The sequence below is a fragment of the Rhodococcus sp. IEGM 1406 genome, assembly GCF_030056745.1.
Classification (GTDB): Bacteria; Actinomycetota; Actinomycetes; order Mycobacteriales; family Mycobacteriaceae; genus Rhodococcus_F; species Rhodococcus_F erythropolis.
In genome coordinates this window covers 1260580-1318250 of the sequence record NZ_JASHKO010000001.1, presented here as the reverse complement: position 1 = coordinate 1318250, position 57671 = coordinate 1260580, and the positions used below count along the sequence as shown (strand labels likewise).

The window sequence follows — 57671 nt, the reverse complement described above, 5'->3', positions numbered from 1 at the left end:
TTATACGATTTCAGTAGGGTGGCCGCCGGCCGCGACTGAAAGATCGGTGAGGCTCGATGTCCACGACAATGACCACGACGGGCACCCGAATCGCCGGCGCTTGGCACAGTCTGGATCGAGGCCAGCGTCGAAGCATCATCGGAATGACCGTCACCGTCGTTGCACTCAACGTCGTCGGGTGGGCAGTTCTTCTCGGTCTGGTTGTCCCCGGCCACTACACGATCGAAGGCAGTGTCTTCGGCATCGGACTCGGTGTCACGGCGTACACGCTCGGCATGCGCCATGCTTTCGACGCCGATCACATCGCCGCCATCGACAACACCACTCGGAAGTTGGTGGCGGACGGCAAGAAACCGATGTCCGTCGGTTTCTGGTTTTCACTCGGACACTCCACCATCGTCTTTGTTCTCGTCGCACTTCTGGCGTTGGGTGTGCGGCAACTTGCCACCAGCCTTTCCGACGACAACTCCGATCTGGAAAAGTGGACCGGCTTGTTCGGCACAACCATTTCCGGAACGTTCCTGATCTTGATCGGCCTCCTGAATCTTTTCTCTCTCATCGGGATTCATCGGGTGTACACGAAGTACAAGGCCGGAACCTTCGACGAGGAACAACTCGAGAAGGAACTCGACAGCCGCGGCGCCCTCAACAAGATCCTGGGCCCGGTGATGAAGATGGTTCGCAAGCCCTGGCACATGTACCCGGTCGGTCTGCTGTTCGGACTGGGATTCGACACCGTCACCGAAGTGGGACTGTTGGTGATCGCCGGCGGCGCAGCAGCGACAGGGCTCCCGTGGTATTCGATCCTCGTTCTACCGATACTCTTCTGCGCCGGGATGTCTCTGTTCGACTCGATCGACGGATCGTTCATGAACTTCGCTTACGGTTGGGCATTTGCCCAGCCGGTACGAAAGATCTACTACAACATGGTGATTACCGGGCTCTCGGTGGCAGTGGCACTGCTGATCGGGACCCAGGAAATCATCTCGATCTTCACCGACAAACTCGACATTCACGACGGGATTCTCGGCGCCATCGGGAACTTGGATCTCGGCGCGATGGGCTTCATCATCGTCGGACTCTTCGTTGCCACCTGGATGATCGCCCTCCTTGTGTGGCGGTACGGCCGCATCGAAGAACGGTGGCAGGCACAATCCGTTGCCGCCGCACCTCGATCGACCGCTGAATAGTTTGGCAATCCGAGTCTTCTACGCACATTCAGTGCGTTTCCCACATTTATCGAAAGACGCATCCCGCGGAGTTGGCGAGATGCAATAGTGGAGTTCGAACGGGGTGAGCCCCGGCTAGGAGAAAACGGTGCGGATACGTCATGCGGTAGTGGGTGTGGCAATCACGGGACTTGTTCTTGCAGTGGCCGGCTGCGGTAGCGGCGACGGCGAAGCTGCCGAAGGACCAGGCATCGCCGTGGCGGCGGAAACCAAGCAAGTTCCCGACCGGGTGACCGTGCATCGACCTGGCCTCATCGACACCAGCATTTCCCCGTTCGACGTGCCTGAATGGCCAGGGCCGCACCCCTCTGAATTCCTCGAGCCCAACCCGCCGTCGGGCGAGAGCGGTGAGATCGCCGGCGACCAAGCTGCGGCAACGTACGCGGCCTCGCTCGACAACCCCGATGCACTATGGAATGTCGGTGGCACGGTGGAGTGGCTGGTTGTCGATCCGTTCCGTGAAGGTCTTCCACCGAGGTCTCCGCACTGACCGGATCCAACGATCGTTGCGAATTCAGTTCGGCCCCAATGCAGCACAGAACTCGCCGGGTTGATCGACATGCAACCGCAGCCCACCGATCGTGGTGGGACTGGCCTTCGAGAGCCGTTTCGGGAGCGTGACCGAGAGCGGCCGATCGAAGTCTATGTCCACGACAGTGCCGTCGGGCCCCGGCAGAACCAAGCGATCGTCGACAATCACATTTGCTGTCTCACCGAACCTTCGGACCATGCTCGCCCGCGAAATCCGTGATCGGTCCACCTCGACTCGAATGCCCGTGCCGGATCGAAACACTACCGTTCGAGCCGAGACGAGGTGCGGGTGCACGACGCGTCCGGCAAGCCAACCGCCAATCGCAATCAGCGACAACACCGTTGCAACGAGCAGCACGACGCGAAGCCACTGCCACGGCACCAGGAAGTGAATCGCTACGGCCTCGATCACACTCGCCGCAACAAATGCCACCGGTATCGACATTGTCCCCCTCGCGTAGCCGAAAGTCGCTGTATCACTGGAACCTCCGTCTCTCCGACCCGTCGAGAGCAACCACAGTGATCGGATCACGCCGTACCGCCTGACATGAGACGTGTTGCGACGCGCGCGACCACTTCACGTTGCGCTGGATCGGGCACCAGGTCCGCGATCCCAACCGAGAATCCCACACCTGCGGAGTCTCCGTCTGAGTACACATCGCCGAGCACCCCGTCCAGTGATTCCTCCAGTTCGTCCGACAAGTACGCGATCTCGTCTGCAACCTCGGCTACCTCGCGCCCAGACAGAGCGGCGAAACGACGGTACAGATCGACAATTCTCTTCCGGTCGCCCTCGTCGGACAGCAATCGCGCAGCCGTGGAGAACAGTTCGTGTGGCGCTGCTCCCGAGATCGCCACCAATTCCCACATGTCGCGTTCACGCTCGAACAGACGCCGAACCGAATCCGTCGGGGACGACGCGATCAACTCGTCGAACGCAGACAGCAACTCCACCGGAAGCGGCGAGACCACCCGGCCGGCGCCTCGCGCCGAGAGCATTTCCTGGAGGCGCACTCGCTGGTCTGCGAGGACGCGCTGTTTCCGGTCTATCTCCGCGATCAGGGAGGAAAGATCTTCGGCGAAGTCGTCCGGTTCTCGTGCATCGATCGGCTTCGGTTCGATCATCGCGGCAATGGATCCGAGTGGAATGCCGGCGGCGGAGAGCCAACGAATGCGCATCAGCCTGACCAGATCGGGAAGTTCGTAAGTTCTGTAACCGTTGGACAGTCGTCTCGGCTCGGCCAGCAGCCCCAGTCGGTGATAGTGCCGAACGGTCCGCGGAGTGGTGCCTGCCGCACTGGCCACGTCGCTGATTCGCATACGAACAGCATCAACTATGACGCTACGTCATAGTCAAGGCCGGCATGCCGGCCTTGAGGCCTAAGGTCCTGTTCTGCCTGCCAATAGTTTCGCAGACGAATTTCGCGGGTATTGATCACTTGCGGCGGCGATTTCCAGAGCGAGGGGTCAGCCGCGCAAGGTCTGCCCCCGGCTGTCACTCGCCGGGTGGCGGGCCGCCAAAACCAGCGGGCCGCCGAAAACAATCTGTGCCAGGCGATGATTTCGATGCAAACGACACGACTCGACACCATCCTGATTCTGATCGTCGGGACGGCAATCGGACTGAGCGTCTGGCTGGCCACGCAGGAACCATTCGCGTCGATCGGACTCGGAATCGCAACGGTGGTGATCTGCTGGATCTCTTGCTCGATGATCCACGGCTTCCCACACCGATCGACGAAGGACATGCGTCCGCGCGAGAACCAGGATCGCGAGTCACCGAAACGGCGCTGACGCCGCGTAGTGACGAGGCCAACCGTGGAGGCCCGGACACAGCGAAGTGAGTGGTTCACCTGTCGCAGGTGAACCACTCACTTCGGTCAGAGGATTACACCTCGTCAGGTCGCCAGGTCGCGACGGCCCAGATCACAGCGACGTCGAGGGCGATGATCACGATCGACCACAGCGGGTAGTACGGCATCCACAGGAAATTCGCCACGATCGAGAGCGCCGCGATCACAAAGGCCATGCCGCGGGCCCACGTCATGCCGACGAACAATCCCAGCGACACCGCGATGCCGATGATTCCGAGCACGATGTGGATCCAACCCCATGTCGTGACATCGAATTCGAAGGTGTAGTTGACTCCGACGATCAGCAGGTCGTTGTCTGCGAGAGCCGCGATGCCCTGCAGCAACGCGACGATTCCCGCGACGAAGAGCAGGCAGGCTGCCGCCACCGTGGTCCCGATGGCAAAGCCTTGTCGGACAGGATGGTTCGCATGAGATTGGTGCGGAGCAGTCATGACGTCCCCTTCTTCGGCGAAATAGCGTGAGAACAGTATTCAAAGGTTCACGCCGACGGACATCACCCAGCAAGGATGAACAGCCGTCCAGCACTGCAATCAAGATTCATGGGAACATATGTTCGATTTCGGTGTACGGTGGAGCCTATGACCGCCACGATGCAACCGTCTCTGTTCGACAACGGTGACCTCGGCGTTTCTTTGGCCGATCTCGACGGCACGGTGCAGCGACGTATTCTCACCGCCGGCGCATGGGTCGACCATCGCCCGGCCTGGCTGACCGGATCGGAGGCCGTGTTCGACAATCTGGAAGCCTCGGTGCCGTGGCGTTCCGAACGGCGTCAGATGTACGACCGCGTTGTCGACGTCCCTCGTCTGGTGTGTTTCTACGCAGAGAATCAACCACTGCCGGACGCACTTCTCACCGAAGCCAAAGACGCGCTGAGCAGTCACTACTTCGACGAACTCGGTGAACCATTCGCCACGTCGGGTCTGTGTTTCTATCGCGACGGTTCCGACAGCGTTGCCTGGCACGGGGACGACACGGGACGAAGTCGCACCGAGGACACGATGGTGGCCATCCTGTCTCTCGGTGCGGCTCGCCCGCTCCTATTGCGCCCTCGTGGGGGCGGCGAATCCATCCGCTTCAATCTCGGACACGGAGATCTACTCGTCATGGGCGGATCCTGCCAACGCACGTGGGAACACTGTGTCCCGAAGAGTGCGCGGGCCCTCGGGCCGAGAATCAGCGTTCAATTCCGCACTCGCGGAGTTAGATAGCGTCGCGGAGTTCGTCTCGCAGCGCCTTCCGATTGAGCTTGCCGACGGCCGTCTTCGGTATGGATTCTGCGAAAACAACCCGACGCGGTTTCTTGTACGACGCCAGTCGTTCGCCGACGTGCGCGACCAATGATGCTTGCAGTGCGTCGTTTTCGACGGTCCCGTCCTCGAGTACCACCACAGCCGTGACCGCCTCCACCCACTTGGCGTCGGCGGTACCCACCACGGCGACCTCACGGACAGACGGATGCGTCAGGAGTGCATCCTCGACTTCACGGGGGTAGACGTTGTATCCGCCGCTGATGATCATGTCCGAAGCTCGGTCCTTCAAGAACAAGAATCCTTCGGCGTCGAACTGACCGATGTCACGGGTGTGAACCCAGCCGTCTTCGGTGAAGGTGTCCGCATTCAGTTCCGGTGCATTGAAGTATCCGGCGATCGCCGATGGCGAGCGGATCACGATTTCACCCGGTTCTCCCTGGGGCACTTCGTTTCCCTCGCCGTCGAGCAGCCTGATCTCGACGTCGATGGCGGGCTGACCACAGGACAGCAGGCGATCTTCCGTGTGATCTTCGGGCCGTAGGACTGCGATACACAGCGGTGCCTCGGTCTGCCCGTAGTACTGGAGAAAACGGTGTTGCCCCCACGCCTGCATTGCACGTTCGATGGTGGCCAGCGGCATCGGCGACGCACCGTAGATCACGGATTTCAGACTCGAGATGTCTGCGCTCGCAAAATCAGGGCGTTCGAGGAGCATCTGAATCATCGTCGGCACCAGATTGATTGCCGTAGCCCGATGCTCGGTTATCGAGTCCAAGAAGGTCGACGGGTCGAATCTGGGAAGGATGACGGTCTTGCCGCCACGCAGCCAGAACGGAAGCACGAAGACACCGCTGGCATGAATCAGTGATGCCGCGTGCAGCATCGTATCGTCCTGAGTCGCCGGAAGCAGATTGAGCAGAACATTGCGGCAGATGCCGGCGTAGCTGCGCTGAGTGTGCTGCGCGGCCTTCAATGTTCCCGTGGTCCCGGAGGTGAACAGCGTCAGGATCACATCGTCGGGAGCTAACTCGACGTCCGGTGTGTCCGAAGGCATGCTCTGTGCTTGGTCGAGCAGCGAACGCTGCCGCGCCGAACCTGTTTCCAGCCCGATGAACGTACGTTCGGGGAACCTGGCGGACAGTTCAGCGGCGCGGTCGGCGAGGTCACTACCGAAGACGACGTGCGAGGTGTCGGTGTCCTCGAGCATTCTCGCGTGCTCGTCGAGCGAGAGACGCGAGTTGAGCGGAACCCTGTTGATGCCGGCTTTGACACAGGCAAAATCGACGGGGACGCTGGCAAGAGAGTTGTTGACCAGCAATGCAACCCGTGCACCACGCCCGATACCGAGGGCGATGAATGTGTGCGCCAATCGGCTGCTGAGTTCGTCCACTTCCGTGAACGTCATCGATCGATCGCCGAAAACGACGGCTGTTCGCGATCCGTGCTGTCGCGCACCACGGGCGATCAGGTCTCTGGTTATGGGCATCATGGTTCAGTTTCCTCGTTCGAATTCGGGTTGTTCTCGAACCGGCCGTGCCGGCCGGCGCCCGCGGCGAACGCAGCAGCGCCGCGCACACCTTCAGCGATGACAATGGGATTTCCCGCGACGCCCTCGGCCCGCAGTGCTTCGGCAAGTGGTAGATCAAAAGATCGGTAGGCCGACGCGCGATCCGCGAGCATGCAGAGTTGAGGGAAAGCGGACAACTGGTGCGCAAGCTCCTTGGCTGCCTGGAGTGACTGCCCCACTGGAACAACACGATTGGCCAGTCCGAAGGCCAGCGCCTCCGGAGCGTCGACCGGGCGACCGGTCAAGATCATGTCGAGCGCTCGCCCCTGCCCGACGATTCGCGGCAGTCGCACGGTCCCACCATCGATGAGAGGAACTCCCCAGCGCCGGCAGAAGACTCCGAAGACGGAATCCTCCTCGCAGATCCTCAGGTCCGCGAGCAATGAAAGCTCGAGCCCTCCTGCAACCGCGTATCCGCTGACGGCGGCGATCAATGGCTTGGACAACACCAACCGACTCGGCCCCATCGGGCCGGTGCCGCCGCCTTCCGGATGCAACTCGTGCACGCGGGCAGGGTCGGAGACTGCGGTCAAATCCGCACCGGCACAAAATGTGCCGCCCGCGCCCCACAGAATCGCCACCTTCTGACTCTCGTCCGATTCGAACTCCAGGAAGGCATCACGCAACTGCGCCGCCATCGGCCCGTCCACCGCATTCTTGCGATCAGGGCGATTCATCACGATGACGGTGACGCCACCGTCACGCTCCACATAGACATCGCCACCTGGTCGATCGGAGTCGGTCACGATATTTCCTCACTGCTCGCGGATAAGGTTTCCCGGTACCCACCATGCCACTTGTAACAGAATTTGTCAGGAGTTGTTCAAAAGTTGTTACAAACTGATCGAGGAATGTCCGCAACCCGAGTTGTGCTGGACCTCGCAACGGCGAGTCCGGACACCGAGTTCAGCACTGCAGTGCTGACCCGGGCCGGCGAGATCGTCGGTGTCAGCGCATCGAGCGTTCGCGTGGCAACGGGCCGCCTGTGCCGCGAGAACAAACTGCGTCGCACCGCTCGTGGAACGTACGTCCTCAACCCGGACGGCATCCCCACCTACAGCGAGGTCGAGGGGTGGCGAACTCGTACCGATCGCATACGCCCCTGGGACGGCACGTGGATAGCCGTCGAGCACTCAGCGCTCAAACGAAGCGACCGCACTGCCGCCCGAAGACACGATCAGGCGCTGCGCCTGGCGGGCTACGAGGAGTGGAAGCCCACACTCGCCGTCCGCCCGAACAATCTGCTCGGCGGCACGGACAGCGCCCGCCGCACTCTCCGCCGACTCGGCGCCGCCCCCGAATCGGCTGTCATGGAAATCGCTCACCTTGCCCCCGAGGATGATTCGACAATCCGCACACTCTGGAACTCGGAAGCACTGTTGGTCGACATCGCCGAGGCCCGTGAAGCACTCACACAGGCGCAAACACGCCTGGCGACAATCAGTCGCGAGGAGGCTGCCCGTGAATCACTTGCCTTGGGCAGCGCGGTGATCGCGGTCATCGTGCGCAATCCGCTCCTTCCGGAAGAACTCGAACCGACGCAGCCACTACGTGAACTGATCTCGCACATGCTCGAGTACCAGGACGCATCTCGCGAACTGTGGCAGTCACTGCTCCAGTTCTGATCGACTTCTTCCAGAAGGTAATTCAGTACGTTGCGCGGCCACCGCTGGCGTCGTACACAGCACCCGTCGAGTAACTCACCGCCGACGACGACAGCCAGGAGATCAATTCGGCGATTTCGTCGGCCCGCCCCATCCGCGCCATCGGCGTCAAAGACTGCGAGCGGGCGAGGATGGCCGGATCGGTGCCGGCATTCATAGGACTTTCCACGGCCGCGGGAGCAATCGCGTTGACCAGCACACCGGTGGTGGCGACCTCTTTGCCGAGCGACTTCGTCAGCGCGACGACTGCCGCTTTGGACGCGGAATATGCACTCTGATTCGGGTTTCCGTCCTTGGCCGCAATACTCGCGAGATTGACGACCCGCCCCCACCCGGACGCAACCATCCCCGGCACGAACGCCCGGCACATCAGGAATGTCCCTTCGACGTTGATGCGGAACGTACGCCGCCAAGCCGCGAGGTCGACGTCGACGAGTGGCGCTGATGGTCCTACGATTCCCGCACTGTTGATCAAGATGTCGACTCTGCCGAGTCTGGTTCGAAGCGCATCGACTGCTGTCGGATCACTCACGTCGAGTTGTTCGTCCGCACCCTCGGCAAGATCTGCCGTTACCACCCGAACTCCCCTCTCCGTCAACATCTTTGCACTGGCGGCGCCGATTCCGCTCGCACCGCCGGTAACGAGCGCGGTGACACCCTCTGGGTAACCCTGCATCGCATTCACTCCTGAGTTTCTGTGCGCTACGCACTCAATTTATGTTGCAAACAGGCATAATTGCCGTCACACTGTGTAGAAATTCTGAATATATGGCGTTTGTTGTCAACGTCAAATACCTGGAGGCCTTGGCGATGGAAACCCGCTGGTTGCACGCGTTTGTCGCGGTTGCGGAAGAACTTCACTTCGGGCGGGCCGCATCACGGCTCCAGATGGCTCAGTCGCCGCTCAGCCAGATGATCCGAAAGCTCGAAAAGGACATCGGCGTCAAGTTGTTCGAACGAAGCACTCGCAGCGTCGCACTCACGTCCGGCGGACATGCCTTTCTCCCCCACGCCTATCGCGTCATCGAGAACATGGAGACGGCACGACACGCTACGCGTGCGTCGTCGGGAGGCGTCTACGGACGAGTCACGATCGGGTTCACCGGAGTGCTCAACTATCAAGCACTTCCGCCGCTCACCCGCGCGTTGCGTCAGCGCTATCCGGAAGTCGAACTGACACTCCTCGGCCGGATCATGACGCGCGACGCGGTCATTCAACTCGAGAGCGGCGCCCTCGACCTCGCCTTCGTCGGACTACCGGTGGAATCCGCATCACTGTCTACCCGGCTGATCCGACGGGAGGCGTTCGGCGCCGTACTTCCGATCGACCATCCCCTTGCCGAGAGGGACGCGATCGATCTCCGCGAATTGGCCGACGACGGATTCGTGACCACCCCGCTCTCGGCCGGCTCGGCCCTCCAGGAAACCGCGATGCGCGCTTGCATGAACGCAGACTTCAGGCCTCGCGTCGTCCAGGAGATCACCGATCCGTACATGATCCTCATGCTCGTTGCCGCCGGCGTCGGTGTAGCGCTGATGACGTCCGGCATGGCTGCTATCACCCCACCTGGCAGTGTGTTCGTCCCACTCACCGGCGAGCCGACGTTCATGAACCACGGAATTGCCTGGTCACCCCGGCATATGACCGATGCACTCGCCGTCGCACTGGAGACGTCCGAGGAGATTCTGCCGACGCCGGAGATTGAGACCAAAAACATCATTATCTGAGACTCATTTAGTGTTGGACGCGCCATAGTCCTTCGTGGCACTGTCGTCTCAGCCGCCGAAAGGTGAGGGACGTCACCGATGCGTGGTGCATCACCAAACGTGCCGCCACGGCCGGCCCATCGGGACGAAAGGACTTCACATGGCACCACCGATCACCTCCACCGGTTCCACGCACTCCACCGAAGAGCATCCGAATTCGAATGCGCGCCGCGCCGCCGTTTCGGGCTTCCTCGGCAGCACCCTCGAGTACTACGACTTCTTCATCTACGGCTCCGCAGCCGCGCTCGTGTTCCCCAAGATCTTCTTTCCTGGCGGCGGCTCGACGGCAACGCTGCTCTCGATCAGCACCCTGGGCGTGGCCTACGTCGCCCGCCCACTCGGCGCAGTGCTGTGGGGACACCTCGGCGATCGGTACGGACGCAAGAACGCGCTTCTCGCCTGCCTGCTCCTCATGGGTGTTGCGACGGTCATCGTCGGTTGCCTGCCGACCTACGACCAGATCGGCATCGCCGCGCCGATCATTCTCGTCTTGCTTCGCCTTCTTCAAGGGCTCTCTGCCGGCGGTGAATCACCCGGCTCTTCGGCACTGACTCTCGAACACGCACCTGATCACCGTCGTTCGTTCTTCACCTCGTTCACCATGAGCGGGATCATGTTCGGCATCGTCGTCTCCAGCCTGGTATTCATCCCTGTGGCGAGCCTGCCCGACGAAGACCTCTACTCGTGGGGTTGGCGAGTTCCCTTCTGGCTCAGCATCATCGTGACCGTCGTTGCGCTGTGGCTACGTCGCGCCTTGGATGAGCCCGAGGTATTCGAAGAACTCAAGGAACAGGACGAGACGGCCGGAATTCCCGTCGTCGAGATGTTCCGCTCGCACTGGCGCACCGTAATCCGTATCAGCATGAGCTCGACCTTCGCGATGATCAACACCATCGTCAACGTCTTCGCCCTGGCGTACGCCGTCGAATCCGGCTTCGAACGCTCCACGATGCTGTGGGCCATCGCGACCGCCAATTTTGTTGCCGTACTGACTCAGCCGCTGTTCGGCATTCTCTCGGATCGCTACGGACGTAAGCCCATCTTCGTCGTCGGCGCCATCGGAGCCGGCTTGATGATCTTCGTCTTCTTCCATTCGATCGGAACCCAAAGCGTCCCCATGGTCTTCGCTTCGGGAATCGTCATGATCGGAATCTTCTACGCGATGCCCAACGGCACGTACCCGGCATACTTCCCGGAGCAGTTCCCCGCGAAGGTCCGATACACCGGAATGGCCGTCAGCCTCATGCTCGGACTCCTTGTTGCCGGCTTCACACCGGCTATCGCCCAGGCGATTTCGGCCGGAGACAAGAGCAACTGGACACCGGTTGCATGGATGTGCCTGGGCTTCGCCGTCATCTCCGCCATCGCGGCAATGACCGGACCGGAAACGTACCGCACGCCCACAGCAGAACTGGGCCAACCGAAGCCGAGCCTGCCGATCAAGCAGGACTCAGAGCTCACCAGCAACAACGCTTGACCGGACCGGCCCCTCGCGCTGAATTGCCGCGAGGGGCCGTCCCCACTTATGCAGGAGAATGTCATGACTTCCGAATACACACGTCACCGTATCGGCCTTGTCGGGTCGGGTATCGCCACCTCACTCTCGCCCGCGTTGCACGCACACGAAGCAGCAGCACTCGGATTCGACGATTACAGCTACGAACTGATCGATCTCGAGAACCTGAACATCTCGGTCGAGAAAACCGGTGAGGTGGTGCGTGGCGCCGTCGCGGGCGATTTCACCGGACTGAACATCACCCACCCGTGCAAGCAGGTTGTCGTGGACGCGCTCGACGAGCTGTCCGGCAACGCGCGGTTGCTCGGTGCCGTCAACACGGTGGTGGTCGACAACGGCCGTTTGATCGGCCACAACACAGACCACAGCGGATTCCTCACAGCACTGCAGCGCGGTTTGCCCGACGCCGCCTTGGACCGAGTGGTGCTTGCCGGGGCAGGAGGGGCGGGTTCCGCTGTGGCATACGCACTCGCCGCCGCCGGTACCACGGATCTTCGCATCGCAGATATTGATCCCGATCGCGCTGCCGATGTGTGTTCTCGCGTCGCCTCGGCCTTCCCTGGCACGCGCACAACGGCTTTGGCGATCGGTGAGATCTCCGTCAACCTGACGACGTGCGACGGCGTCGTCAATGCATCTCCGATCGGCATGGTGGGTCACCCCGGAACTCCCTTCGACCCTGCGGCGTTGCATTCCGGATTGTGGGTCGCTGACATCGTTTATCGACCGATGCACACCGAATTGCTCGACGCTGCAGCTGCTCTCGGATGCGCGGTTCTCGACGGTGGGCAGATGCTGGTGGCTCAAGCCTCTGACACCTTCACACTCCTGACCGGTGTCGAAGCCGATACGGATCGCATGCGCAGCCATCTGAGCGAGCTGCTCTCCGAGACGGCATGCGCATGAGCACAACCGAACACCTACTTTCTCGCGAAGTACCAGGAGCACTGATGAATGTGACTGCGCCTTTCGCCGAACCTCTCGACATGGGCAGCGTCCGCCTCCGGAACCGGTTCGTGTCCGCCCCGATGGAACGCAACTACTGCGAAGTCGACGGCACCATGACGGACGAGTACATCGCGTACCTCGCCCGCCGCGCCGAAGGTGGTGCTGCACTGATCTTCACCGAAGCGAGCTACGTGCGCGCCGATGGCAAGGGACGCATCCGGCAGATGGGCGTCGACGTCGACGAACGGATTCCCGGCATCAAGAAGATGGTCGACGCGATCCACGCACACGGCGCCCTCGTCGGAGTCGAACTCAACCACGGTGGACGCACGGCGCAGGGGTCGGTCAGTGGATTTGTTCCCGTTGCCCCGACACCGATTCCGTGTTTGGTTGTCGGCGGCGAAATGCCAGAACAACTCGACGGCGACGACATCGAGCACATCATCGAATGCTTCGGTGAGGCTGCCGCACGGTGCCAGCAGGCCGGCGTCGACGTCATCTCCCTGCACGGTGGCCACGGGTACTTGATCCACCAGTTCCTCTCCCCTGCTTACAATCACCGCGACGACGAGTGGGCCGACCCCACCTTGTTCGTCAACAAGGTCATCGCCTCCGTCCACGAGCATGCTCCGGGAATCACTCTGGGACTTCGATTCTCAGCCTTCGAAGGCATTGACGGCGGACTCGACGCCGAGACGACCCGCTCTCGCATCGACGCCATCGACACTGACCGACTCGATTTTCTCGACGTCTCGGCCGGCAACTACGAAGCGGGACAGTGGATCATCCAGCCCGGTGAATGGTCCCGCGGACTCCTCGCGCCGTACTCCGAGCAGTACCAGCGCGACTTCGACATCCCGGTTGGTGTGGCCGGACGCATCACGTCGCCGGAGATCGCCGCGCAGATCATCGAATCCGGGCAGGCGAACTTCGTCAGCATGGCCCGTACGTTGCACGCCGATCCGGACTTTCCGAATCGCGCTATCGACGGTGGCCGCTACCGGCCGTGCATCGCCTGCAACTACTGCATCGACAGCCTTGCCGGCGGCCCCATTCCCTGCTCCGTCAACCCGTGGGTCGGACGTGAACTGGATCAGCCCACGAAGCCGGCTGATGCCACCGTGCGGGTCGCCGTCATCGGTGCCGGTCCCTCCGGAATGGCCGCTGCCCGCGACCTCGCACTTGCCGGTCACCGCGTCGACCTGTATGACGAACGACCCAGCCTCGGTGGCGACTTCGCTCTGGCATCGAAGCTGCACGAATATCCCGAATACGGGCGGATCGTGGACTGGTACCTCGCGGAACTGGCCGAACTCGAGGTGCAGTGCCACACCTCGACCAGAGCTGACGCAGCATTGCTCTCAAACAGTGACTTCGACGCGATCGTCCTTGCTGCCGGTGGGCACGGTCCCGTGACTGACCTCCCCGGCGCGCAGACCCGAACCGTCCGTGACGTTCGCGAGTTCCTGGTTTCCGGAGATCCGGCCCCCGAGGCAATCACCATTTTCGGCGCCGACCGCGAGGCTGCTGCCGTCGCAGACGATCTGCTCCAGAAGGGCACCCAGGTCGTCATGATCGGGCCGCAGGAAACCATCGCGCACGACGTCGGCCGACGCGGCAAGATCGTGCTGCTGCCGCGCCTGGCCTCAAGTGAGAACCTCACGACCTACCTGAGCTCGATCGTCACCAAAGTCGACGCCGATCGGGTCACGATCTCGACAGGCGGTGTACTGAGCGAAGTCGACGCCCCCGGCGAGCTGCTGATTTCACAGGGCGTCGAGCCGCGCTCGGAGCTTCTGGCCGAACTACGTTCACTGGCACCACGACTCGGGGTCCATGCCGTCGGCGACGCGAGCGGTGACGGCGGATCCATCCATGCCGCACTCGTGACCGCAGCCGACGTTGCCGTCGCCATCACCGCCGCCGCTGCGGCCCGTCAGGAGGTTCACGCATGAGCGCACACACAGCCGCACCGGTGGCAACTGCGTTGCCACCCATCGGACTCGGAACCTGGCCACTGGTCGGTGCCGACGCCACGAAGTCGGTTCTCTCCGGCATCGAGGCCGGGTACCGCCTCATCGACACCGCCGCGATCTACGGCAACGAGGACGCCGTCGGCGTAGCGTTGGCGGAGTCGGGCCTACCGCGAGAAGAACTGTTTGTCACCACCAAACTTCGTGGAAACGACCAGGTTTCCGGTGACATCCGCGGAGCGCTCGAGCAGAGCCTGGAACGACTGGGACTGGATCAACTCGATCTGTTCCTGATCCACTGGCCGCTCCCGCGAATCGATCGTTACGTTGCGTCGTTCGAGGCGATGCTTGCCTGCCGCGACGCCGGACTGGTTCGGTACGTGGGTGTGTCGAACTTTCTGGAGCACCACGTGCGCCGCGTCGTCGCCGAAACCGGCGAGGCACCGGCAGTCAACCAGATTCAGATGGACCCGTCGCTCGCGCGAATTCCGGTGCGCCGCGCCAACGACGAACTCGGAATATTCACGCAGTCGTGGAGCCCGCTCGGCCGCGGGGATGTGCTCGACAACGCCGTTGTGAGTGAGATCGCCGGTCGAATGGGTTGCACCCCTGCGCAGGTGGTCCTTGCTTGGCACGTCGCGCAGGGTGTGGTTCCGGTCGCGCGATCAGCGAACCCGACGCGTCAGGCCGAGAACCTGGCAGCACTCGATGTGACCCTCTCCGGCGAGGACATCGAAGCACTGAACAGTCTCGACCGCGGCGAGTCTGCGGCGCGGGACGTCGAAGCAGAGGAACATTTCTGATGACATTGAAAGTCGGAATCGTCGGCTGCGGCAAGATCGCCGGCAACCATGCCCGAGCTCTACAACAAGTCCCCGGCGTCGAGGCAATCGGCTGCTGCGATCCCGATCTCGGACGCGCCCAGGAGTTCGCGGCAGCGCACGGCATTCCCGCAGCCGTGAGTTCAGTGGAGCAACTTCTTGCCCTCGGGCTCGACGCCTGCACCGTCTGCACGCCGCACCCGGTACATGAAGAAGTAGTTGTGGCCGCTGCCGAAGCGGGTGTACATGTGTTGTGCGAGAAGCCCATCGCGGTCGATGTTGCTGCCGCCGACCGCATGATCGAGGCCGCCGACCGCGCCGGTATCACGTTCGGGGTGCTCTTCCAACGTCGCTTCTGGCCGGCCGCGCGTCGGATCCGGGACGCCATCGACGACGGCCGGATCGGACTGCCCACGCTCGGCGAGGCGTCGGTGATCCTGCACCGCCCGTCGAGTTACTACTCGGCCGACGCGTGGCGCGGACGCTGGGACACCGACGGCGGTGGCGTGCTCATGACGCAGGCGGTGCACCAGATCGACATGCTGGCCTGGTTCATGGGCGAGGCCGTCTCGGTCAGCGGCTTCATACGCACCCACACCCACGGTGAGCACATCGAGACCGAGGACACGGCGTCAGCTGTAATTTCCTTTGCCTCGGGCGGCACCGCGACTGTCACTGCGACAACGGGTGCCAATCACAACCTGGGCAACCGCGTCTCGGTGATCGGACGCACCGGTGCCATCGCCAGCGTCCTCGAATTTCCCGAAGGACACGAGGGTGTCAACGAAATCTGGACCGTGCCGGGCGAAGCGGAGTTCCAGTCGCCGTATTCCGCCGATATCGACGCCAATCTTGATGTGGGAGCGGTCAATGCGGCACTGACCGACTTCCACACCCTGCAGGTTCAGGACTTCGCCGACGCCGTCCTGACCGGGCGCGAACCCGCCGTCACCGGACGAGACGCCCGCGCGTCACTTGCCATCATCGCCGCAATCTACGAATCGTCGCGAACCGGGAAGGTTGTCGATCTGACATCGACACCGACCCTCGCAACAACTGCCAAGGAGCAGAAATGAGTAGCAGTACCCCCCTCACCTACGACGTGGTTGTCGTGGGCTCCGGCGCAGGCGGGCTTTCCACAGCAATTGCCGCAGCACATGGCGGCGCGTCGGTACTCGTTGTCGAGAAGGCCGACACCTGCGGCGGCGCAACGGCCTGGTCGGGCGGGTGGATGTGGACCCCGCGCAACATGTTTGCCATCGCCGACGGGGTTGTCGAGGATCGCTCGGCACCGCGGGCATATCTGGAGAACCGACTCGGCGACAACTTCGACGCCGCCAAAGTTGATGCTCTTCTCGACGGTGCACCGGAGATGGTCGAGTTCTTCGAACGCAAGACTGCGCTGAAGTTTGTTCCCGGAGCCAAGATCGCCGACATTCACGGTGACACACCGGGAGCCGGCACGGGTCATCGTTCCGTCGGACCGAAACCGGTGAGCTTGCGAAAGCTCGGCCCCGACGTCGCGGCGCTACTACGTCGACAACTGTACGAGACGTCGTTCCTCGGCATGGGCATCATGGCTGGTCCTGATCTGCAGGCATTCCTGCATTCGACTCGATCGCCGAAAGCATTTGTGCACTGTGGTGTTCGCGTGACAAAGCACATGTTCGATCTCGCCACCAAGCGTCGTGGCCAGCAACTCGTCAACGGCACTGCGCTTGTCGGCATGATGCTTCGCTCAGCGCTCGATCTCGGCGTCGAGATTCAGGTGAAAACGTCGGCAACATCGCTGCAGACTGACGATGGCGGTCGCGTTGTCGGTGTCCGCCTCGAAGGCCCGGATGGTGCGTACTCGGTAACTGCCACGCGCGGCGTCGTACTGGCCACCGGCGGCTTCGCCCAGGACATCGACCGCCGACGTGAACTGTTCCCCCGTACCCCCACCGGAAACGAACACTGGTCACTCACTCCGAAGACAACCACCGGCGACGGCATCACCCTCGGCGAATCCGTGGGTGGTCGCCTCGACCGCACTCTTGCCTCCCCCGTCGCGTACTGCCCCGTCTCCATCGTTCGTTACCGCAACGGCAAGGAAGGTGTGTTCCCGCACATCCTCGACCGCGGAAAGCCCGGTGTCATCGGAGTTCTCGCGAACGGCAAGCGTTTTGTCAACGAAGCACTCGGCTACCACGACTACACCCTCGCCATGGTCGAGCAGGTTCCCGAGGAAGACGAGGTGTGCTCGTGGTTGATCGCGGATCAGCAGTACGTGCGCTACCTCCCGCTGGGCATGGCCAAGCCCCTGCCGATCCCGATCCAGCCGTACCTGCGCTCGGGATACCTGACACGGGGTCGCACTGTTCGCGAACTGGCGGAGAAGATCGGCGTTGATCCGACGCAGTTGGAAAAGACAATCGAGGCATTCAATGTCGGGGCCGTGGCCGGTGAAGACCCCGAGTTCGGTCGCGGCACAACGCCGTTCAACCGGGGATCCGGCGATACCGCCAACCCCTGGCCGAACCCGTCGCTTGCACCCTTACAGAAGGGTCCGTACTACGCGGTGAAGGTGGTGCCGGGCAGTTTCGGTACCTTCGCCGGGCTTGTCACCGACTCGTCGTCGCAGGTTCTCGATGACAACGACCGCCCCATCGAGGGATTGCTCGCCGTCGGCGTCGATCAGGCCAGCGTGATGGGCGGGCACTACCCGTCCGGCGGCATCAACCTCGGCCCGGCTATGACGTTCGGGTATCTAGCAGGTCGGGAACTGGCCGGAGCCAAGACAGTTGGAGCGCACGCATGACACTCACACTCGGGCTGGCAGCCCTCACGGTGCTCGATACCGCACCGATGCAGCACGTCGACTTGGCCGAAAAGCACGGCTTCGACACCATCGGTATCCGCCTGATGCCCGCGGCACCGGGCACTACGGCTTACCCCCTGCACGAGGACAAACAGGGGTTGAACGAACTGGTGCGTCGACTGGGCGATTCACCGGTCGAGGTATTCGACCTCGAAATCATCCGTCTTGCAGCCGACTTCGACCCCACCGACTACGTTCCGCTGCTCGAAGCCGGCGCACAGCTCGGAGCCAAAGCCGTTCTGGTGGGCGGCGACGATCGCGACCGCGCTCGGCTCACGGACTCCTATGCCCGCCTCGCTGAACTGTGCGCGAACTACGGCATCGTCGCCTCGCTCGAATTCATGCCGTGGACTGCGGTGCCCGATGCGCGTGCGGCCATCGAGATCGTCTCGGCGGCAGACGGTCCGGCTCGTAGTGTCCTGGTCGACGCACTCCACACCGACCGCTCGGCGACAACACTGGAGGATCTTGCGTCCATCCCGCGCGAGTGGCTTCACTACGCCCAGATGTGCGACGGTTCGATCCCCGCTCCCACCGATGACGCAGAGCTGATCCGTCACGCCCGCGAGGAGCGTCTGGTGCCCGGCACCGGCGGCATCGCCCTGGCCGACATCTGGTCGACCCTGCCTGCCGGACTGCCGGTCAGCATCGAATTGCCCAACGAGCCGCTGCGTCAGGCCGTCGGCACGGACGCCTGGCTGAAGCGCTTGGTCGAGGCCACGCGAGCAGTGTTGGCCTAGCGGCCCTGTGCGCGTTTAGCGAGTCCAGGCACTCCCTAAACGCGCACGGGGGCGTCAGCCCCTCCGAGCCGCAACGGCCTGCGCCAGACGGTCCAACTGCGCTGCGGTGGTGGACCAGTCGATGCACGCGTCGGTGATCGACTGACCGTAGGTGAGCTCGTCCGCCTTACCCAAGGTCAGGTCCTGACGGCCGGCCTCGATGAAACTCTCCAACATGACGCCGGCGATTCCCTGCTCACCCTCGGTCAGACGTCGGGCAATGTCGTCCAGCACGACGACCTGACGCTCGTGGTCCTTGCTGCTGTTACCGTGACTCGCGTCGATGACCACGCGCTCGGGCAGGTTCGACTTACGCAGGCGAGCAAGGGTATCCGCGACGGTCTCGGCATCGTAGTTCGGTCCGTCGCTGCCGCCACGAAGAATGACATGGCAGTCCGGGTTGCCCGCGGTCCGAATCAAGGCAGCCTGGCCGTCGAGATCCGTTCCGGGGAACACATGGCTCGCCGCCGCGGCGCGGGTACCGTCGACGGCTACCTGCACATCACCTTCGGTGGAATTCTTGATGCCGACGGGCATGGACAGCGCGCTGCACAGCTGACGGTGAACCTGACTGGCGGCGGTCCGGGCGCCGATTGCACCGTAGCTGACCAGGTCGGCGATGTACTGCGGCATGATCGGATCAAGGAACTCGCAGCCGACAGGCAGGCCCAGACTCGACACGTCGAGAAGCAACTTGCGGCCGATACCGAGCCCGGTGTTGATGTCGAACGTGCCGTCGAGGTGGGGGTCGTTGAGCAGGCCCTTCCAACCCAGCGTGGTGCGCGGCTTTTCGAAGTAGACCCGCATCACGATGTGCAGGTCGTCCCGCAGTTCTTCGGCCTTGGCAGCCAACCGACGGGCGTAGTCCATCGCAGCTTCCGGATCGTGTACCGAGCACGGTCCGACAACAACGATCAAACGGTCGTCGTCACCGTTGAGGATGTTGATCGTGTCGGCACGGCCGGTCCGCACGGTTGCGGCCGCGACCTCGTCCGGAGCGTGCTGAGCACGAACAGTCGCCGGTGACACGAGCGGACTGATACTCACAGTGCGCTGATCGTCGAGGCTGTCCGAAGCTGCGGTGGTGTCGATGGTGACAGTCATGGGGTTTTCGGTTTCCTGTTCTCAGGCCGACCCCAGAGATGAAGAGAAACTCCAGCGAGCCGGTCTGTAGTCCGGCTCTTGGGTGGAGGTTGTCAGCGCGTGGTTACGCCGGCAGGCCCACCCGGGGCCGGCCTGCTAAACCAGAAATAGACGCGCTGCATGACGGCCACGATACCTCGAGTTCGGATCAGATGGGCGCGCCCCTCCACAACAAGCCGAATCCGAGGGGCGAGTCCCGTGGCACGAGTCCGTGAAGAATGGCCAAATCCGCTGAGCGGTTGGCGCTTTCGAGTAAGGCTCCGGCTGCGAAGTGCGAATACGTTGGTTAGGCACCTGCCAATGCCCGGAACATCAGATGGAGCTGCGCCTTCTCATGCCTGTGATCGAATCGACCAAAACCTTCCACCCGACGGTGTCCCCTTCTGCGACCGAAACCCCCTTGCAGTCGACAAAAGATGTGGACGACGAATTCACCCGTCTGATCGATTCCTTGACACGACGCGGGTTCCTGACCGGTGCGGCGGCGCTCGGTGCACTGGGCGCACTGTCTGCATGTTCGAGCGAATCCAGCGGCACCGAAGCCTCGGACGAGTGGGTCGACATCGTCGTCGCGGACCAGACCTACCGCCTCCCGCGGGACCCCAAGCGTGTCGTGGTGCTCGAAGCCCGAGGCGCCCTCGATTTTGCACTACTGGCCGAGTACCCGATCGTCGCGACCAATTGGGATCCGAAGTCTCAGCTCATGCAACAGGTACCCGCCGGCGCAGCTCGCCTCGGTGGGACGAACAACGAACCGAATGCCGAATCGATCCTGAGCTACGACCCCGATCTGTTGGTTGTCGGGAAAGGCTGGTGGGATTACTACCAGGACAAGGGCCTGCTCGGCACTGACATCGCCCCGGTGCTCGTCGTTGACGAGGGCACGACGGGCTCGTCCTGGAAACAGGCCATGACCGCGCAGCTCACGGCGCTCGATCGCCGCGAAGTCGCCGAACGCGTCATCGCCCGATACAACGCAGAACTTGCTCAAGCGCGGGCCAAGATCGGTGGTCTCCTCGAAGGCAAGTCGATTGCGATCGCCGGTGCAGACAGCGGTCAGATCTGGCTGCAGAACAACACGTTCGCCGTGTCGGTTGCACAGGACCTCGGCCTGAACGTCTTGACTGACGCCGCCCATGCCGCACCCGATCGGAAGGATTCGACTTTCTACAGCCTCGAGGAGCTCGCGATCTTCGACCAGGCCGGCTTCGTACTGCTACAGAACCCCGACGCCGTCGAAGCCGAGTCGCCCACGTGGAGACGAGTCCGCGCTGTCCAGGACGGACATGTCGGACAACTGCGATACGACCTCAACAACGGCCTCGCGCTGACTGCGATGGCCCTGGCCGCTGATATCGCCGAACAGGTACAGGTCATGCGCTGACATCCGTGCGGGCATTGGATCGGTACTGGAGTGACCCCACCACACCTGGTGGGGTCACTCACGCCTCCAAGCGGAATTCGCCTCGCACCTGGCGTACACCGTTGATCTGCACTTCGACGGCATGGTCGCCGGCGTGGTACTTCCGGGTACTGATCGGTTTGAAGGAATGCCTCTTCGCGATGCGGGCCGGCACCCCAGGCTCGAGCGTTCGTGTTGTCAGTTTGAAGACCTTCGGCGTCGTCGTCCCGTTGGCCTTCACGTGGTGGACGATGTAATCGATCACGACGGTGACGGACTCGCTGCCGTGGTTCGTGACGGCGAAGTCGAAGGTGAGTTCTCCACCCGCATCGACTATTTCGCGGTCGATGACGAACCCTTCGACCACGACGTCGGTGGGCGGCGAGAACCCCAGAAGAGACAGAGCATCTGGGTCGCCGGCCTTGATCAACGTCCGCAATGCATGTTTGACGATTTTCAGTGTGTTGGAATCCGGTGTCTGTAACCAACGCTTCGCAGTCGACACGGCGAGCGCTGCGTCAGCACGACTGAGATCGTTGAGATGGTTTGCGACCGAACGTCGTACGTATTCCGAATCATCCTGATACAGCTCGTCGAGAATGGCGATTGTCGACTCGGGACACGCCGTCAATTCTTTCACTCGTCTTCCCCAGGGCAAACGAGTACGAGTGCCTTCGGTCGCCAAGCGCCGGACGTGTTCGTCTTCATGGCCGGTCCAGGTGAGTGCGATCGCCAGCGAACGGTCAAGGTTCGTTTCGAGAAATGTGCGAATTGCGAATTCGGCCGTCAGACGCGACGTCAGCTCGGCAAGGAGAGCCATTCCCTCGTCGAAATCCGACTCGGAGCCACTTCGTGTCGCCGTGACGGCGACGGCTTCGGTCACCGGCCAGATCATCCAACCAGTGAAGGTCTCCTCTGAAAGCGCACGGCGGATGATCTCGGCGAAGGCCGGAAGATCCTGAGGCAGTTCGGCAGTCATCGCGTCCCGCACAACGCGGGTACGTTCGCCGAGACTCATACCGTCGAATTCGGATGTACTACCCCGAACGAGGGCGAGGCGTGTGTGACCGGAGGCTCGCTCGAGACAGCCTGCCAGATCGGCGACGACGGATTTCCCGAGCAGTTCGTCAGCGGTGGGCATCAGGGGCACACCGTGAGAGCGGAAATCCGATCACCGTCGAGAGAAAAATGGTGATGTAACTGGACGGGGCTTCCGGGAAAATCACCCTCGACCTTCACCGACACGACAACGGCCGAGCCTGGGGTGTTGACCGACTCGAACTTCTGGGTGAAGGTGAACGCCGTCGACACGGCGGACTTCCACGCCACGATTTCTTCGATCCCGACATACGTCCGGCCGTCGTCACGCACCACGGCGTCTTCGGTGAACACGTCACGGACGTCTCCGCCGTCGAAATACGCGCGCGCTGCGCCTGGCACCTTCGCTGAGTCGATCATTCGCGAAGAGTACTGCTGGGGTCCGACAGGTTCGGCGAACTCACTGCGCGAGCGGACGCCTCCAACTGAATCTCCATCAACAGCCTCGTCGAGGGCTCGGACAGGTCGGTATCTGTTATCTCCTCGACCCTTTTGATCCGATACCTGAGTGTGTTCGGGTGAATGCGAAGCTGCTCGGACGCGCGTCGGACATCGCCCGAATGCGCGAGGTAAACGGAGACACTTTCACGCATGTTCGACCCGTTACGCCTGTCGTAGACGTCGAGCGCGTCGATTCTCGGATCGTGCAGTTGCTCGTCGGCCGCAATCGCGTCCATGATTTCGCCCAGCAGCACCGGAGTGCGCGAGTCCGCGAGGGTGGTCACACGAACATCCCCCGACGTTCCGTCCAAGACCCGATCCACTTCGGCGCGAGCCCTAGCCACCTCAGTGAGCGTCGAAACCGGCGACGAGACTGCGGCCCGTAAACCCGAGGGCGACAACTTGTCCAAACGCGCGACAACTTCACGGGTCCACGAGACTGTGGATTTCACGGATTGGGTTCGCGGAAACAGCACATAGATCCGGGCGCCGAATGCACTCACCAGCGATTCACGGTGAAAGGCACTGGCGTGCAGGCGCAACGACGACACGAGCTCACCCGAAGCCGACAACACGCTGCCCCCGACACTCGCCACGCCGATCACCATCGCGGGTCCGGACATCGGGATGGACAACGAGGCCGCCAGAGAAGGAACATCGACGCCGCCGCCGCGAACCCCGAGCAAGCGCTGAACCTGTATCGCCTCGTTACTCGGCGCGTCTCGGATGCGCGAAATCAGCCGAGCTGCAATGGCCGCTGCACCGCGGAGCACTCTCTCGGCATCGCCGGCGATGGGAAGCGGGCCTTCCTGAACCCAGATCGTGCCGAGCAGATCAGAACTGAAACCGCTCTCCCCCTTGACGTTCTCGGAAATTCTGCGAATCGGAACCACCAACCGTCGCCTGATCGCGAGGTCTTCGTGCGCAGGCACCTCCACTACGTCGTCACTTCGCCGCAAGCTTTCGAAGACGCCCCACTCCTGCAGCTTCCGGAGGTATTCCCGAGGTCCTTCACGGCCGAGGATCGATTGCCGGCGGAGCTCGTCCGCAGCATCTCCTGATGCCGAATAAGCCATGACGTGGGAACGCTCGTCCTCGATGCTGACCATCCCCCGGGTGAGTGACGCGACGTTCTGTGCCAGCTCGAACAAGTCTGTGTCACTGCCGAATACAACGTCCTCAGAATCCTGACGGGATACCGAATGATCGAGCACGCCCCGGATCGTGGTTAACAATCGATCCCAACGAGCGTCCGGATGGACTGCCATCAAGGCGATCCCGGCGCGCTGTGCCGCCGCGCGCACCGACGTGTCCGAGGCCTCCTTCGACATGACGGCCCGAGGCGCTGATCCCTTCTGATCGACGCGGTTCAGCCAGGCTGCCAATTCTGCTGCGCCGATACCGACAGCGAGCCAGAGCTCAGAGGATTCGACGTCCGCGGTTCCGGGGCGTGTGAGGTCCCCGACCTCCGCGAACACCACGGAGTCGACGAAGACGTCATCACCTGACGGCGCGAAGACGAGCTCGACAAAGGCTCCGCCCAGCGCCCGAAGGACCGCGTCGAGCCTGACCTCACGGATAGCCACGTACCACCCACTTTCCGGACCGTTCCAACGCCTCAATTTCGAGAATAGTGCATTTTCCTGCGGAAATGGTTCAGCCGATCGAACAAACAGCGTCCGAGAAGTTTGGCCGATCAGCGGATTACTCGCCGACTCCTTTCGGCTTGACTGATGACGACACGACAACTGCCCCACCCATCAGTCTGCCGAAGGATCGTCATGGACGCCGTCACCAATGTCCCCCACCCAGCCAACGAGCCGGTCAACAATTACGGGCCGGGAAGCCCGGAACGATCACGCCTACGCACCAAACTTTCCGAACTGGCCGAGACACCCACCGACATCCGACAGGTCATCGGGGGCGTCCACCGAACTGCGGAGGGCAAGCGGGAGAACGTAGTTCAACCACACCGTCACAGCTCGGTCATCGGATCGTTTGCGGGCGCAACGCACTCGGATGTTCGTGATGCCATCGACGCCGCTACACTAGCCGCCCCGGCCTGGCGCGACCTCTCGTTCGACGACCGCGCGGCGGTCTTCCTCCGCGCCGCCGATCTACTCTCCGGCCCGTGGCGCGAAACCATCGCCGCCGCAACAATGCTCGGTCAGTCGAAGACCGCATATCAGGCCGAGATCGATGCCCCGTGCGAACTGATCGATTTCTGGCGTTTCAACGTCGCGTTCGCACGTCAGATACTCGCCGACCAACCCGTTTCCGCTCCGGGAGTGTGGAATCGCGTCGAATATCGACCACTCGAAGGTTTTGTCTACGCGATCACCCCCTTCAATTTCACCGCCATCGCCGGAAATCTCCCCACCGCACCGGCCCTGATGGGCAACACCGTGATCTGGAAGCCGTCACCGACGCAGGCCGTCGCGGCGTACCTGACAATGCAACTACTCGAAGCCGCCGGCCTCCCACCCGGGGTGATCAATCTTGTTCTCGGCGACGGCCCCACGGTGTCCGAGGTCGCGCTGGCCGACCCTCGCCTGGCGGGCATCCACTTCACCGGATCGACCGCAACGTTCCAGCGTTTGTGGCGTGAGGTCGGAGCCAACATCTCGAACTACCGGACGTATCCGCGTCTCGTCGGCGAAACCGGCGGCAAAGATTTTGTACTCGCACACAGTTCAGCAGACCCCGACGTACTCACGACGGCATTGATCCGCGGGGCCTTCGACTATCAGGGACAGAAATGCTCGGCCGCGTCACGGGCATTCGTCCCGAAATCGGTGTGGGCCAAGATGGGCGACACGTTCATCGACACAGTGTCGTCACTGAAGTACGGCGACGTCACCGACCTGACGAACTTCGGCGGCGCCGTCATCGACCAGCGTTCCTTCGACCGCAATGCCGCCGCGATCGTCCGAGCCAAGTCGACCGGTGGCCTCACCATCGCAGCAGGCGGCGACTACGACGACCGCGAAGGATTCTTCATCTCGCCGACGGTCCTGCTCGGTGACGACCCCAGTGACGAGGCCTTCAGCACCGAGTACTTCGGCCCCATACTCTCCCTGCACGTCTACGACGACTCCGCACCGAATGCGTACGCCGACATCCTCGCTCGTATCGACAGCGGATCCGCGTACGCCCTGACCGGTGCCGTGATCGCCACCGACCGTGCAGCCGTCGATCAAGCTCACCACGGTCTGCGGTTCGCCGCCGGAAACTTCTACGTCAACGACAAGCCGACGGGCGCGGTAGTCGGACAACAGCCCTTCGGCGGCGCTCGAGCTTCCGGTACCAACGACAAGGCCGGTTCACCGCAGAACCTGCTCCGTTGGGCGTCGACACGCACCGTCAAGGAAACCTTCGTTCCTCCCACCGATCATCGCTACCCCCACCAGGACGTCGATCGAGCCGAGAGCGAGAACCGTTGATGAGTGCCGTCTCGCTGAGCAACCCGCTGCGCCCGGTACTCCTCGCGGCGGCACGCTCGTCGCGGCTGGAGAAGACAGTCTCCGGGATGACCGTGACTCGCAAGCTGGTAGACAGGTTCGTCGCCGGGGACGCGGAACCCGCAGCGGTCTCTGCCGTACGCGACATCCTCACCAGTGGCCGGTTCGTGACGGTCGACTACCTCGGCGAGGACACTACCGATCCAACTCAGGCAACAGCTACCGTCGACGCCTATCTCTCCCTTCTCCGCTCGTACGCAACGCTTTCCGAAGCGGCTGGGACGCAACACACTCTCGAGGTTTCGCTCAAGCTCTCCGCGTTAGGGCAGTCACTTCCCGGCGACGGCGAGAAGATCGCCCTGGCGAACGCTCACCGAATCGTCACAGCGGCAGACGAAGTGGGCGCGTGGGTCACCGTCGATGCGGAGGATCACACCACCACCGACTCGACACTGTCCATCGTCGAAGAGTTGCGCCGCGACTTCCCGACGCTCGGCACGGTCCTGCAGGCGTATCTGCACCGCACCGAGGCCGACTGCCGGCACTTCTCCGGATCAGGTTCACGAATTCGGCTGTGCAAGGGTGCATACAAGGAACCGGCCGACGTTGCGTTCCAAAAGCCCGGCGAAGTCGACGCGTCGTACCTGCGTTGTCTGAAGGTCTTGATGGAAGGTGACGGGTACCCGATGGTCGCCTCCCACGATCCCACCATGATCGACGCCGCCCTCGAACTCGCCACATTGACCGAACGGACAGCCGAGGATTTCGAGTTTCAGATGCTCTACGGCATCCGCGACGGCGAACAACGCAGATTGGTAGCCGAAGGCAATCACCTGCGGGTCTACGTTCCCTACGGCAGCCAGTGGTACGGCTACTTCATGCGTCGCCTGGCGGAACGGCCGGCCAACCTCATGTTCTTCATGCGCTCACTCGCCTCCAACAACTAGGTGCTGGAAACCGGTGGCAGCGGTGGCAACTCGAGGTTCTCACGGAAGGTACCCCCGACGTAATCTGTTCCCACGATTCTGCGCTTGCGTAGTTCCGGCAGCAGTCCGTTCGTGACGAAATCGCGTGTACGCGGATCGGCAAGGTCACCGAGCGTAATGACGTCGAGTACGCCCGCGTCGTATCGTTCCTCGATCGCGTCCGCGAGCTGTTCCGGGGTGCCCGCCGCTGCCCAGTGGCCGGTGTCCTTGGACGCGATGATCAACTCACGCAGAGTCTTTCCTTGTGATGCGAGCTTGCCGAAGATCTCGACCCGGCCCCGTCGTCGATTCACCGACGACGGGTCCGGCAACAACAACTCCGGGATCGGCCGGTCCAGCGGCAATTCCGAGAAATCCACGCCGCCGCCGAACATGTCGGCAAGCCTCGTGCGACCGGCGTCGAAGTCCGTCGATTCCTCGGCTTCTCTGACCAATCGTTCGACTTCGGCTTCGGTGGCGCCGTACGTTGCGTGGAACGAGCTGAAAATCAGTGGCAGTTCGTCCCCACGCCCCACCTCTGCCGCCCGGGCGCGGATCGTCTTCGTGTAGGTGACCGCGTCCTCGAAGGTTGCGAGAGAAGTGAATACGACCTCCGCGAAGCGAGCACCCAGTTGAATACCTCCGGCAGATTGGCCTGCCTGGAATTGGACCGGACGACGCTGCGGCAGGGAGGGGATGTTCAGCGGCCCCTGCACCGTGAAGTATTTGCCTCGATGCTCGATGGGGACCACCCTCGACGGATCGAGCACCGCTGAGCCCTCTCCCCGGGTCAGGGCGCCGGGCTTCCAACTGTCGAAAAGCGCGTTGACCACCTCGAGCGATTCGGCCGCTCGGGCGTACCGCTCCTCCGGACTCGGCAGGTCCAGGTCGCTGTAGTTCTCTTCTCCGAGTGAGGAAGTGACGGCATTCCATGCGGCTCGACCATTGCTGACGTGGTCCAGGGTGCCGAACAACCGTGCCAGGTTGAAAGGGTGATGAAACGTCGTCGTGACGGTGGCGATCAGCCCCACATGGGTGGTGACCGCACTCAGCGCGGCAAGGAAGATCAACGGCTCCTGCGCGCCGATCGCGCCCTGCGCGCCGAAACTCAGCAGGTCGGCGGCAAACAGTCCGTCGATCTTGTTCGCCTCGGCCGTCTTTGCGACGTCGATCGCGGACGCGACCGTCGACGTCGTCGGATCGATCGCTGCGTCGTAGATACTCACCGCCCCGCTGACACCGGTCACCGTCTTGAGTGGACGCCTACGATCGGCCACCGACCATCCTCCTGGCTTCGCGAAATCTGTTCCGAATTCACAACGCTAGACCGATCCTGGCTCCCGACAAGGTATTCACTCAGCCTGGTTCTATCCCTCCGCACACCGCTTGGTCACGCCCCGGATTTACGGGCACGATAGGCGGCGACGTGCGCCCTGTTCCCACAGTTTCCGGTGTCGCAGTATCGCTTCGAACGATTGCGCGACAAATCCACGAAGACCGCCTCGCAGTCCGGGGCCTCGCACCATCGCAACCGCGAGAATTCGTCGGTTCGGATCAGATCGAGCACACCCATCGCCGCTTCTGCGGCCATCCGGTCCACCAGTGGCGAATCGTCAGCGGTGACGTGCAGATGCCAGCCGAGGTCGTCGTGCCTGGTGAGCCGCGGCCTCGCGCCGGATTCGAGTAGCAGTGTGTTCACCACCTCGACGGCGTCGTCCACTCCCGCGGCTTCCCAGAACTTTCGCAGTCGTGGACGCAGCGCACGAACCGCCGTCAATTCCTCCCGCGTGCCGTCCCGCCTGCCGGTCCAATGATCCGCGTCGAGAAACCGTGTCAGCTCCTCTTGATCCGGAAGCAGTTCAGCCCCGCCGCGGGCCGTGTTGACCAACGACGCGGCGAAGACGAGCGCCGATTCCGTGTCACCAGCAAAATGCACTTTGACTCCTGAGCTCTATCAACCTAATGTCAGCATCGTAATCGCTTTTACTCCTGACGGGTGACGACGTGAACTCTCGCAACGGCTTGATCTTCGCTCTGCTGTCCGCGGCAACGTTCGGCGTCTCGGGCCCGTTCGCGAAGTCTCTCATCGAATCGGGGTGGTCCCCCGGCGGCGCAGTGTTCGCGCGCGTTGCCGGCGGCGCACTGGTGATGATGGTGATCGCCGTAGCCACCCAATGGCCTCGCCTACGACAGGTGAGCGCCCACACGCGAACGGTACTGCTGTACGGGGTGTTCGCGATCTCGGGCGTTCAACTGTGCTTCTTCAATGCCGTGCAACATCTTTCGGTCGGCGTCGCATTGCTTCTCGAGTACCTTGCACCGATCATCGTCATCGGATGGGTGTGGATAACCAAGGGCGCGCGTCCGAGCGTGCAGACGCTTCTCGGTGCGGCGGTTGCCATGATCGGCGCCGCCGTGGTGATCGACGTCTTCGGATCGGCAGAGATCAGTGCCGTCGGAGTCGCCTGGGGACTGGCCGCCGCGGCATGCCTTGCAGTCTATTTCGTCATTTCCGAACGTGCGGACGGTGATCTCCATCCTGTTGTGCTCGCGGCATCGGGGCTCACGGTCAGTGCAATGGTCATCGGCGCGCTCGGACTCGTCGGCGTCCTCCCACTCCAGTTCTCGGCCTCGAACGCCGTCGTGGCAGACCATTCGGTGAACGTATGGCTGCCGGTGGTGGTCCTGGTCCTGGTCAGCACTGTCATTGCCTATCTCACCGGCATCGCCGCAATCACGCTGCTGGGGCCGACAATCGGATCTCTCGTAGCGCTGACCGAAGTGCTGTGCGCGGTCCTCGCCGCGTGGATCCTGGTCGGGGAATCCGTCACTGCACTCCAAGCTGTGGGTGGCGCAGCAATCATCGCGGGGTTGGTCCTCGCGCGCCTCGGCCAGGTTGCACCGAATCAGATACCGGCCGACCCGATGACAAATGTCATGGCAGAAGAATGACGGACGGACGAGGGATCACGACCTCGAAGCGAGCAGATTCTATGTATGACCTCAGCACAGGCACGGCATTCACCACAGGCACTGCACACACTCACTGAAGGATCGGCACACGACGCCGTCCGGTTGACCGGACTTCGCAAGAGTTTCGGAACCGTCGACGCCGTCAAGGGTATCGACCTGAGCATCCGCCCCGGCGAGATCGTCGCGTTCCTCGGCCCGAACGGCGCAGGCAAGACGACAACCATCGACATGATCCTCGGCCTGTCCCGGCCGACGTCGGGCGACGTGAGCGTCTTCGGAATGTCACCCCGATCGGCGATCGCCCGCGGACTCGTCTCCGCAGTCATGCAGACCGGCGGACTACTGAAAGAGCTGACGGTTGCCGAGACGGTGCAGCTGACCGCCAGCCTGTACGCCCAATCCCGTCCGGTCGACGAAGTGCTGGGGAGAGCCGGAATCCTCGACATCTCCGATCGCCTGGTCAGCAAATGCTCAGGCGGACAACAACAGCGGTTGCGATTTGCGATGGCGTTGCTGTCGAACCCGCAATTGCTCATTCTCGACGAGCCCACCACCGGCATGGACGTCGAAGGGCGTCGGGACTTTTGGTCCGCCATCCGCGCCGACGCAGATCACGGTCGCACTGTGCTTTTTGCGACGCACTACCTCGAAGAGGCCGATGTCTACGCCGACCGCATCATCCTGGTCAGGCAAGGCACCGTGGTCGCAGACGGGACCACCGCCGAGGTCAAGGCGATGGCGTCCGGACGCACCCTGCGCGCGACTGTTCCAGGCATCACCGACGAACTCCTGCGAGCCATACCGAACTCCGACGCCGTCGAGGTGCGCGGTGAGTCACTGCTCGTGCACTCGGGTGACACCGATGCCGTTGCACGGTTCCTGTTGACCAATACCCAGGCTCGCGATCTCGAAATCGTCTCGCGTGGCCTCGAAGACGCATTCATCGCACTCACGTCGAACAACTCCGAAGGACAGAAGTGATGACCACTGCAACCGAAGCGAACACCTACGGAGCCGAGCGAACCGTCGTACCTCTCGGCGGATTCAACACGACGCTACTGCGACTGGAATTTCGTCGCCTGACCCGCAATCGGCGCACGATGATCTTCACGCTCGTCATGCCGGTTGTCTTCTTCCTCGTCTTCGGTCTCGGTCAAGGCGACGACGACCACGGGATCGGACACGGCAATGTCGCCGCGTACATCATGATCAGCATGGCTCTCTACGGCGCGATGCTGGCCACCACCAGCGGCGGAGCGATGGTCTCGATCGAACGAGCGTCCGGATGGAGCCGTCAACTTCGGCTGACTCCCCTGACCCCGGTCGCCTACATCGCCGTCAAACTGATCATGGCGATGCTGCTCGGTCTCGTCTCGATCCTTGTCGTCTACGTCGTCGGCGCGTTCACCTCGGCGCAGATGGACGGATCACTCTGGTTCACAACGGCATTGATCGCCTGGTTGGGATCGTCGATCTTCGCGGCCTTCGGCCTGTTCATGGGGTATCTACTCCCCAGTGAGAACGTCATGCAGTTGCTCGGACCGGGACTGGCTCTGCTCGCCTTCGGCGGCGGACTCTTCGTGCCGCTCACCGACGGTTCCGTATGGGCGACCATCGCACAGTTCACCCCGATGTTCGGCATCAACGCCCTCGCCCACGCACCGTTGACGGGCAATAGCATTCACTGGACCTGGATCGTCAATATCCTGGTGTGGTTCGCCATCTTCGCCGGCGGAGCGATCTGGCGGTTCCAACGAGATACGGAGCGTGTGTAGTTGTCGCAAACGACTGACCGAGAAGATTCCGTCGCGCTCCCGCGGCGGAATCGTTTCGGCGTTCTCTTCGCGGCGGTCTGGATGGTATTTCTCGGCGGGCCGCTGATCGAGGGATGGAATCTGCGCGACGAACTGCGCGGCTGGACAGGGATTCTCGCGACGGTCGCCTTCGGTGCGCTCTATCTCTACACGTTCGCCACAACGCAGCAGCGGCGTCGAATGACAATGACTCGGCCGACGATTCGCGAAGCTGCACTGGCTTTGGCCGCCTTGACCGCGTTGGCCGCCGTGATGATCGTCAGCGTCGGGCCGACTGGTTTGGCAGCCGCACCGTATCTCGCGGTGACAGCGGTGACGCTGCTGCCGACCGTCGCGGGCGGCATTCTCGCCTTGGTGTTCGCGGCCTCCGTGGAGATAGTCAGCCTCTCGTCCGGGTGGGGGAACTACTCCGGACTCTCGCTCGGAGTCTGCGCGGCCGCATTCGCGACCTGGGGCATCATGTCCCTGATCAGCCGCAACTTCGCCATGCTCCATGAACGCGAAGAGCAGGAGCAGCGGGCAATCATGGAGGAGCGAACGAGGATGGCGCGCGATCTGCACGACATCCTCGGGCACTCGCTGACCGTCATCACGATCAAAGCCGAACTGGCCAATCGCCTACTCGATGTCGATATCGAACGTGCGCGCAACGAACTCGACGACCTCGAAAGACTTTCGCGTGACGCGTTGGCAGACGTGCGCTCGGCCGTCGAAGGATTTCGTGGGATTTCTCTTCCCGTCGAGATAGCCCGAGCACGAGAGGCATTGCGTGCGGCTGGTATCGAGGACGAGGTGCCGAGCAGTACCGACATGGTTCCCACGCGTCTTCGCGAACTCTTTGCATGGACGATCCGTGAGGGCGTCACCAACGTCGTTCGACACAGCGGTGCGACCCACTGCCGGATCACGGTCGACGAAAATAGTGCGTCGGTCGTCGACGACGGGCAAGGGGCCGGGTCGACGTCTTCCGGCAACGGTCTGATCGGATTACGCGAGCGCGCCGGAGCGTCGGGCGCACGAGTGATCATCACTCATCCCCAGCCGCAGGGGTTTGCACTTCAGGTAGTCGAACAGGAGACAGAGTGAACAGCCAGGGCGATCGAGCAACCATACGGCTGCTCTTGGCGGACGACCAGGCGCTCGTGCGAGGAGCGTTGGCCGCACTACTCGATCTGGAATCCGACCTGTCCGTGGTGGCCGAGGTCGGTCGCGGCGACGAGGTTGTGGCCGCTGTTCTCGAACACCGCCCGGATGTCGCGCTTCTGGACGTCGAGATGCCCGGCATGGACGGAATCGCCGCGACGGCGGCCCTTCGCGAGGCAGCACCCGACACCCGAGTCCTGATCGTCACCACGTTCGGACGTCCCGGATTTCTTCGCAAAGCCTTGCACGCCGGGGCCGGCGGGTTCGTCGTCAAGGACACACCCGCCAGGCAGTTGGCCGACGCAGTCAGGCGTGTCCACGCCGGACTGCGCGTCGTCGATCCCACCCTTGCGGCCGACAGCCTCGTCAGCGGCGAGTCGCCCCTGACGGAGCGTGAGACCCAAGTACTGCGCGCCGCTCACGACGGCGCACCCGTGGCAGCCATCGCAGGGGCGCTCTTCTTGTCCGCAGGGACAGTTCGAAATCATCTGTCATCCGCGATGGGCAAGACAGGTGCGTCGACGCGCGCGGAAGCCGTCAGAATCGCCGAGTCGAACGGCTGGCTCTGATCCGCATGGCCGGAATCCACTTCCCCGGCAAATAGTTCGCCGTGCGATTCTTGACGGCGATTTGTCCAGATCACTCAAAGTAGGGACCTTCTACCCTAGGGATTTTCCCTGCAAACGACCCCCTTCGCGAGAATCCAAAACAGCTAATCGTTCGATAACTGGCTATGATGCAGTTAATTGAATCGACGGAGCCTGTGCGTAACGGGGGAAGGGACGTCTCATGTCGAACCAGTTCAACGATCGCTTGAACTCGCTGTTCGAGACTGCCGACTTTCACGTCACCAACGCGATGGTCGTTCGCGGCATGACCGAGTTCGGCTGCCGCATCTCGACGCCGTACCTGTCCCAACTGCGCACCGGCGTCCGAACCAACCCGTCACCCGAAGTGGTTGCCGCCCTCGCCCACTTCTTCAACGTCCATCCGGACTACTTCTACGCCCCGTCCGATCAAACTCCGCCCGCGATCTCGGGCGGCGAGGCGGACCTCTCTCTCCTCGAACAGCTGCACAACGTGCGCCTGCGAAACCTCACCTCTCGCGTCGTCGATCTATCGCCGTCTTCGCAGGATCTGCTTGTCGAAATGGCGGAGAATCTACGTTCCTCCGAGAATCTTCCGCGCGTACCACCGGACTCGAATTCCTACATGTCACGCGCGTAGCGCCCTTCGCCGACTCTCCTTGACTGCTCAGGGAGGGTTGGCCTTATGCTGGTCGATGCAGCTGGTTCGCCCGGCGCGGTCATGAGGAGCCCCGAAGACCGTTCCCGGCGTCGAAGCCCCGTCAGCGCAAGCTGTCGGAGTGAGAGGGAACCCGGTGAAAATCCGGGACTGTCCCGCAGCGGTAAGCAGGAACGACCGCCGTTTATGTGCACTGGGCATCCGCCTGGGAAGCGACGGCCAGTAGGTTCGATCCAACTCGATCGAGTGCCCGCGAGTCCGAAGACCTGCCGACTGTGTCGGGCACGCCGTGCCCGACGGTCCACCGCCTCGTGGAATGGGCGTGTAGATCTCCATCGGACCTCGTGTGCGGTGCGGGCAGTACTGTCCGCCGAAACTCGAGGTCTCGTGAGGTGTACCCGTCTGCCGGCAGTGGCCATCAATGCATTGGCAATCTGGAGAAACTCCGTGACAACAACATTCACTTCGACCGTGCTGGGCTCACCGCGCATCGGTCCTCATCGAGAACTCAAGCGGGCAACCGAAAGCTACTGGGCAGGGCGCATCGACGCCGACGCCCTGCAGGCTGTCGCCCGTGACCTCCGTCGGCAGGGCTTGGCCGACCTCCGTGACCTGGGCCTCGACTCCATCCCGGTCAATACCTTCTCCTTCTACGACCAGATGCTCGACACCGCAGTTCTTCTCGGCGCGCTGCCCGACCGCGTCGCGTCGGTCGCCGATCCGTTGGACCGCTACTTTGCCGCTGCCCGTGGGACGGACACCATCGCGCCGCTCGAAATGACGAAGTGGTTCGACACCAACTACCACTACCTGGTGCCGGAGATTTCACCGTCCACCACGTTCGCACTCGACCCGTCCAAGGTCTTGTCCGAACTGGCAGAAGCACTTTCCGACGGCATTGCAGCCCGCCCGGTCGTCATCGGACCGGTCACCTTCCTGCTGCTCTCGAAGGCTGTCGGCACAGACGAGCCGCTGCTCTCGCGGCTCGACGAACTACTCCCCCTCTACGCGGATCTACTCGGTCGGCTCGCGAAGGCCGGTGCGAGCTGGGTTCAGCTCGACGAACCCGCCCTCGTGGGCGATCGCACCGATGAGGAAATCGAAGCGGCACGCGCTGCGTACGAACAGCTTTCAGCGCTGCCTAAGCGGCCGTCGATCCTGTTGGCGTCGTACTTCGGTTCGCTGCGTGACGCGTTGCCCGCGCTTGCGTCCACCGGCGTCGAAGGATTTGCCGTCGACCTGGTGGCCGGTCAGGATTCGATCGGCTCCGTACCTGAACTCGCCCGCAAACTAATCGTCGCCGGAGTGGTCGACGGACGAAACATCTGGCGGTCCGATCTGGACTCGGCACTGAGCACTTTGGGTGCCTTGCTCGGCAGCGTCGACACGCTTGCCGTCTCCACGTCGTGCTCCCTGCTGCACGTTCCGTACACACTCGACGCTGAGTCCGATGTCGACAAGGCCCTGCGCTCGTGGCTCGCGTTCGGCACCGAGAAGGTCAAGGAAGTAGTAACTCTCGCAACCGCTCTCACACAGGGCCGAGAGTCGGTGGAGGACGAGTTCGCTCTGGCACGAGCGGCCGCGTCGACCCGCAAGGACGATCGCAGACTCAATGATGCGAGTGTTCGAGGCCGTCTGGACGCGGTGCTGAACTCGGCGACCGGTCGCGCGCCCGCCGCCGAACGTCGCGCTGCCCAGGACGAGCTGCTTTCTCTGCCGCCGCTGCCCACGACGACCATCGGTTCGTACCCGCAAACCTCGAAGATCCGCATCGCTCGCGCAGCACTGCGCAAAGGTGAGATCGACGAAGCCGAGTACGTCAACCGTATGCGCGCCGAGATCGCCGAAGTTGTTGCGCTCCAGGAAAAGCTGGACCTGGACGTGCTTGTTCACGGTGAGCCGGAACGCAACGACATGGTCCAGTACTTCGCGGAGCAGTTGGACGGATTCTTCGCCACCGCCAACGGTTGGGTCCAGTCGTACGGCACCCGCTGCGTGCGTCCGCCGATTCTGTACGGCGACGTCTCGCGCGCGAAGCAGATGACCGTCGACTGGATCACGTACGCACAGTCCCTGACCGACAAGCCGGTCAAGGGCATGCTCACCGGACCCGTCACCATTCTGGCCTGGTCGTTCGTCCGCGACGACCAACCCCTCGCCGACTCGGCAAATCAAGTCGCACTGGCCATTCGAGACGAGACCGTCGATCTGCAGGCCGCCGGAATCGGAATCATCCAGGTCGACGAACCGGCTCTGCGAGAACTACTCCCACTGCGTGCCGAGGATCAGCGCGCCTACCTGGACTGGTCGGTCGGCGCCTTCCGCTTGGCCACCTCGGGCGTCGCGGATTCCACCGCGATCCACACGCACCTGTGCTACTCCGAGTTCGGAGCGGTGATCGGCGCCATCGCCGGCCTCGACGCGGACGTCACGTCCATCGAGGCGGCACGCTCACACATGGAGGTCCTCGACGATCTCAGTTCGGTCGGGTTCGATCTCGGCGTCGGCCCCGGTGTCTACGACATCCACTCGCCGCGGGTGCCGAGCGTCGACGAAATTGCCGAATCACTGCGTGAGGCACTCAAAGCTGTTCCGGTCGAGCGGTTGTGGGTCAACCCGGACTGCGGTTTGAAGACTCGCGGTTCCGTCGAGGTCGAGGCGTCACTGCGTAACCTCGTCGAAGCCGCGAAGTTGGTACGAGCGGAGCTTTAGGGGCAAAGCCCCGGTGCGCCTTTTTGGTAGTGGGCACTACCAAAAAGGCGCACGGGGGTCAGCTCAACCATGTGTTGCCGAAGAGCAGAATCCCGTCCGCACTCGGCATCACTCCGTGCACGTTCTCGCGCCACGGGATGAAAACCTTGCCGGAGTTGACCACGGCCATCGGCGCCGTCTCGTTGACCACGGTCTGAATATCGTCGATGACGGCTCGCCGCTCATCCTCGCCCGACGCTGTTTGCAGCTTGCCGAGCAACTCGTCCATCCGAGCGTTCTTGTAGCCGAGAATGTTCGACGGCGATTCGCTGAACAGGTTGCCGTACATACGCACGAACGGTGACTCTTCCAGCACGTTGAACGCGAAGTAGGACACGTCGTAGTCATGCTTCGCGTACAGCATGGAAATCAGATCGTTGATGCTGGTTGCGTAGGTGATGTCGACCGTGAAACCCACTGCCTGCAAGAGCGACTGAAACGTCAGTGCGCTGCGCTGCGTCGCCGGATCGTTCATACCGACGTACGTCAGTTTTCCGTCGTAACCGTCGGCCTTCGCCTCGGCGAGATACTTCTTCGCCGCCTCGGGGTCGAAGCCGTTCCCGGCCACCGATCCGTGCCACTGCGACCACGACGCGAACATGTCGGTGCCGGGTTCGCCGAAGCCGCCCTGAACTCGCTCGTTGAACGTAGTCGGGTCCACCGCAGCGACAATCGCCTTACGCACGCGCTCGTCCTTCGCTGCCCGATCGTCGCGCTGATTGATTGCCAGAACGCCGGCCATGCTGGCCGAGTACACAAATCCGGGATCACCGGCTTCGAAAGCCTCGTGTATGAAATCGGGAGACTTCAGATAGGCGACCTGAATTCCGTCGGTGTGCAATCCCTCGAGTTTGCTCTTCTCGTTGACGATTGCCGGAAAGCGCAACTTCTCGAGGTACGGTGCCCCGTCCCAGTACGTCGGACGGGCAGCGAGCACCAATTCGTCCTGGGAGGCGAACTTCTCGACAGTGAACGGACCTGCCCCGATCGGGGTGAACGTGCCGGTAGCCATCGACGAGGGCGCGACGATCATGCCGGGACCGGTGGTGAACATGATCGGGAACTCGTCCCACGGCTGCGCCAATGTGAAGACGACCGTACTCGGATCCGGTGAATTCGTCTCGCGCACAGTGGTCTTCCACACCAGCGCGTGAGTTCCCTTCTTCTGCAGATAGTGATCGATGCTCCACAGGACTGCCGCACTGTCCATCGGAGTGCCGTCGCTGAAGGTGACGCCGTCGCGCAATTTCAGTGTCCACACCGTGTTCTCGCCGTTGGCCGACAAAGACTGCGCCAAGTGGGGAACGTATTCGCCCGCCGCCGTATCGAAGCGCATCAGAAGGTCGTAGATGGCTGCCATTTCGCTACCACCGGTAGCGCCGCCGTCCTGACGGTCAGCTGGATCGAGACTGCTGATCCCGTTGTAGGTGGCAAACGACACGGTGCCACCCGAGCGCGGCTCTCCCCCGTTGTTCTGGTCACCGACAACTCCGACCGTCACGTCCGATGCATCCGTGGTCGTACCTTGGCTGCTACCGGCGCACCCCGTCACCACCAGTGTCGCCGACGCCAGGACAACCATCCAGATTCGAGAGCGAGCTCGGTACGAGCGCTTCATTGCGACTCACTTTCACAGTTCACGGACACGTCGATCCCTGGATCGGACATCCCGGCAGTTTTGTAAGTGAATTCTAGGTAAGGACGCTTCCTGCGTCTTCGTTTTCACGAAGCTGAAGCGATGATTCGCATTCACAGCGACTGAAACAAGAACTGAATTCTAGAGTGACACCGTTCAGCGAAGTACCAGTCCGATGACGTCTTCGACGTTCCGCTGGGCCTCTGCGAATCCGATCCGGCCACTGGTCCACAGTGCAAGGGCCGTCAACATCGTGCCGCCCATTGCCACGGCCGCAACCCGCGCCGTCTCGGCCGGAATACCGTCCATCAATTCGAACAGCATTCTCCGATGTGCAGCCGCGCGCTGATCCAGCGACTCGATCACGAACTGATCCGAGGACGAATGGAGTTCGATCTCGAGTCGAGCGAAGTGAGGCCTACGCTCGAATGCCTTCATCTCGCGGCGATGAAGTGCCAGAACCCGTTCGTACGCATTGCTCTCTTCGCCGCCTGTTCGCGACTCCTCAGGACGACGAGCCGATTCGAGCCCGCTCCACGCCGTCATCGCCGCAGCAAGAAGTTGCTGTTTGGTCGGAAAGTAGCGATAGAGAGTGCCTAGCGCCACGCCTGAACGCTCCGACACTTCTTTCATCTGGATTCGATCCGACGGCATCGCTGCAAGCATCTCGACCACCGCCGTGGTCAATCGTCGTCTCCGCTCGAGTTGCCCCACCGACATGAGGTCGGTATCCAGGGGAAACTCGTCGCTGCGCACAGTCACGCGCGTCACGATAGTTCAGAACCTCGACCGCAGTGCCAGGTTGCGAAGTTTCATCAGAACCCCGAAATCTAGTACATAGATTAATCACCTGCCGATCGCGCTAGGGTTAGTCCATGAATGACCGGACAACCGATGACCAGTCAACCGTCGGCGAACTCAATTTCTGGTCGTTCATCGAACTGGCCAACAAAAAGCTGGCCACCGAACACGGCTTTCGCGATCAGCTCGCCACCGAGGTTCTCCTGACGCTCAACCGAGCCTCCAACGTCGTCACGTACGATCTCGAGTCGTCGATCCACCGCCCTCGAGGCTGGTCATGGTCCTCCTTCCGACTGTTGTTCGTCACCTGGCTGGCCGGTCCGATCGAGCCGAAGGCTGCCGCCGAGCTCACCGGGATGAGTAGGGCAGCGGTCTCCAATCTGTCCAAGTCGCTGCTGGCAGACGGATTGATCGATCGCCGGCCCACCGAGAACGACGGCCGTTCGGTCCAGCTGTACCTGACCGACAAGGGCCGAGAAGCCATGGTCGAAGCGTTTCGCGAGCAGAACGAACGCGAACACGCCTGGGTCAGCGTCCTGAGCGAGGCCGAACAGCGAATTCTTGTCATGCTCCTGGACAAACTGATCACCAACCGCAGCCAGTTCGACGTACGCGGACGTAACTGACATAGACCCGAACCCCCTTGGAGGGTTGCGCCCATCACATCATTTTAGTTAATGTATTTACTATCTGGTGGAGGTGAGCCAGGCAGAACAGCACAGAAGGAGCCCCGTCATGGCGTTCTATCGACAACTCGGCAACATCCCACCGAAGCGTCACACCCAACACCGTGACGAGTCCGGCAACCTCTACTACGAAGAACTGATGGGAGAGGAAGGTTTCTCCTCGGATTCTTCGTTGCTCTACCACCGCGAGATCCCGTCGGCCATCGTCGACGCAACGGTCTGGGAACTGCGCGATCAGAGCACAACCCCCAACCATCCCCTCAAACCGCGCCATCTGAAACTCCACACGCTGTTTCCCGAAAGCACCTGGAACGAGACCGACGTGGTAACCGGCCGTCGTCTCATCCTCGGAAATGCCGACGTGCGACTGTCCTACGTCGTTGCGGCGGCGCCATCTCCCCTGTACCGCAATGCAATCGGCGACGAGATGGTCTACATCGAATCTGGCGAGGCGACCGTCGAGACTGTCTTCGGCACACTCGAGGCCTGTGAAGGTGACTACGTCCTGATCCCGATGTCCACAACGCATCGATGGATCCCCAAGGGTGACAAACCACTTCGTGCCTACGCCATCGAAGCGAACAGTCACATCGTCCCGCCCAAGCGCTATCTTTCCCGCTTCGGCCAGCTACTCGAGAACGCACCGTTCTGTGAACGAGACCTGCACGGACCGACCGCGCCCATGATCGCCGAAGGCACCGACATCGAGGTACTGGTCAAGCACCGCACGTCGGCGGGCATCGTCGGCACCCGAATGGTTTATCCCACGCACCCTTTCGATGTCGTCGGTTGGGACGGATGCCTGTACCCGTACACCTTCAACATCTCCGACTACGAGCCGATCACGGGCCGTGTTCACCAGCCGCCGCCCGCGCACCAGGCATTCGAGGGGAACAACTTCGTGATCTGCAACTTCGTGCCCCGCAAGGTCGACTACCACCCCCTGTCGATCCCCGTGCCGTACTACCACTCGAACGTCGACTCGGACGAGATCATGTTCTACTGCGGCGGAGACTACGAGGCACGCAAGGGTTCCGGCATCGGGCAGGGTTCGATATCGATTCATCCCGGCGGCCACGCCCACGGCCCACAACCCGGCGCATACGAGCGAAGCATCGGCGCCGAGTTCTTCGACGAGCTGGCCGTCATGGTCGATACGTTCCGGCCCCTCGAATTGGGTGAGGGAGCCTTGGCCTGTGAAGACGAAGCGTACGCCTGGAGTTGGGCAGGGCGGGGGCCTAAGCAATGACGATCATCTCCCCACTCCTGCGCGGCCTGTGCGACGACGCAGCACTCTTCCCACCCGGCAATGCTCCTCTCGCCGAGGCAGTTCCGGCCCACGCGGCCTACCAGCAGGCGGACTATGACGCACTGGTCGGGCCCTTCGTCTTTCCCGCGCCGCGATTGAGCGAACTGGCCGCGTACGTTTCAGCTGACAACCCGGTGACGCTGAGTCTGACTGTGCCGGCCGGTCCAGCCGATACGGCGGCGGCACTGTCGAACGCGCTCGCTATCCCCGGTGTCAGCGTCGCCGCCGTCGAAGTGGGAATTCCTGACGGGTTGGACGCCGAAGCCGCCTTCGAGGAACTCGCTCCCGTCCATGCCGCTCATCCCGACCTGGACATTTTTGTCGAGGTACCCCGCGGTGATCGACGCGTGGACTTTCTGACGGCGCTCGAAACCGCCGGGTATTCCGCGAAGTTTCGCACCGGAGGAATTGTCGCCGAAGCGTACCCGGACGAGGACGAGCTCGCCGATGCCGTGATATCCGTTGTCCGAGCGGGTATCCCGTTCAAGGCGACCGCGGGACTGCATCACGGCGTGCGCAATACCGATCCGGAGACAGGTTTCGAGCAGCACGGCTTCCTCAACATCATGGTGGCCGTCAACGCTGTGAGGCGGGGCGCCGACCGCTCGGAAGTTGTTGCTGCTCTGGCGCAACGCGATGGCGAATCGATCGCGCAAGCCCTGGCCGAACTGACCGCGGACGAGGCCGGCGAGGTGCGTCGCCGCTTCCTCTCGTTCGGGACCTGTAGCATTTCGGACCCTCTCACCGAGCTCGAAGGTCTCGGATTGATCGTCCGCTCCGACAAAACCGAAGGAACACTCGTATGACAGTCACGACCATCGACATTCCCGCCGACTCGTTGTTCGGGATCGACAATCTGCCATACGGCATCTTCTCCCCCGCCGGAGGATCACCGCGTGTTGGTGTTCGGGTCGCCGACTCGGTGGTCGATCTCGCAGCGACACTGGGAGATTCCGTCTTCGCCGAACCGACTCTGAATGCGTTCATGGCGCTGGGCCGGGATCAGTGGGTATCGGTGCGTAATCGGATCACGGATCTAGTGACCGGCGAAATAGACTCGGACGCAGTGTTTCCCGTCGACTCAGTCACAATGCACTTACCGATCGCGGTGGCCGACTACGTGGATTTCTACGCGTCGGAAAATCATGCGACCAACCTCGGACGCCTGTTCCGACCCGACGCTGCCCCCTTGATGCCGAACTGGAAGCACCTTCCGGTCGGATACCACGGGCGCTCGAGCACCATCGTCGTCTCCGGCACCGATATCGTTCGCCCCTGCGGACAGCGCAAGTCACCCGATCAGGAGAACCCGGATTTCGGACCGTCCCGCCGCCTCGACATCGAGGCCGAAATGGGCTTCATCGTCGGAACTCCCTCGAAGATGGGCGATTCCATCACCCCGGACGACTTTGCCGAGCACGTCTTCGGCGCCGTCGTCGTGAACGACTGGTCCGCCCGGGACATCCAGGCGTGGGAATACGTCCCTCTCGGCCCGAATCTCGGGAAGAGCTTCGCGACGTCCATTTCTGCGTGGGTTGTTCCGTTGCTCGCGCTCGAAGCTGCCCGAATCGATACGCCGGTGCAGGACCCCGAACCTCTCTCTTACCTGCGCGGCGAGGAGAAGTGGGGGTTGGACATCGACCTGGCCGTCGATTGGAACGGTCACGTCGTCTCCCGGCCGCCCTACGCCCAGATGTACTGGTCGCCGGCGCAGATGCTCGCGCACACCACTATCAACGGCGCAGCAGCGAGCACCGGCGATCTCTTTGCATCCGGAACCATTTCCGGACCGGACAAGGATCAGCGCGGCGCCTTCATCGAACTGACCTGGGGTGGCAAGGAACCCGTGACCGTGGGCTCCGAGACTCGAACCTTTCTCGAAGACGGCGACACCATCGCCATCTCAGCCACCGCTCCCGGCGTCGGGGGATCACGAATCGGCTTCGGGGATGTTCACGCTCGGATCCTGCCGGCAACGCAAACCGAAAGATAACGATTGACAACTGTTTGATTCACGCTGATCTGATGTCCGGAATTCCTTGCCTCACGATTCTCCGAAGATAAGCTGGACTAACCATCCAGAGCGATCGAGAGTCCTGGCTCCGTGACGTCGCAGCAACCCCCTCTGCTGAGGTGCGGGTGCTTTCTGCCAGGTCCGATGGAGGACTCGTGCCAGGCGATCGACCCCGTACCTCAGTGGGGACAGCAGCTGTCGTCGTGATCGTGGGCGGTGGCCCCCGCGGGACCGGCGTACTCGAGCGAATCCTCGCTCACGAATCGGTGAACGCCGATCCCGTACCGATCGACATTCACGTCGTGGACCCGTATCCGGCAGGCGCCGGCCGCATTTGGCGAGGCAGCCAGGCGCCGCTTCTGTGGATGAATTCGACAACCGCGGACGTCACGATGTTCACCGACGAGACCACCGCCGTGACCGGCCCAGTGCTGCCGGGTCCGACCCTCGCGGAATGGGTCGCCGAGCACTCGGCTGAACTTGCCGAATTCCCCGAAATCGCGGCAGAAGTCCCGATGATCACCCCGTCGTCGTTTGCATCGAGGTCACTGCAGAGCCGATACCTGAACTGGGTGTTCCAGACCGCGGTCGACTCCGCACCAGCGCACGTCGACGTTCGGGTTCATCGACGATCAGTGGTCGACATCGTGAACGTCGGCGAGATACAGACGGTTCATCTGGACGACGGAGTTGTCATCGAAGCGACGGCCGTCCTTCTCGCGCAAGGGCACCCCGATGCGTTGGCTGCCCCGCGTGAAACCGCGCTGACCAGCTTCGCGTCCGAGCACGGGTTGACCTACGTAGGTCCGGGATACACCGCCGACCTCGACGCCGATGTCATTCCCGAACGCGAACCGGTTCTGATCGCCGGGCTCGGGCTGGCTTTCATCGACTGGATGGTTCTCCTCGCCGAGAGCCGCGGCGGCGTCTTCGAACGCGGTGAGGACGGCACCCTCACTTACACTCCCTCGGGTCGGGAACCTCTGTTGTACGCCGGATCTCGTCGAGGCGTGCCGTACCACTCCAAGATTTCGTACTCGATCGCCGACGCGCGGCCACCGCTACCCCGGTTCTTCACCGCTGATCTTGTGCCCGGCGACGGGCCGTTGGATTTCCGAAACGACATCTGGCCGCTGGCGTCGAAAGAATTGGCAGGCGCCCACTATCACGAACTGTTCGCGTCGCACCCGGATCGGACGGTGGGCACCTGGGAGGAGTTCGACGCCGAATTCGCCTCGCTGGCTTGGGGATCGTCTCGATTGCAGGAACTGGTCGAGAACGCAGTTCCGAAGCCGGAAGACCGTATCGATCTCGAGCGACTGAACCGCCCACTCGGCGGTGAGCGCTACGACGGACTTGCCGAGGTCCAATCCCGGATCAACGAATACATCTCGGCAGACGTCGCGCGGAGGTCGGACCCGTATTTCAGCGCCGACGCCGCTGTCTTCTCAGCGCTGCTGTCGACGTACATGACTGTCGGAGAATTGCTGCGGCGCGGCAGAATCCCGGCCGAATCCGTCGCCAAGGACGTCGAGGGTTGGCTTCATTCGTTCTTCAGCTTCATCGCCAGTGGTCCGCCACCCGAGCGACTGGAACAGTTGATCGCGCTCAACGAGGCCGGCATCGTCCAGTTCCTCGGGCCGGATTCGGTGTTCTCCACCGAGATCGACCCGGCAACGGGGGCTGGGATCTTTGTCGCTCGCAGTGCGTCGCACACCGACATCGTGGCCGCGAACACCCTCGTCGAAGCACGCTTGCCGGTTGCGTCCATCAGCGCGAGCGGTGACTCGCTCCTGCGGACGCTTCACGGTCGGGGCGAGGCAGTCGAACTTCGTGCGACCGTGGACAGTTCGGCGAAGCTCGCCGTCGACGGTACTTCACGAATTCTCGACCAGGACAACACAGCTCATCCTCGCCGCTTCGCGGCCGGGCCGTGGGTTGCAGGCCACAACTGGTCGGCGGCTTTCCCTCGTCCCCGTACCAATGCGGGGTTTTTCCGGCACAACGACGCCCTGGCGGCGGAGATTTTGGGCGCTGCGCGCCTGTGAGCGGTTAGGGAGTCCAGGGACTCCCTAACCGCTCACGGGGGCTGTGCCCCTCCTAGCTGAACACCAACTCACCCTCGTCAACCGCGACGGTGATGCTGCCGCCCTCTTCGAGGAGATCATCGAGCAGCATGTCGGCGATCTTGTCGTCGACCACACGCTGAATCGAACGACGCAACGGGCGAGCCCCGAACTCGGGTTGATGCCCGTGCTCGGCAATCCAGTCCACTGCGTCGGCGGTGAACTCGATGTCGATGCCCTTGGACTGCAACCGCTTCCGGCTGTCGTCGAGCAACAGATCAGTGATCCGGTGCAGTTGCTCGGTGTCGAGCTTGCGGAAGATCACTATCTCGTCGATGCGGTTGAGGAACTCCGGCCGCATCGATTCGCGCAACCTGGCCATCACGCGGTCGCGCAGTGGCTTCTCCGCCGACTCTGCATCACCTGTGGTGAAGCCCAGTCCACCGGACTTGCTCGAAATGATGTCCGAGCCGAGATTGCTGGTCATGATCACGACGGTGTTCTTGAAGTCCACCGTCCGACCCTGGCCGTCGGTCAGACGCCCATCGTCGAGCACCTGGAGCAAGGTGTTGAACACGTCCGGGTGTGCCTTTTCGATCTCGTCGAGCAGGATCACCGAGTACGGGTTACGACGCACCTGTTCCGTGAGCTGTCCGGCCTCGCCGTAGCCGACATATCCGGGAGGAGCACCGACCAATCGGCTTACCGTGTGCCTCTCACCGAACTCACTCATGTCGAAGCGCAGCATCTTGTTCTCGTCACCGAAGAGTGTGGCAGCCAGAGCTTTTGCGAGCTCCGTCTTGCCGACACCGGTGGGTCCGAGGAACAGGAAGCTACCGACGGGACGATCCGGATCGCTCATACCGGTCCGGCTACGACGCACCGCACGCGCGATTGCGCGAACGGCGTCATCTTGCCCGATGACACGACCGTGCAGTTCCTCTTCCAGACGGCGCAGGCGATCTTTCTCTGCTTGAGTCATCTGGCTGGCCGGAATACCCGTGGCACGGGCGACAACCTGGGCGATCTGTTCAGCAGTCACATCCGGAGTTTCCTCGGAAGGAACCGAGGATCCTGCCTTCTCGAGACGCTTTGCGACGCCGTTGATCTCGTCACGCAGGGTCGACGCCTTCTCGTACAATTCATCGGCGACGGCTTTCTCCTTGTCGCTCTCGAGCTGCTCGAGACGTTGCTGCAGTGCAGCGGTGTCCACGGTGGCCGTCTTCAACCGAAGCCTGGCGCCGGCCTGGTCGATCAAGTCGATTGCCTTGTCCGGCAAGAACCTGTCGCCGATGTAACGTGCCGACAGCTCCACCGCAGCGGTGATCGCCTCGTCGGTGTAGTGCACCTTGTGGTGATCCTCGTACCGACTGCGCAGTCCGCTCAAGATCGCGATCGCGTCCTCGATCGACGGCTCCCCGACCTGTACGGGCTGGAAGCGCCGCTCGAGCGCGGGATCCTTCTCGATGTTCTTGCGGTATTCGTCGAGCGTGGTGGCGCCGACGATGTGCAGTTCACCGCGAGCGAGCTTGGGCTTGAGGATGTTTCCGGCATCCATCGCACCTTCGGCGCCGCCTCCGGCACCGGCGATGGTGTGCATCTCGTCGATGAAGACGATCAGCTCGTCCTTGTGTGCGGTGATCTCGTCGATCACCTTGGTCAGCCGTTCCTCGAAGTCTCCGCGGTAGCGAGTACCCGAGACCATGCTCGAGAGTTCGAGCTGGACTATCCTCTTGCCCACCACCGATTCCGGGACATCCCCGTCGACGATGCGCTGGGCGAGACCTTCGACGATGGCAGTCTTGCCGACGCCGGCCTCACCCACCAGGACGGGGTTGTTCTTGGTGCGGCGGGAGAGGATCTCGATGGTCTGTTCGATCTCGTCGGCGCGGCCGATCACCGGATCGACGCCGCCGTTGCGTGCGCGATCGGTGAGATCGACGCCGTACTTGTCGAGCGTCGGTGTGGTGGACTCGTCTTCGACTGGACCGGCTGCAGGATTCTGAACCGCTGCCTGCAGCTTCTCCGGCGTGATGCCGGCCGAAGCGAGCAGACGACCCGGAACATGATCGGGGTCACCAGCCAATGCGATGAAGAGGTGTTCGGGATCGATGTACGTCGATCCCAGGGCTCGGGCCAGTTGATGAGCCTCGAGTAGAGCGGTTTTCACGGCGCTGCTGAGCGCAGGAGCAGAGTAGGCCCCCTGCTCACGGCCTTGTGGCAGCCGCAGGTCGACGGCGTCGACCACGGATTTCGGGTCGGCTCCGGCGCGCTGCATGAGCGTGCGGACCGGATCCTGCTCCGCCATGACGCGGAGAACGTGCAGTGCATCGAGATCCGAATCACCGCGAGCAGCCGCTACACGTGCAGCGTCAGCCATGAGTTGCTGGGTGGCCCTGCTCATGAGCCGGGAAATATCGATGCGACCGGGACCCTCGGGCCCGAAGAATGCTGGCATTCCGAATGCCTCCTTGCAGAAAGTTGAGCGTTACTGACTCAATTAACGTGCATGGGGCTCGATCAATTCCCGCGGGCTCAGATTTGTTTCAACACCTTCGGGCCACAGATCGTTCTCAACTACCGAAGGATCCGGTAGATCGACCGACCGGGTACGCCTCGACGTGCATGATCACCGATCCCTCGCAGGGACCACTCGCGATGTCGGTACGCCACGAACCTTTCAGACTGCCATCGGGCTGAGGTGTGTAATACGCCTCGGAGTGCGCCGGTGCCCACACCTTGGGCACGCCTTCCCCCTGGTAGCAATCCCACTCCCAGTCATAGGGGTGCACCCAACTGGTTCCGTCCCAGGTGTATCGCGCAGGCTGCGGCAACGTCGGATTGGCGGGAGCCGGACCGCCGACCACTGTGGCGATACAGACTCCGCTCGAGCAATCCGTCTCGAACGTGTATGTATCGGAGAAATCCGGCTCCCACTGGCTGGCGGCCAGACTTGTGCCCGTCTTGGTCGCGGCGAAACGCTTGAGCGAGTAATCACCGGACCAGTTCGCATCCGCAGCCCCCGCGGGCATCGCTCCGGCGACAAACCACGTAGCAACGAGAGCAACCACCAACAATGACTTTCGCATGCGTGAAGTGAATCACAAGCTATGTCCGAATTGTCGGATACTGACCACAAGAACACCGACGACGATCAGCACCAGCGAAACCAACGGCAACGCTCCCGCACCCCTGTCCGCCAAGATCAGCCCGCCCACGACGCCGCCCGCTGCGATCGCCGCATTGAAGATCGTCACGAAAACCGATTGCGCAGTGTCCACAGCGTCGCCCGTCGTGTCGGCGAGCGCAGTCTGAAGGAGAGTGGGAGCGCCTCCGAATGCCACGCCCCATACCGCAACGCTGAGTGCGATCACTGCGAAGCTGTCACCGCCGACGCCCAACGCCGTCAAAGCTGCGGCAAAGACCACCAAGCTCAGCACGGTGAGACTTCGAAGGGCCCGGTCGACAAACACCCCGACCACACCGATGCCCACGAAGGCGAAAAGTCCGAACACGAACAAAACGATTCCCAACCGATCGCCGAAACCGATGCGATCCAGAAACGCCGCCAGATACGTGTACACGATGTTGTGCGCGAAGATCCACAAGAACGCGACAAACAGAATCGGTCGTACGCCCGGCAGGACCAGGACTTTCCGCACCGACAGCTGCCGATCCGCTTGTTGCCCGGGAAAGTCCGGCATCACCGTGAGTATCCACACGACCAGAAGTAGCGCAGCAACCGACATCACGGCGAAGACTACGCGCCAATCGGCCAGGGTCCCGAGCCACGCACCCATCGGAACGCCGATTGCCAGCGCGATCGGCTGTCCGACGGAGGCAACCGCAACGGCCCGCCCCTGCAGATGAGGGGGCGCCATCCTGCGTGCGTACCCAGCAAGCAACCCCCACACCACACCTGCTGCCATGCCCGCCAGAAACCGAACACCCAAGGTGAGAACAAGATTCGACGACAGCGCTGTCACCAGATTGAAGACACCGAATCCAACAGTCGCCGACACCAGGACAGCACGCCGTCGCAGTCCTCGGGTCAATGCGATCAGTGGTACCGCCCCGACGACCGAGCCCAACGCGTATGCAGTGACCAATTGCCCGGCGCCGGAGACAGATACGGACAGCCCTGACCCGATCTGCACCAGTAGTCCGGCCGGCATGGTTTCGGTTGTGATTGCTATGAAACCTGCCATTGCGAGTGCCGACAACCCGGCCAGCGGTAGCGTCCGGACGGAATCGGTCTCCGCCAGTGCCGAAGTCGCAGTCCCGTCCGAGTTCGCGCTCACCTCGTCGGTGTTTCGGGACTGCCTTCACCCGACTGGCCGGAACGGACCAGTTCTGCAATCGACGCCCAGTCCATCTCGCCCTGACCGTTCGCCAGAGCCTGAGCGAGCACGCCTCGAAGTACGCCGCCGAACGGCAAATCCAGATCGACGCTGTCGGCGGCGTCGAGCGCAAGCCTCAAATCCTTGAGGCCCAGAGTGGTGGTGAATCCTGCAGGCTCGTACTGACGCGTCGCGACGAGGTTTCCGTAGCTGGAGTAGACCGGCCCCGGGAAGATCGTCGAGGTCAGCAGTTCTACGAGTTGGCTTCCGTCCACACCTGACCTCTCCCCCAATGTGATTGCCTCACCCAAGGATTGAATCGCGGCAAGGATGAGGTAGTTGCCGATGATCTTGACGATGTTGGCCTGCTCCGGACGCTCACCTTGTGGCCACGTGCGAGCCCCGATGACGTCGAGGAAGGGTTGCACTCGCTCGAGGAGGGAACTGTCGCCGCCGGCGATGATGTTCAACTGGCCGGCCTGAGCAACAGAAACGCGTCCGAATACCGGCGCCGCGATGTACCCGATGCCGTACTCGGCGTGCAGTGCGGCGGCGCGCTTGGCAAGGCCGACGCTGACGGTGGCCATGTTGACGTGCACGGTTCCAGTCGGAACGGATGCGAGTACGGCGGGATCCAGAATGGCCGCAGACACGGCCGAATCATCCGCCAACATCGACAGCACAACACCGGACTGGAATGCCTCGGCAACGGTTTTCGCGCCGGTCGCCCCTTCCGCGACCAATTCGGCTACCGCTTCAGGGCTGCGATTCCACACCGTCACGTCGAAGCCTGCACCCATCAGATTTCGAGCGATGGGACGACCCATCGCACCCAAACCGACCACGGAAACAGAAGTCATGGATTTCCCTCTCGAAAATGCTGAACCATCTAAGACGGTTCAACACTCTCACACAGGTACAGTTGCTGTCGAACCGGTTGAGATGGTTCGCTACAAAGGAGGATGAAAGTGAACGAAGCAGGAGCTGATCAATCCGCTCGGGACGTGTTTCGACTCGACAACGACACGCTCGCCTTCCGCTTCACCGCCACCCTCACCAATCGGAACGGCTCGAGGTTCGAACGACTCACGAGCCCGCAGCGACTCGAATTATGGTTACGCGCCAACGATCTGATGGACACCCCAGCAACCGCGACAGAAGACGACCTCCGCGGCGCGCAGGATTTACGTGAGGCCATTCATCGCATCGGAACCGCCGTATGCGAGGACCGCCGCGCCTCACGCGCCGATGTCGGGATCGTCAACACCGCATCCGAACTCGGTGATGCCCACCTCGTCCTCGAGAGTGGCCGGGCCCTCTGGAAATCAGCCGGAGACAATCCGATCCGCGACGCTTTGTCGATAGTGGCTGCCGACGCGATCGCGGTGCTCGGTGGACCCGACCACGACCGCGTCAAAGCCTGCCAGGGCGACGGGTGCACCGGCCTCTACGTCGACACCAGCCGCGGCAACAACCGACGCTGGTGCTCGATGAACATCTGCGGAAACAAAGCCAAGAAATCCGCGATGACCGCTCGCGCCGACTAGCTCATCTCACCTTCACCGCGACTCCATTTCGCCGCCACTCGGTTCCACAGCTTCTCGATCGGCGTCGACAGCAGGAGAAGAAACAGCGGGAAGTACGACGTCACCGGAACGAGCACACTGACGAGCAGCGCCACCACCATGATCAGGAAAGTGACGATTTCAGCGGTGAAATGCGGCTTCGCATTCTCTTCACTCAACGAAGGGTTGCGAACCAGACCCCACGCGACCACCGCCAGGCACGCAGCACTGGCTGCCATTGTCCCGATGTAGAGAGCCCTGGTTCCGAGATCCTGCGACGGCGCTGCAACGAGCGCAGTCGGGAACGGCAAGAACACGATGGTCATCACCCACAACCCCAGCCCGCGCACAACCACCTTGTCTCCGTCGACCACGAAACGAAGCAGCCGATGCTGCGACCACCAGAGACGGAAGATCACCAGAAAGCTCAGGGCGAACGAATAGAACTGCGCAGCGTGATCGCGCAGGAGTTCCGACGTGGTGCCGTGGTGGTCACTGGTGAGTTCGACCAGCGGCAGGACGAGCAGCGTGATCGCAATGGCGACAATCGCGTCGACGAAAGTGACGTAGCGCTCGAAGTAGCGGGTGCGTTCCGCAATCTCAGCCATTGCGGAAGCATAAGCCTCACAACAAGAAACAGACCGGCGACGCCACTTTGCGGGAGGCGGTATCCCGAAACATACAATTAACGAATCAAATTCGTTATAACTCTTGACCGAGGCAGGGCCCATCCCCATACTTAACGAATCACATTCATTAAGTGACTCGCATCACGCCATCAGGGGTCGGTTCCGCCACCCCCTTCAGGACATGGGGTTGCCCTAGTGCCAATCAACGCTTCTGCGATTACGCAGTCCGACCGGGTTCCACTCACCGCCAACCGCGGTATTGCCGTCTTCAGCATCGGTGTCATGGGATTCATCACCGCGAACCTCATCCCCCTGATGATCGTGGCAATGGTCGAGGACCTCGGTGTCACCGAATCCGCCGCCGGTGCCGTCCTGACCGCATCGCTGCTGGTCTGCGCGTTCACATGCCTCGCCACCACTCGTATCGCATCGGGTCGGCATCGTCATCTCCTCGGCCGCGTCAGCCTGATGGCAATGGCAGCAGCATTCGGCGTTGCGGCCATCGCACCGTCCACGATGATCGCGTGTGCCGCGATCATCGTCGGCGGCATCGGCGCTGGCGGATCTGCATCCGTTGGTGGAGCGGCACTGGCCGCGCTCACGAACCCGGACCGGGCGTCAAGCATCAGCGGCCTCGTGAACCGTGTCGTCGTCACAGCCGTCCTCGCTCTCATACCCATCCTCGGCACACACATGACCAACGCATTCGGCATCGTCGCAGTCCTGGCACTGGCTACCGCAGCAACGGTCACCTGGTTGCCGTCATCCCCGGTGAAAGAGTGGCCGGAGACGGCGAAGTCCGCCAAGACGACCACCACTCTCCCCGCCGGGGTAAGCGCGAAACGACTCACTTTTGCCGGAACCGCATTTCTCGCGATGCTTGCAGTCTGGGCGATCAGCGAAGACTCACTGTGGGCAGTACTCGGCATCATGGGTTCCGAGCACGCCGGACTCTCGGATCAACAAATGAGTCTCGCGCTGAGCGCATCAACGGCGGGTGGCGTGCTCGCGGCTGTTACTTTGACCGCGTTGGGTTCTCGGGTCAGTCGGACAGTATCGATCTCCGTGCTACTGATGCTCGGGGCAATCCTGAAGCTGTCTGCCAGCCTCACCACCGATCCCACGATCTACCTGGTACTGGTCATCGCCTGGAACACTGTCTACGCGGCCACGTTCATCGTCTTGGTTGCCATCTCGGCCGCGCTCGACGCCGCCGGCCGATGGTCGGCCCCACTACTGGGCACCTACCTCATCGGCTCCGCGTTCGCGCCGCTGTTCGGCACTTCGGTGACGGCCAGCCTCGGGTATCCGACCTTCGGAGTCATCATCTCCGGGATCAGCTTCGTTCTATTAGTCCCGTTCGCCTTGGTTTCCCGACTCTCCGCACGTACCGAGGGTGCGTATCGTCACCACAGCGCCGCCATCACTACTACCGTCATCGCGTAAGGATCACGTAGAAGTCATGAATGACAGCATCACTCACTACCGCAACGGAAAGATCTTCACGGCTGCCGACGACGGATGGGCCGAATCGATAGTCGTCGAGAACCACAAGCTCAGATTCGTGGGCGAAACCGTCTATGCCGATATCCTGGCTCCCGACGCCGAGGTGATCGATCTCCAAGGCGCCGTCGTGCTACCCGGTTTCGTCGACGCCCATACACATTTGGTCATGATGGGATTCGCGCTGCAGAAGTTGGATCTGCGTGATGCCACCGATCTCGCCGACATTCAGTCCAGCATCAAGCAATTCGCGGAATCGAACCCGGACGCACCACGCCTGCTGGGTCGCAGTTGGTTGTTCTCCGCGCTGGATGGAGGGCACCCGACGCGAGAGATGATCGACGCCGTCGTGCCCGATCGCCCGGTGTACCTCGACGCCAACGACGTACATTCGGTCTGGGTGAACACTGCAGCACTGCGAGAACTCGGCATCGACGCGGACACGCCCGATCCGATCGGCGGTCGTATCGGCCGGGATCCGGACACCGGAGAAGCCACCGGAATGCTGTACGAGACCGCCATGATGCTCTACGTCTGGCCGAAACTGGCGGAGCTCGCATCCGACGAGGACCGGGACGCCGCCCTCGCGCTCGCGTTCCGCCACTATCTCGAGGACGGCGTGACCGGCGCGGTCGACATGGCTCTCGGCGCGGACGAATTAGCTTCGCTGGAAAGAGCATTGGATGCAGGAGACGGCACATTGCCGCTGCGCGTCGCGGCTCACTGGCTGATGACCCGCGAGGACAACGAGGCCGACAACGTCCGACAAGTTCACGACGTGATCGAACTCCACGAGCGCGTCCAAGGTCCGTGGCTCCGTATCGCCGGAATCAAGATCATCATCGACGGTGTGATCGACAGCTGCACTGCCGCAATGAAAGAGCCGTACTCTGACGGCACCAACGCCGAGCCCATCTGGGATCTCGAGTCCTTGATCCCCGTCGTGACAGCCGCTGACGCCGCAGGCCTGCAGATCGCGATGCACGCGATCGGCGACGAGGCGTCGGAGATCGGATTGACGGCACTCGAGTACGCGATCGCCGCCAACGGAGACATTCCCCGCAGGCACCGAATGGAACACTTGGAGTCCATCACCCGGGACAACGTCGAAAGGCTTGCCCGCCTGGGAATCATCGCCTCGATGCAACCGGTTCACGCTGACCCTGCTATCCAAGAGAACTGGCAGGCGATGCTCGGCGACTACCGGGTGAATCGCGCGTACCCCTGGCCCGAATTCACCGAGGCCGGAGCGGTTCTGGCGTTGGGTTCGGACGCTCCGACGGCGCCCCACCCGCCGCTGCCGAACATGTTCATCGCCACCACCCGTCGATCCGCAATCGATCCGTCACTGGCACCCAACCTGCCGGGGTACGCACTCCCCCTCGCGGACGCGCTGGCTCACGCAACCCGCGACGCTGCCTACTCGTGCCGGTGGGAAGATGTGACCGGCCAACTGGTTCGGGGAAAAGCAGCCGATTTTGTCGTACTGAAACAAGATCCGTTCACCGAAGGGGTCGATTCTCTCCTGACCACGGAAATCGCGATGACCGTGGTTGCCGGATCCGTGCGATACGACTCCGCTCGCGCCACAAACGCCGAAGCCGTCAACACCGAAGCCCGATAGCTGATCGTTACCGGTTGTTCGATAACGCACGCATGCGGCCCGGCGACAGAACGAGGGAGGGACTTGAACACGTGAACCCACACTCTCTGGAGGACGCATGCGCAGGAAAGCTCCGATTTCGGCCGCCGTCGCTGTCTCGGCACTGGTGACGACCACTGCCCTGATGGTCGCCGGTTGCGGGTCGACCGAAGGAACACCCGAGGCGGCGGCTAGTTCAACAGCGTCAAGCTCAACGGCGTCGGCGACCTCAACGGCGTCGGCGACCTCGACGGCAAACGAATCCGGGACGACGGTAACGAGTTCTCCCCCGCCGCAATCGGGCACCCCAGCAAGCGAATCCGTGCCGGCGACGACGCCTGCAGTCCCGGCTTCAGGTCCCTGTGTCGACGTCGACTCCCCGGTCGTCACGGACGCAATCGGTACCTTGGGAACCGACGTCAACGGCGGCAGCTGGATACCGAGATCCGCGAGCGAGGAGCAGATCGGTAATTGTCCTGACCTGCTCTGGGTTTCGGTCGATGGTGACGGCGTGGGCGATGCGACGTATCAGTCACACGTCCTGTTCTTCCACGACGGGACTTACCTGGGCACGGCTACCAGCAAGCCGTACTCGTACACACACGTCATCGACAGCAACAGGAATTCGGTGTCCGTCCAATACCGATGGTTGCTCGACGACGACGCATTCTGCTGCCCTCAAGGCGGACCGAATATCGTGAATTTCACGTGGAACGGCAGCGCTGTGGTCGCCGACGGCCAGTTCCCGCCCTCCTGAACCCGTTTCCGTACGATACAGCTCTGAATACAACTGTGCCCCAGCGACAACGGTCGCTGGGGCACAGTCTTCTTCAATCTACTCGCCGACGCTCCTACTCACCTACACCGAGTTCGCGCAGGCGAGTCTTGTACAGCTCGATGTTGCCGAGCTTGATGTCCTCGTAGCCGCGAACCACGTCCGGCAGCGCCGCGATCTCGACGGCGCGATCGTATCCGTCGGTTGCGAGCGTACGAGAGAGATCAGCGATCATGGCCTCGTACTCGGCGAGCAGTTCACGCTCGACCTTGCGGACGTGCATGTAGCCGAAGGGATCGAGCTTGGTACCGCGCAGCTTCTTGCCCTTGGCCAGAACCTTCAGTGCAACATGCGACTTGGGCCCGAGGCCGATCTTCTTCTTGCGGCCCATCACTCGGAGGATCGGGGGGTGGAGCTTGTAGGTCAGGTTCTCCCCGGCCGGCACCTGCGACTTGACGTCTTCGATGAAGGCAGGATCGACCAGCATGCGAGCAACTTCGTACTCGTCCTTGTACGCGGTGAACTTGAACAGGCCGCGGGCGACCGCTTCACTGAAATCGGTCCGCTCGGTTGCGGCACGTTCAGCAGTCCAGACTGCCTGAACCTGATCGATGTAGCGCTGGGCGATCTTGACGGACTGGAACTCGATGAGCTGTGCCGCACGCAGTTCGACCAGTCGCAGGGTTTCACCGGTGAAGGTGGTTCCGGCGAACATGTGAGCCGGTGCGACAACGGGTTCGCGGACGGACTTGGCCGGCGTGGTGACGGCCGAGAACGCTGCAGTGTCGGCAATTGCTGCACGGCCCCAACGGAATGCCGCGATGTTCGCGTCCACGGCAACGCCGTTGATGCCGATCGCTTCTTCGATGGCCTCGGCCGGCAGACGAAGTCCACCGCTCTGGTAGGCAGCACCGATCAGCAGGAAGTTGGCGGCTGCGGTGTTACCGAACAACTCCTGTGCCGCGGCGAGTGCGTCGAACGAGCGCAGGGTGCGCGACACCTTGTCGAGACGGGCGAGGAGTGACGTCTCCTCGGGGTAGCGAACAGCCTTGTCGTAGACCATGTCTCCGGTCGGCGTCTGCGACGTCGATGCGATGGAGACCGTCTTCTCGGCGTTGCCGTAGTCGAGGTTCTTGTTGTCCGTCGCGGTCAGCAGGTCGAAGGCGACGATGCAATCCGCGCTGCCCGGGGTGAGGCGGTTGGACGGCTCGAGCGCGCTGGAGCTGAAACGCAGGTGCGAGACAACCGGTCCGGCCTTCTGGCTCAGGCCGATCTGGTCAAGGCTCTCCACCTCGAGGCCGGCGCGCAGTGCCGCCGTTGCGAGCACCTGGTTGACGGTCACGATACCGGTGCCGCCGATGCCCGCGAGGAACACGTTCTGCGTGCTGGTGAGCGGTCCGAAATCGGGATCTGCGACGACGGGCGGGACGGGACGTGCGGCCTTGGGAGCCTTCTTGCCCGGCACCAGTTCGACGGTCACGAATGAG

At 62.4% G+C, this 57671-nt stretch carries 52 protein-coding genes and 2 riboswitches (1 of these 54 running past the window's edge); of the genes, 32 read left to right on the top strand and 20 right to left on the bottom strand.

From position 1 onward, the window contains the following. Window positions 1–56: 56 nt before the first annotated feature. Window positions 57–1190 (top strand): Nickel transporter NicT, encoded by a 1134-nt coding sequence (gene nicT / locus QM596_RS06365; protein WP_037119767.1) that lies wholly within the window; start codon window positions 57–59, stop codon window positions 1188–1190. 127 nt (window positions 1191–1317) lie between these two features. Next, window positions 1318–1719, top strand: a complete 402-nt coding sequence (locus QM596_RS06360; protein ID WP_020908832.1) for a hypothetical protein — start codon at window positions 1318–1320, stop codon at window positions 1717–1719. A 24-nt stretch (window positions 1720–1743) separates the two neighbouring features. Here the strand turns inward: QM596_RS06360 and QM596_RS06355 are convergent, their stop codons facing one another. Both QM596_RS06355 and QM596_RS06350 read right to left on the bottom strand, forming a co-directional pair. Then, window positions 1744–2205 carry a hypothetical protein gene (locus QM596_RS06355; RefSeq protein ID WP_020970521.1) on the bottom strand — a complete coding sequence of 154 codons (462 nt, stop codon included), beginning with the start codon at window positions 2203–2205 and terminating at the stop codon, window positions 1744–1746. Between the two features lie 83 nt (window positions 2206–2288). Next, window positions 2289–3080 (bottom strand): MerR family transcriptional regulator, encoded by a 792-nt coding sequence (locus QM596_RS06350; protein ID WP_024487274.1) that lies wholly within the window; start codon window positions 3078–3080, stop codon window positions 2289–2291. A gap of 246 nt (window positions 3081–3326) precedes the next feature. Here QM596_RS06350 and QM596_RS06345 point away from each other — a divergent pair, with 246 nt between their 5' ends. Then, on the top strand, window positions 3327–3554 hold the full coding sequence (locus QM596_RS06345) for a hypothetical protein (RefSeq protein WP_020970523.1): 228 nt from the start codon (window positions 3327–3329) through the stop codon (window positions 3552–3554). Between the two features lie 94 nt (window positions 3555–3648). Here QM596_RS06345 and QM596_RS06340 read toward each other — a convergent pair whose 3' ends face one another. Beyond that, on the bottom strand, window positions 3649–4065 hold the full coding sequence (locus QM596_RS06340) for a DUF7144 family membrane protein (RefSeq protein WP_003940106.1): 417 nt from the start codon (window positions 4063–4065) through the stop codon (window positions 3649–3651). 147 nt (window positions 4066–4212) lie between these two features. Between QM596_RS06340 and QM596_RS06335 the strand changes: the two genes are divergently transcribed. Next, a complete protein-coding gene (locus QM596_RS06335) occupies window positions 4213–4845 on the top strand; it encodes an alpha-ketoglutarate-dependent dioxygenase AlkB (protein WP_279217697.1) in 633 nt (210 codons plus the stop codon). On the opposite strand, the gene QM596_RS06330 is transcribed toward QM596_RS06335, so the two are convergent. After that, window positions 4838–6376 carry a class I adenylate-forming enzyme family protein gene (locus tag QM596_RS06330; protein WP_283308401.1) on the bottom strand — a complete coding sequence of 513 codons (1539 nt, stop codon included), beginning with the start codon at window positions 6374–6376 and terminating at the stop codon, window positions 4838–4840. The genes QM596_RS06335 and QM596_RS06330 overlap by 8 nt on opposite strands. After that, window positions 6373–7200: a crotonase/enoyl-CoA hydratase family protein gene (locus QM596_RS06325; protein WP_019744984.1), complete on the bottom strand. Its 828-nt coding sequence runs from the start codon at window positions 7198–7200 to the stop codon at window positions 6373–6375. Before QM596_RS06325 ends, QM596_RS06330 begins: the two co-directional genes overlap by 4 nt. A gap of 105 nt (window positions 7201–7305) precedes the next feature. On the opposite strand from QM596_RS06325, the gene QM596_RS06320 reads away from it, so the two are divergent. Then, window positions 7306–8079 (top strand): hypothetical protein, encoded by a 774-nt coding sequence (locus QM596_RS06320; RefSeq protein WP_019744985.1) that lies wholly within the window; start codon window positions 7306–7308, stop codon window positions 8077–8079. A 22-nt stretch (window positions 8080–8101) separates the two neighbouring features. Here the strand turns inward: QM596_RS06320 and QM596_RS06315 are convergent, their stop codons facing one another. Next, window positions 8102–8794: an SDR family NAD(P)-dependent oxidoreductase gene (locus QM596_RS06315; RefSeq protein WP_047889919.1), complete on the bottom strand. Its 693-nt coding sequence runs from the start codon at window positions 8792–8794 to the stop codon at window positions 8102–8104. Between the two features lie 134 nt (window positions 8795–8928). Here QM596_RS06315 and QM596_RS06310 point away from each other — a divergent pair, with 134 nt between their 5' ends. The 8 genes from QM596_RS06310 (at window position 8929) to QM596_RS06275 (ending at window position 18743) form a co-directional block, all read left to right on the top strand. Next, window positions 8929–9846, top strand: coding sequence for a LysR family transcriptional regulator (locus QM596_RS06310; protein ID WP_060938273.1), 918 nt, complete (start codon window positions 8929–8931; stop codon window positions 9844–9846). A gap of 139 nt (window positions 9847–9985) precedes the next feature. Then, window positions 9986–11362, top strand: a complete 1377-nt coding sequence (locus QM596_RS06305; RefSeq protein ID WP_021345319.1) for an MFS transporter — start codon at window positions 9986–9988, stop codon at window positions 11360–11362. 63 nt (window positions 11363–11425) lie between these two features. Continuing rightward, entirely contained in the window at window positions 11426–12307 is an 882-nt protein-coding gene (locus tag QM596_RS06300; protein ID WP_283308400.1) for a shikimate dehydrogenase, read from the top strand. A gap of 44 nt (window positions 12308–12351) precedes the next feature. Continuing rightward, window positions 12352–14304 carry an oxidoreductase gene (locus QM596_RS06295; RefSeq protein WP_283308399.1) on the top strand — a complete coding sequence of 651 codons (1953 nt, stop codon included), beginning with the start codon at window positions 12352–12354 and terminating at the stop codon, window positions 14302–14304. Next, the gene (locus QM596_RS06290; protein ID WP_021332175.1) at window positions 14301–15125 is read left to right on the top strand and encodes an aldo/keto reductase; all 825 of its coding nucleotides are present in this window, start codon (window positions 14301–14303) and stop codon (window positions 15123–15125) included. The genes QM596_RS06295 and QM596_RS06290 overlap by 4 nt, the downstream gene beginning before the upstream one ends. Beyond that, entirely contained in the window at window positions 15125–16219 is a 1095-nt protein-coding gene (locus QM596_RS06285; protein ID WP_283308398.1) for a Gfo/Idh/MocA family protein, read from the top strand. Before QM596_RS06290 ends, QM596_RS06285 begins: the two co-directional genes overlap by 1 nt. Next, window positions 16216–17943, top strand: coding sequence for an FAD-dependent oxidoreductase (locus QM596_RS06280; RefSeq protein WP_070385597.1), 1728 nt, complete (start codon window positions 16216–16218; stop codon window positions 17941–17943). The genes QM596_RS06285 and QM596_RS06280 overlap by 4 nt, the downstream gene beginning before the upstream one ends. After that, a complete protein-coding gene (locus tag QM596_RS06275) occupies window positions 17940–18743 on the top strand; it encodes a sugar phosphate isomerase/epimerase family protein (RefSeq protein WP_021332173.1) in 804 nt (267 codons plus the stop codon). Before QM596_RS06280 ends, QM596_RS06275 begins: the two co-directional genes overlap by 4 nt. Before the next feature lie 54 nt (window positions 18744–18797). Here the strand turns inward: QM596_RS06275 and QM596_RS06270 are convergent, their stop codons facing one another. Next, entirely contained in the window at window positions 18798–19886 is a 1089-nt protein-coding gene (locus QM596_RS06270) for a 3-deoxy-7-phosphoheptulonate synthase (protein WP_020908849.1), read from the bottom strand. A gap of 373 nt (window positions 19887–20259) precedes the next feature. Here QM596_RS06270 and QM596_RS06265 point away from each other — a divergent pair, with 373 nt between their 5' ends. Further along, window positions 20260–21309 (top strand): ABC transporter substrate-binding protein, encoded by a 1050-nt coding sequence (locus QM596_RS06265; RefSeq protein ID WP_283308397.1) that lies wholly within the window; start codon window positions 20260–20262, stop codon window positions 21307–21309. Window positions 21310–21367: 58 nt separating this feature from the next. Here the strand turns inward: QM596_RS06265 and QM596_RS06260 are convergent, their stop codons facing one another. The 3 genes from QM596_RS06260 to QM596_RS06250 are packed head-to-tail and all read right to left on the bottom strand — an operon-like array spanning window position 21368 to window position 24452. Next, window positions 21368–22468, bottom strand: a complete 1101-nt coding sequence (locus tag QM596_RS06260) for a DNA alkylation repair protein (RefSeq protein WP_283308396.1) — start codon at window positions 22466–22468, stop codon at window positions 21368–21370. Further along, the gene (locus tag QM596_RS06255; RefSeq protein ID WP_283308395.1) at window positions 22468–22785 is read right to left on the bottom strand and encodes a nuclear transport factor 2-like protein; all 318 of its coding nucleotides are present in this window, start codon (window positions 22783–22785) and stop codon (window positions 22468–22470) included. Before QM596_RS06255 ends, QM596_RS06260 begins: the two co-directional genes overlap by 1 nt. Beyond that, window positions 22782–24452 (bottom strand): PucR family transcriptional regulator, encoded by a 1671-nt coding sequence (locus tag QM596_RS06250; protein WP_283308394.1) that lies wholly within the window; start codon window positions 24450–24452, stop codon window positions 22782–22784. The genes QM596_RS06255 and QM596_RS06250 overlap by 4 nt, the downstream gene beginning before the upstream one ends. A gap of 195 nt (window positions 24453–24647) precedes the next feature. Between QM596_RS06250 and pruA the strand changes: the two genes are divergently transcribed. Both pruA and QM596_RS06240 read left to right on the top strand, forming a co-directional pair. Then, complete coding sequence (pruA, locus tag QM596_RS06245) at window positions 24648–26309, top strand: L-glutamate gamma-semialdehyde dehydrogenase (protein ID WP_283308392.1); 1662 nt, start codon at window positions 24648–24650, stop codon at window positions 26307–26309. Then, the gene (locus QM596_RS06240) at window positions 26309–27274 is read left to right on the top strand and encodes a proline dehydrogenase family protein (RefSeq protein ID WP_080909076.1); all 966 of its coding nucleotides are present in this window, start codon (window positions 26309–26311) and stop codon (window positions 27272–27274) included. Before pruA ends, QM596_RS06240 begins: the two co-directional genes overlap by 1 nt. Here the strand turns inward: QM596_RS06240 and QM596_RS06235 are convergent. Further along, window positions 27271–28569 (bottom strand): NtaA/DmoA family FMN-dependent monooxygenase, encoded by a 1299-nt coding sequence (locus QM596_RS06235; RefSeq protein WP_283308390.1) that lies wholly within the window; start codon window positions 28567–28569, stop codon window positions 27271–27273. The genes QM596_RS06240 and QM596_RS06235 overlap by 4 nt on opposite strands. 113 nt (window positions 28570–28682) lie before the next feature. After that, window positions 28683–29228: a CGNR zinc finger domain-containing protein gene (locus QM596_RS06230; RefSeq protein WP_020908856.1), complete on the bottom strand. Its 546-nt coding sequence runs from the start codon at window positions 29226–29228 to the stop codon at window positions 28683–28685. A 68-nt stretch (window positions 29229–29296) separates the two neighbouring features. On the opposite strand from QM596_RS06230, the gene QM596_RS06225 reads away from it, so the two are divergent. The 7 genes from QM596_RS06225 (at window position 29297) to metE (ending at window position 37179) form a co-directional block, all read left to right on the top strand. Further along, window positions 29297–30244, top strand: coding sequence for an EamA family transporter (locus QM596_RS06225; RefSeq protein ID WP_060938127.1), 948 nt, complete (start codon window positions 29297–29299; stop codon window positions 30242–30244). Window positions 30245–30289: 45 nt separating this feature from the next. Beyond that, window positions 30290–31246 carry an ABC transporter ATP-binding protein gene (locus QM596_RS06220; protein WP_019745004.1) on the top strand — a complete coding sequence of 319 codons (957 nt, stop codon included), beginning with the start codon at window positions 30290–30292 and terminating at the stop codon, window positions 31244–31246. After that, entirely contained in the window at window positions 31246–32040 is a 795-nt protein-coding gene (locus QM596_RS06215) for an ABC transporter permease (RefSeq protein WP_019745005.1), read from the top strand. The genes QM596_RS06220 and QM596_RS06215 overlap by 1 nt, the downstream gene beginning before the upstream one ends. Continuing rightward, entirely contained in the window at window positions 32041–33165 is a 1125-nt protein-coding gene (locus QM596_RS06210; RefSeq protein WP_021332163.1) for a sensor histidine kinase, read from the top strand. It begins immediately after the preceding gene. Continuing rightward, window positions 33162–33791 (top strand): response regulator transcription factor, encoded by a 630-nt coding sequence (locus tag QM596_RS06205; RefSeq protein ID WP_019745007.1) that lies wholly within the window; start codon window positions 33162–33164, stop codon window positions 33789–33791. Before QM596_RS06210 ends, QM596_RS06205 begins: the two co-directional genes overlap by 4 nt. A 220-nt stretch (window positions 33792–34011) precedes the next feature. Further along, window positions 34012–34449: a helix-turn-helix domain-containing protein gene (locus QM596_RS06200; protein WP_019745008.1), complete on the top strand. Its 438-nt coding sequence runs from the start codon at window positions 34012–34014 to the stop codon at window positions 34447–34449. Between the two features lie 97 nt (window positions 34450–34546). Beyond that, window positions 34547–34755, top strand: a riboswitch (cobalamin riboswitch). A gap of 159 nt (window positions 34756–34914) precedes the next feature. After that, on the top strand, window positions 34915–37179 hold the full coding sequence (gene metE / locus QM596_RS06195) for a 5-methyltetrahydropteroyltriglutamate--homocysteine S-methyltransferase (protein WP_283308388.1): 2265 nt from the start codon (window positions 34915–34917) through the stop codon (window positions 37177–37179). A gap of 58 nt (window positions 37180–37237) precedes the next feature. Here the strand turns inward: metE and QM596_RS06190 are convergent, their stop codons facing one another. Together QM596_RS06190 and QM596_RS06185 are read right to left on the bottom strand one after the other, a co-directional pair. Next, window positions 37238–38836, bottom strand: coding sequence for an ABC transporter substrate-binding protein (locus QM596_RS06190; RefSeq protein WP_084325169.1), 1599 nt, complete (start codon window positions 38834–38836; stop codon window positions 37238–37240). Window positions 38837–39010: 174 nt separating this feature from the next. Next, window positions 39011–39625 carry a TetR/AcrR family transcriptional regulator gene (locus tag QM596_RS06185; protein WP_041815189.1) on the bottom strand — a complete coding sequence of 205 codons (615 nt, stop codon included), beginning with the start codon at window positions 39623–39625 and terminating at the stop codon, window positions 39011–39013. A 104-nt stretch (window positions 39626–39729) separates the two neighbouring features. On the opposite strand from QM596_RS06185, the gene QM596_RS06180 reads away from it, so the two are divergent. The 5 genes from QM596_RS06180 (at window position 39730) to QM596_RS06160 (ending at window position 45712) form a co-directional block, all read left to right on the top strand. Continuing rightward, window positions 39730–40281, top strand: a complete 552-nt coding sequence (locus QM596_RS06180; protein WP_019745012.1) for a MarR family winged helix-turn-helix transcriptional regulator — start codon at window positions 39730–39732, stop codon at window positions 40279–40281. A 109-nt stretch (window positions 40282–40390) separates the two neighbouring features. Next, window positions 40391–41590, top strand: coding sequence for a homogentisate 1,2-dioxygenase (locus QM596_RS06175; RefSeq protein WP_020908862.1), 1200 nt, complete (start codon window positions 40391–40393; stop codon window positions 41588–41590). Further along, complete coding sequence (locus QM596_RS06170) at window positions 41587–42456, top strand: hypothetical protein (protein ID WP_019745014.1); 870 nt, start codon at window positions 41587–41589, stop codon at window positions 42454–42456. The genes QM596_RS06175 and QM596_RS06170 overlap by 4 nt, the downstream gene beginning before the upstream one ends. Continuing rightward, complete coding sequence (gene fahA / locus QM596_RS06165; protein WP_029256074.1) at window positions 42453–43643, top strand: fumarylacetoacetase; 1191 nt, start codon at window positions 42453–42455, stop codon at window positions 43641–43643. Before QM596_RS06170 ends, fahA begins: the two co-directional genes overlap by 4 nt. A gap of 78 nt (window positions 43644–43721) precedes the next feature. Further along, window positions 43722–43815: riboswitch (SAM riboswitch) on the top strand. A 4-nt stretch (window positions 43816–43819) separates the two neighbouring features. Beyond that, window positions 43820–45712 (top strand): FAD/NAD(P)-binding protein, encoded by a 1893-nt coding sequence (locus QM596_RS06160; RefSeq protein ID WP_232816875.1) that lies wholly within the window; start codon window positions 43820–43822, stop codon window positions 45710–45712. Between the two features lie 52 nt (window positions 45713–45764). Here the strand turns inward: QM596_RS06160 and QM596_RS06155 are convergent, their stop codons facing one another. From QM596_RS06155 to QM596_RS06140, 4 genes are all read right to left on the bottom strand, one after another. Next, window positions 45765–48188, bottom strand: coding sequence for an ATP-dependent Clp protease ATP-binding subunit (locus QM596_RS06155; RefSeq protein WP_283308387.1), 2424 nt, complete (start codon window positions 48186–48188; stop codon window positions 45765–45767). A 115-nt stretch (window positions 48189–48303) separates the two neighbouring features. Beyond that, entirely contained in the window at window positions 48304–48819 is a 516-nt protein-coding gene (locus QM596_RS06150) for an Rv2253 family sensor-like surface protein (RefSeq protein ID WP_019745018.1), read from the bottom strand. 12 nt (window positions 48820–48831) lie between these two features. Then, window positions 48832–50031: an MFS transporter gene (locus QM596_RS06145; protein ID WP_021345344.1), complete on the bottom strand. Its 1200-nt coding sequence runs from the start codon at window positions 50029–50031 to the stop codon at window positions 48832–48834. Further along, the gene (locus QM596_RS06140; RefSeq protein WP_019745020.1) at window positions 50028–50930 is read right to left on the bottom strand and encodes an NAD(P)-dependent oxidoreductase; all 903 of its coding nucleotides are present in this window, start codon (window positions 50928–50930) and stop codon (window positions 50028–50030) included. The genes QM596_RS06145 and QM596_RS06140 overlap by 4 nt, the downstream gene beginning before the upstream one ends. A 102-nt stretch (window positions 50931–51032) precedes the next feature. Here QM596_RS06140 and QM596_RS06135 point away from each other — a divergent pair, with 102 nt between their 5' ends. Next, window positions 51033–51617 carry a CGNR zinc finger domain-containing protein gene (locus QM596_RS06135; RefSeq protein WP_021332152.1) on the top strand — a complete coding sequence of 195 codons (585 nt, stop codon included), beginning with the start codon at window positions 51033–51035 and terminating at the stop codon, window positions 51615–51617. Here QM596_RS06135 and QM596_RS06130 read toward each other — a convergent pair. After that, a complete protein-coding gene (locus tag QM596_RS06130; protein WP_019745022.1) occupies window positions 51614–52243 on the bottom strand; it encodes a TMEM175 family protein in 630 nt (209 codons plus the stop codon). The genes QM596_RS06135 and QM596_RS06130 overlap by 4 nt on opposite strands. A 216-nt stretch (window positions 52244–52459) precedes the next feature. Between QM596_RS06130 and QM596_RS06125 the strand changes: the two genes are divergently transcribed. The 3 genes from QM596_RS06125 (at window position 52460) to QM596_RS06115 (ending at window position 56166) form a co-directional block, all read left to right on the top strand. Beyond that, window positions 52460–53710, top strand: coding sequence for an MFS transporter (locus tag QM596_RS06125; RefSeq protein WP_283308383.1), 1251 nt, complete (start codon window positions 52460–52462; stop codon window positions 53708–53710). A gap of 16 nt (window positions 53711–53726) precedes the next feature. Then, window positions 53727–55391, top strand: coding sequence for an amidohydrolase (locus tag QM596_RS06120; RefSeq protein ID WP_133726969.1), 1665 nt, complete (start codon window positions 53727–53729; stop codon window positions 55389–55391). 97 nt (window positions 55392–55488) lie between these two features. Beyond that, a complete protein-coding gene (locus QM596_RS06115) occupies window positions 55489–56166 on the top strand; it encodes an LppP/LprE family lipoprotein (protein ID WP_283308381.1) in 678 nt (225 codons plus the stop codon). 94 nt (window positions 56167–56260) lie between these two features. Here the strand turns inward: QM596_RS06115 and QM596_RS06110 are convergent, their stop codons facing one another. After that, window positions 56261–57671, bottom strand: the final stretch of a protein-coding gene (locus QM596_RS06110; RefSeq protein WP_042921773.1) for an indolepyruvate ferredoxin oxidoreductase family protein. Its footprint extends 2045 nt past the window's final position; the window shows 1411 of its 3456 coding nt (coding positions 2046–3456); the start codon falls outside the window, past its right edge — the gene reads right to left on this strand; the stop codon is at window positions 56261–56263.

Coding starts and splice junctions, on each gene's coding strand:
- nicT (WP_037119767.1), top strand. CDS start 57: ATGTCCACGACAATGACCACGACGGGCACCCGAATCGCCGGCGCTTGG.
- QM596_RS06355 (WP_020970521.1), bottom strand. CDS start 2,205: ATGTCGATACCGGTGGCATTTGTTGCGGCGAGTGTGATCGAGGCCGTA.
- QM596_RS06350 (WP_024487274.1), bottom strand. CDS start 3,080: ATGCGAATCAGCGACGTGGCCAGTGCGGCAGGCACCACTCCGCGGACC.
- QM596_RS06345 (WP_020970523.1), top strand. CDS start 3,327: ATGCAAACGACACGACTCGACACCATCCTGATTCTGATCGTCGGGACG.
- QM596_RS06340 (WP_003940106.1), bottom strand. CDS start 4,065: ATGACTGCTCCGCACCAATCTCATGCGAACCATCCTGTCCGACAAGGC.
- QM596_RS06335 (WP_279217697.1), top strand. CDS start 4,213: ATGACCGCCACGATGCAACCGTCTCTGTTCGACAACGGTGACCTCGGC.
- QM596_RS06330 (WP_283308401.1), bottom strand. CDS start 6,376: ATGATGCCCATAACCAGAGACCTGATCGCCCGTGGTGCGCGACAGCAC.
- QM596_RS06320 (WP_019744985.1), top strand. CDS start 7,306: ATGTCCGCAACCCGAGTTGTGCTGGACCTCGCAACGGCGAGTCCGGAC.
- QM596_RS06315 (WP_047889919.1), bottom strand. CDS start 8,794: ATGCAGGGTTACCCAGAGGGTGTCACCGCGCTCGTTACCGGCGGTGCG.
- QM596_RS06310 (WP_060938273.1), top strand. CDS start 8,929: ATGGAAACCCGCTGGTTGCACGCGTTTGTCGCGGTTGCGGAAGAACTT.
- QM596_RS06305 (WP_021345319.1), top strand. CDS start 9,986: ATGGCACCACCGATCACCTCCACCGGTTCCACGCACTCCACCGAAGAG.
- QM596_RS06300 (WP_283308400.1), top strand. CDS start 11,426: ATGACTTCCGAATACACACGTCACCGTATCGGCCTTGTCGGGTCGGGT.
- QM596_RS06295 (WP_283308399.1), top strand. CDS start 12,352: ATGAATGTGACTGCGCCTTTCGCCGAACCTCTCGACATGGGCAGCGTC.
- QM596_RS06290 (WP_021332175.1), top strand. CDS start 14,301: ATGAGCGCACACACAGCCGCACCGGTGGCAACTGCGTTGCCACCCATC.
- QM596_RS06285 (WP_283308398.1), top strand. CDS start 15,125: ATGACATTGAAAGTCGGAATCGTCGGCTGCGGCAAGATCGCCGGCAAC.
- QM596_RS06280 (WP_070385597.1), top strand. CDS start 16,216: ATGAGTAGCAGTACCCCCCTCACCTACGACGTGGTTGTCGTGGGCTCC.
- QM596_RS06275 (WP_021332173.1), top strand. CDS start 17,940: ATGACACTCACACTCGGGCTGGCAGCCCTCACGGTGCTCGATACCGCA.
- QM596_RS06270 (WP_020908849.1), bottom strand. CDS start 19,886: ATGACTGTCACCATCGACACCACCGCAGCTTCGGACAGCCTCGACGAT.
- QM596_RS06265 (WP_283308397.1), top strand. CDS start 20,260: ATGCCTGTGATCGAATCGACCAAAACCTTCCACCCGACGGTGTCCCCT.
- QM596_RS06260 (WP_283308396.1), bottom strand. CDS start 22,468: ATGCCCACCGCTGACGAACTGCTCGGGAAATCCGTCGTCGCCGATCTG.
- QM596_RS06255 (WP_283308395.1), bottom strand. CDS start 22,785: ATGATCGACTCAGCGAAGGTGCCAGGCGCAGCGCGCGCGTATTTCGAC.
- pruA (WP_283308392.1), top strand. CDS start 24,648: ATGGACGCCGTCACCAATGTCCCCCACCCAGCCAACGAGCCGGTCAAC.
- QM596_RS06240 (WP_080909076.1), top strand. CDS start 26,309: ATGAGTGCCGTCTCGCTGAGCAACCCGCTGCGCCCGGTACTCCTCGCG.
- QM596_RS06220 (WP_019745004.1), top strand. CDS start 30,290: ATGACCTCAGCACAGGCACGGCATTCACCACAGGCACTGCACACACTC.
- QM596_RS06215 (WP_019745005.1), top strand. CDS start 31,246: ATGACCACTGCAACCGAAGCGAACACCTACGGAGCCGAGCGAACCGTC.
- QM596_RS06200 (WP_019745008.1), top strand. CDS start 34,012: ATGTCGAACCAGTTCAACGATCGCTTGAACTCGCTGTTCGAGACTGCC.
- QM596_RS06190 (WP_084325169.1), bottom strand. CDS start 38,836: ATGAAGCGCTCGTACCGAGCTCGCTCTCGAATCTGGATGGTTGTCCTG.
- QM596_RS06180 (WP_019745012.1), top strand. CDS start 39,730: ATGAATGACCGGACAACCGATGACCAGTCAACCGTCGGCGAACTCAAT.
- QM596_RS06175 (WP_020908862.1), top strand. CDS start 40,391: ATGGCGTTCTATCGACAACTCGGCAACATCCCACCGAAGCGTCACACC.
- QM596_RS06170 (WP_019745014.1), top strand. CDS start 41,587: ATGACGATCATCTCCCCACTCCTGCGCGGCCTGTGCGACGACGCAGCA.
- fahA (WP_029256074.1), top strand. CDS start 42,453: ATGACAGTCACGACCATCGACATTCCCGCCGACTCGTTGTTCGGGATC.
- QM596_RS06155 (WP_283308387.1), bottom strand. CDS start 48,188: ATGCCAGCATTCTTCGGGCCCGAGGGTCCCGGTCGCATCGATATTTCC.
- QM596_RS06150 (WP_019745018.1), bottom strand. CDS start 48,819: ATGCGAAAGTCATTGTTGGTGGTTGCTCTCGTTGCTACGTGGTTTGTC.
- QM596_RS06140 (WP_019745020.1), bottom strand. CDS start 50,930: ATGACTTCTGTTTCCGTGGTCGGTTTGGGTGCGATGGGTCGTCCCATC.
- QM596_RS06135 (WP_021332152.1), top strand. CDS start 51,033: ATGAAAGTGAACGAAGCAGGAGCTGATCAATCCGCTCGGGACGTGTTT.
- QM596_RS06130 (WP_019745022.1), bottom strand. CDS start 52,243: ATGGCTGAGATTGCGGAACGCACCCGCTACTTCGAGCGCTACGTCACT.
- QM596_RS06120 (WP_133726969.1), top strand. CDS start 53,727: ATGAATGACAGCATCACTCACTACCGCAACGGAAAGATCTTCACGGCT.
- QM596_RS06115 (WP_283308381.1), top strand. CDS start 55,489: ATGCGCAGGAAAGCTCCGATTTCGGCCGCCGTCGCTGTCTCGGCACTG.